Here is a 42,702-nt window from a genome sequence, read left to right on the forward strand (position 1 = left end):
CTCTTGCCTAGGGCTTCCATCCGCGGGAGGGTCAAGAGAGATCAGTACGGCGATTACATTGCGGCTCTGCGGGGTGGCGCTGTCCGGCCCCGTTCCCGCCGGGCGAACACGATCAACGCCAGCCCGACCAGCGCCATTGGCATGGAGAGCAACTGGCCCATGGTCAAACCCCACTCACCAAAATGAAGCGCATGGCCGATCGGGTTGTCCGCCGTCACAAATTGTTGGTCCGGTTGCCGGAACATCTCGACGAAACTTCGGGCAAGACCATAGCCGGTCAGAAACACGCCAGCCAAGGCACCGGGCATTTTCAGCCAGCCCCGGCCCCAAGCGAGATAAATGAGCAGTATTCCAAGAATGAGCCCCTCCAATACCGCCTCGTACAGCTGGGACGGGTGTCGGGCGCAGAGGCCGCTAACCCCTGGGCAGGCCTGCGCGACTTCGCCGGGAAAGATCACCGCCCAGGGAACGTCCGTTGGACGCCCCCACAACTCATTGTTGGTGAAGTTCGCCAGCCTTCCAAGAAACAAGCCTGGTGGTGTTGCCAAAGCCAGCAAGTCGCCAGTGCTGAGCAATGACGCGTTCTGTCTAAGGCAGAACAGCAAGGCCGCGATGACAACTCCCGCGAACCCCCCGTGGAAAGACATGCCGCCTTGCCAGACCATCAGAATTTCCAAGGGATTGGCGAGATAATATGCGGGCTGGTAGAACAGTACAAAGCCCAGGCGACCACCAGCAATCACGCCGATGATGATCCACGTCAGAAGATCTTCGATCTGCGTTCGGTCAAGCGGCGGTCCAGCTGACGTCCAGAGCGCGGGACGGCTTATGGCACTCGAACAAATGCGCCAGCCAATCAGGATACCGAAGATATAGGCTAGCGCGTACCAGCGGAGTGCGAATGTGACCCCCCCGATGTCGAAGGAGAAGAGGTCGGTTCCAATATCCGGAAATGGCAATCCCGCTGGCAGCACTGGGTGAGTTCCTCATCAGGAATTTACGTGGGGATTAGATGGCATTGATCGAGCACCGCTAAAGGCGCTCGATCTGCGACAGGGCATCCAACGCCCATCCCGCCATCACGCGGTGTCGAGGGCGTCCCGAAGGAGATCGCGGACTTCGCCGGCGACCGCGTCCAGGTCTTGGTTCTGCACCGCCTGCATCGAAGCGACAGGATCGACCGCGCTGACCTCGGTGTCGCCGTCCAGTTGCCGCAGGATAACATTGCAGGGAAGCATCGCACCGATGCGAGGCTCGATCTCGATGGCTTTGTGCGCCATGCCCGGATTACAGGCCCCCAAGATGCGGTAAGGCGGCATGTCCGCATCAAGTTTCTTTTTCATCGTCGCTTTGACGTCAATCTCAGTCAGAACGCCGAAGCCCTTGTCTGCCAAAGCATCCCGAACACGCATCTCTGCGTCATCGATTTTGGTGTCTTTCAGGACGCGATCATAGGTATAGGCCATGGGAATTTTCCTTTCCGTGTCTCTATTTGTTGGCATACCGAGGCTAAACGGTTCAGGTCGCGGTTCGGTTCAATGTCCCGACCGCGAATGGTTTTGGGGTTGTGAGGACGGGTGCCGGAAAAAAACCGGCACCCATTGGCTCAGTTGTCCTGCATCATGGAGCCGTTGCCCATGCCCTGACCGTTGCCAGGCCGCGCAGGCGCATCTGCCATATTCGACCGCATCATCTGCATCCGCTCCATCCTATCGGCAGGAGCGGCCATCTCTTCCGGCGTCACCGCGCCGTCGCCATCGGCATCGAGGTGTTGGAAGCGATCCACCATCATTTCGCGGATCATCGCGCTGTGGAGAGCTTCAAACTCGGTAATCGAGAGGCTTCCATCCCCGTCGCTGTCAAACTCGGAAAGCTTGGCCTGCAGCTGCGTGCGCATTTCTTCCGGCGTCGTTGTGCCGTCTCCATCAGTGTCGAACATTTGCATCATGCCGCCAGCCATGCCTGGGCTCATCATACCACTGCCCATGCCTGCGCCCATCATGCCTGCGCCCATCATGTTTCCGTGCATGCGCTTCATCATGTCCATCATTCCGCCCATGTTCCCCATCATACCGGGACCACCGTTCTGCATCATGCCTGGTCCGCTCTGGGCGCCAAATTGTCCCCCACGCCCGTGGTTGGCGTCCGCGAATGCGGCACCGCCAAGGGCGGTTGCAGCCAGGGTCATTGCAGCGAGTAAAGTGTTGCGTTTCATTTCGATCACCTCGTGTCAGTGTTGCGATACCCAGCATATGGGGGGCACCTGCAGATGCGGAATGCCACGCGAGCCGGTGTTTTGTATCGCGAGGTCACAAAGGCGGGGTCTGTTACAAATTGCGACAAATCAATTCGGGGCGAACGCTCCTCTTCATCTGAAACATGCGATATCCAGAAAAAAAGGTGTCGAGGATCCGTATACCAACCGAAACCGAACCCATGTTTCGGTAGAGGTGAAATCCGGAAGAGTTGATGTCGAGATTGCTAGAGGCCCTGAATATCCCGAAAATTCAATCATTCAACCCATGGCAGGAGGCTGCAGGGTGCTCTTTTTGAACCGCATTTTCTCAGTTCTAACCTTGGTAATTTTGGCGGGGTGCGGTGCAGGAAACGACATGCGCCCGGATGCTTCAGCCGAAGTCATCAGTAGCGCATCCTACCGTCACGATGGACCGGCCGCGCTGACGTTGTACACCATGATCAACAACAGGTCCGGGGCGGGTGCGCATAGCAGCGTCATGATTAATGGGTCGCAGCGTGTTATCTTCGATCCGGCAGGAACGGTCCGGCTGAGCGCTGTACCGGAACGGGGAGATGTGCTTTATGGCATTACTCCACAAGTGGCCGATTTTTATGCGCGGGCTCATGCTCGCGAGACCTACCATGTCGTCATACAAGAGATCGATGTGTCTCCCGAAGTCGCGGAGCAGGCTTTGCGCCTTGCAATTGCCAGCGGCCCAGCCGCTTCCGGTTTTTGTAGTGCCAGTACCTCCGCGGTACTCAGACAATTACCAGGATTTGAATCCATCGGACGCACATTTTTTCCAAAGCGCCTGATGGCGGATTTTGGCAAGTTGCCGGGCGTGCGAACCACAAAGCTGTTCGAGAACGATGAGGACGACAAATCCGTAGCGATCGCACAGTTCGAAAGTTCACTTGCGACACAGCCGTGAGTGTTCGTCCAACAATTCATTGGAAGATGTCCCTGCACGACGCAGTCCTCGGCGTGTGAGCCAAAGATGCAATAGGTTAGCTTCGAGCGGTAACGCTGTCTTCGGCCGAGTAAAGGAACGCCGTCGATCCGACAGCGACATTCGGATAGAGATCATTGATGTGGGCCATCACCATGCGCACGCATCCCGAACTGGCCCGGCCGCCAATGCTGCGAGGGCTCGGCGTTCCGTGAATTCGAAGGTACGTATCCCGATCTCCGACGAATAGATACAAAGCCCTGCTGCCCAAGGCATTGTTGGGGCCGGGCTCCATACCGTCGGCAAACCGCTCGTAAGCCTCCGGATCGCGTTCGATCATTGACTGCGTTGGCGTCCAGTGCGGCCATTCGACCTTTCGGCGGATCGTATAGGTGCCGGGTTCATAGAGATCGCCCTTGGCAATCGCCACCCCGTATCGCATCGCGGTGCCACCTTCCTCGATATGGTACAGATAGCGCGCGATCGCATCGACGTGAATGTCACCCGGGCGCAAACCGTCATTCGCCAAAACGCGTTGCGGCAGCAGCCTGGGATGCAGCCCCCATGGGTTGGTTGTTGCCGGGTCATAGTTGGCGGGCGTGATCTGCGCATCCCAAGCTGCTTTTTCGGCTGTTGACGGCCAGGTCTTAGCGAATGCTGGCGAACTCAGAGACGCTGAAAACAGCGAGCCGGAAAGTGCAAGGAAGTGTCGTCTTGTAACCATGAAGCGAAGCCCTTTGTTTGTTTTCGATGAATGCGGGACGATTCAAGAAACGTCCGCGACCCCATGCCACCGAACCTTTTGATGTCTTGCGATCGCGACCAACCAGAGGCAAGCAAGGACACCGCTTAGGATCGCGTTCCAACTGGCCATGGACAACGTCAGAAATTCCCAGACAACCTCACTGCACAGAACAAGATTGGACGTATTTGAACTGGCAGAGGGCAGCAATTCCGATACCGACATTTGGGAAACATCGAGGCCGGATCCCGTGCAAGAAGTCGGTCCCTCCCACCAGCCGCGCTCGACACCGGTATGAAACACTCCCAACGCGGATGTGCTGAGTACCGACAGGGCACCGATTATCAGGATTGGCAAAATCGGCAGAGCAAAGAGCAACAGAGCGCCCATTCCAATGGCGATTGCGTGTGGGTAGCGTTGCCAGATGCACATTGCGCACGGCGCGTACCCAAGAGCCTGGAAAACGAAGGCCCCCAACAGCAAGGCGGCTGATCCTGCCGCCGCAGTCATGCCGAGAGATTTTGGTGTCAGGGTCAATGAACGCTCCCATTGGCAGTCGATGGACCTGTTTCTCGCTTGTCAGGTTACGTAGACGGCGAAAGGCCTGTTATCATTCAGAGATTTGTAACGGTATGTATCCGTCTCGACCCTCAGCCGACTCTGATCCACGTTGCCATACCGTCGGCTTGGTGGCTCAACATGTGGCAATGCAGCATCCACGATCCCGGATTGTCCAGGACGACGAGAATATCCCGCGTCTCGCCGGTATCCAGATAGGTCGAGTCCCGGTATGGACCGGCTTCACCCGCCGCATCGAGTTCCCAGAAATGGTGGCCATGCAGATGCATGACGTGTGGGAACCCGGTTTCGTTGCGGATCGAAATGCGCGCGGTCGTCCCCTGCGCGGCGGATAGGAAAGGCCTTCGAGGCAGGCCGGATACGTCATTGAGCGCCCATGTCCCTGTGCCGTTGTGGGACGCGCTTCCCGCACCTCCCTGGAGCACCAGCTCCGCGGTTTGGCCGGGGTCTTTCGGGGCGGGCATTCGGTTGGCGGGCAATGCGGTGATGGGCGCTTTCGCGGGCTCACGGGAACCGGAAACAGCGATTTCGCCAAGGCTCAACGTCTGTTCTCCAAAGCTGTCGTCGAATCTAATAGGCCCGGTCGCATCACCAATCACATCGCATCTTTGCCCCGGAGCGAGAAGGATCGGTTCGAGCGTCCGAGGATGCGCCAGAGGCATGCCATCCAGTGCAACGATCTTGCCTATCAAACCATCCAGGCCGACACGGTACACCCTGTCGATAGAGGGATTTATGAGACGCAGTCGCAGACGGTCGCCTCGTTTCACAGTCTTGCCGGTTCCATTGAAAACAAGTGCCGTGACCGTATTGCCGATACGGCCCTCGGTTGCGAAGTGGGCCGGGTTGAACGCTTCGTCGTACTGCCCGGACTGATCCAGCAAGACATCGAAGAACTGAACAACGATGTCATGGTCGACAGCCGGCGCATTTTGCTCCTCGACGATGAAGGCGCCGAAAAGACCGCGGCTGACCTGATCGTAAGACAGGTAATGCGAGTGATACCAATACGTGCCGGCATCCGGGACGCCGAATTGATAACGATACGAGTCGCCCGGAATGACCACATCCTGAGTGAGGACGTTGACACCATCCATCCGATTTGGAACCCGCAACCCATGCCAGTGAACGAGAGCGCCCTCCTCCAATCGGTTATCGAGGGTAATGCGGGCGGTTTGTCCTTGTCGCATTCTGACTTCTGGGCCCGGCAGACCACCGTTGAAGCCCAACATCGACACGTCGTACCCAGCAAGGTGCGCCTTGATCGATTGGGGCGCGAGGATCAACTCGTGTGTCGCTGCTGGCAAGCGGGTACCAGCCAGCGCAACGGTCATCCCGCCAAGGAAAGACCTCCGGCTCAAAGACAATTCCGTCACCTCATGAATGATAGACTGGCTTTCGCCAACTGCCGCACTTGTGCCATTTCCGGAAGAGGAACTTCAAGGCGACAGAACACTCCTCACGCCGTTGTCACTTTGGGATACAGGAAGACGCGGGCGCCGATTTCAACGCGTTCGTACAGATCCTTCACATGTTCATTCGTCAACCGCGCGCATCCATTCGACACGGCAGACCCAATTGTCTCCGGGGCGTTCGTTCCATGAATGCGAAGATAGGTATCGCGTCCCTCGGCATCGTAGAGATAGAGCGCGCGGGCCCCGAGCGGGTTGTTTGGCCCGCCTTTCAGTCCATCCTTGTACTTTGCGTATTTGCGTGGCTCGCGCCGGATCATGGCGTTCGTTGGCCGCCACCATGGCCATTTGGCCTTGCGCGCTACCGTGAACTCTCCGGGTTCGTACAAACCTTTGCGCCCTACCCCGACCCCGTAGCGGATCGCCATCCCGTCCTCGAGCATGAAATAAAGGAAAAAATCGTCGGGAACGACGTGGACATCGCCTTTAACCCAGTCACCACGACGGGTGTTTACCAATTGTGGTTCGAACCGTTCGGGCAATTTGACTTTGTGGGCCCAGGCAGTTGTGGGCAGAAAGCAACCCATCGCTCCGGCACAAATCAATTCTCGTCTCGTGAAATTCTGCATGGCGCGATCTCCTCGGACCCATGAAAATTCAGTGCGCGTCAGGGGCAAAGAAAAGAAGCCGTGAACCGGGGCAAACGACGCGCCTTTGTTGCCTTGAAACTACGAAAATTCGTGCTTTTGGAACTCTCCAGCGCTGGAATGTTGTTGTTTTACAGAGAACTGCAAGGAGGTGACTGGAAATGCACTACTCACGATTCTTTATGATGATCGGAACATCGACCGTGGTCATGTTCGTTCTGATGTACCTGAACACCTATCTTTGGGGCCATATCTTCTTTTCGGAGACACGCCTTTACATGGCCATCCTGATGGGGGCGACCATGGCCGTGATCATGTTGGCGTACATGTTGTCCATGTATCAGAACACCAAAGCCAACATCGCGATTTTCGTTGGCGCAATAGTCCTTTTCGCGGCGAGCCTCTGGCTGGTTCGCGGGCAATTCACGGTGCAGGACAGGTCCTACATGCGCGCCATGATCCCGCACCACTCGATCGCCATCATGACGTCGACTCGTGCCGAGATCACCGACCCGCGCGTCCGGGGGCTCGCAGACGACATTATCTATGCGCAGGACAAGGAAATCGCCGAAATGCGCTACCTTATTGCTGACATTGGAGCAAACGGCGAAGCATCGGCCACGCGAAGCGAAACGCCGGCGCAGGTTGTGGATGCGCAACAGGCGCTTCAAACGGAGGTCGTGTCGAAGGTCGATCCTGAGTTTCTGACGGAAGACGAAATCGCTGCGGTGTTCCCGAATGGCGGAAATTGCCGCTTTGCTTACACCTCGGACAGTCCGGCTGTACTGGTGACTGGTGAAACCGGCGAAGGGTCTGCCGCCGCAATGAAGATCAGCGGTGATCTGGTGCGCCTGAATGCGCAGGGCGAAAATGCATTTTCTGAAGGCCCGCTGTCGGCCGAGATCGCAGAGACGAACGGTGACCTGACCGATCTGATCGTCAGCGCGGGAACCGACTACGAAGCCGGGTTCCGTGGTCAACTTACGTGCAGCGGATAAGGAGGAAAGGACATGCCCCGCGACACAGACAGTAAATCCGCGCAGCTTTATCGCATGGTCATGCCGGGCCATGTCTGCCCCTACGGTCTGAAATCGAAAGACCTGCTGGAGCGGCAAGGCTTCGAGGTGGAAGACCATCCGCTTGACACCCGTGAAGACACCGATGCTTTCATGGAGAAGCACGGGGTCGAGACGACGCCGCAGACTTTCATCGGGGACGAACGGATCGGCGGTTACGACGATCTCAGGGTGTTTTTCGACATTGACCCACCCGAGGAAGAGCAAAGCGACACGACCTACCAGCCGGTCATCGCGATCTTTTCCGTTGCCGCGCTGTTGGCATTGGGCCTGTCTTGGCACCAGTACGGGTCGGTCCTTACCTTGCGGGGGTTCGAATGGTTCATTTCGCTGTCCATGACCATTCTCGCGATCCAGAAATTGCAGGATGTCGAAGGGTTTTCGACGATGTTCCTCAACTACGATCTGCTGGCGCGCAAATGGGTGCGATACGGCAAGGTTTACCCGTTCGGCGAAGCGTTGGCAGGTGTCCTGATGACTGCCGGCGCGCTGCTGTGGCTCTCGGCGCCTGTCGCCCTGTTTATCGGCACGGTCGGCGCTGTCAGCGTGTTCAAGGCTGTTTATATCGACAAGAGAGAGCTGAAATGCGCCTGCGTCGGCGGTGACAGTTCCGTCCCGCTGGGGTTCATTTCGCTGACGGAAAACCTGATGATGATCTTCATGGGTATCTGGATGCCGGTCCGCGCGATCTGGTTCTGAGGTACAGCCCCTTCTTGCCTGTCACTTGGCCAACCGCTCCGGCGACAGATCCTCGATGATGGGGCAGTCGGGCCGGTGATCCCCGGCACATTTTTCCACCAGTTCGGCGAGCGTCGCGCGCATGGATTGCAGTTTCGCGATCTTTTCCTCGATCTGGCGCAGATGGTCTTCCGCAACCGCCTTCACTTGCATGCTTTCGCGGTTTTCATCCTCGTAGAGCGACAGGAGCGTCCTGCAATCTTCGATGGTGAACCCCAAGGCCCGTGCGCGACCCAGAAACGCCAGCTTGTGAATGTGGCTCTCGGTGAACGCGCGGTAGCCGTTCTCGCTACGGTTCGGGCGGATCAGCCCGATGTCCTCGTAGTAGCGGATTGTTTTTGGGGGCACACCCGATTGTCGGGCAACGTCTCCGATGTTCATGTCGAACCTCCGTTATTCTGCTGGAGCAGGAGTGGCGGCTGCCAGCTCTGCCGGGATTGCGCGCTGCTCGTCCATCGCAGGCGCGATGCGCCGCAGCCGCAGGGCATTGGTCAGGACAAACACCGAGGACAACGCCATCGCACCCGCCGCAAGGATTGGTGACAGGAGCAACCCAAAGGCGGGATAAAGCACCCCGGCAGCGACCGGAATAAGTGCCACGTTGTAGGCAAAGGCCCAGAACAGGTTCTGCCGGATGTTGCGCATGGTCCGCCGCGATACTTCGAAGGCGTTCACCACGCCGCGCAAATCGCCCGACATCAGGACGACATCCGCAGATTCGATGGCCACATCGGTGCCGGTTCCAATGGCGATGCCCACATCGGCATGCGCCAGCGCCGGGGCGTCGTTGATCCCGTCGCCGACAAAGGCGATGCGCTTGTTCCCTTGGCGCAAACTGTCGAGCGCCGCAACCTTGCCGTCCGGCAGGACGCCGGCGATGACGTGGTCGATACCGGTTTCGCGGGCGATGGCTTCGGCGGTTTCGCGTTTGTCGCCGGTGATCATCGCAACCGCAAGACCCTTTTCGTGCAGCGCTGCGATGGCTGCGCGGCTTGCCGGTTTGACCGGATCGGCCACGCCGATCACGGCGGCGACACGCCCATCTATGGCAGCGTAAAGCGCCGTGCGACCCTTGCTTGCGATCTTCGTTTCCTCTGGAGCCAATGCCGAGACGTCAATGCCTTCGCGCGCCATGTAGCGGTCGGCCCCAACCAACACCTCCACGTCTTCGACCACGGCGCGCACGCCGTAACCTGTGACCGATTGAAAGCCTTCGGCCGCCACAAGAGGTGCGCCCTCGGCCCGCGCGGCCCGCACGATGGCGTCCGCGACAGGATGCTCGGAGAGCGACTCCACGGCAGCGATCTTCGAGAGCGTTGTTGGGCGATCGAACCCTTCCGCCAGCACAAGGTCAGTCAGTGCGGGTCGCCCCTCGGTCACCGTGCCTGTTTTGTCGAGGGCGACCACATCAACGGAATCAAGTTGCTGCAAGGCGTCACCTTTACGGAACAGGACACCCATTTCCGCAGCACGTCCCGTCCCGACCATGATCGAGGTCGGCGTCGCAAGCCCCATCGCGCAGGGGCACGCGATGATGAGCACCGACACACCGGCGACCAGCGCCATCGTCAGGGCCGGATCAGGCCCGAAAAACAGCCAGACCAGCACGGTCGCCGCCGCGATCGCCATCACGGCAGGCACGAACCACAAGGTGATCCGGTCGACCAATCCCTGGATCGGCAGTTTGGCGCCCTGGGCCTCTTCGACCATGCGAATAATCTGCGCCAGGGTCGTGTCGGCGCCGACCCGCGTGGCGAGGAACTGTAGGCTTCCGGCGCCGTTGACCGTCCCGCCGGTCACCGTATCTCCGGCACCTTTTTCAGCGGGGATCGGCTCGCCTGTCAGCATGCTTTCGTCGACGCGGCTGGTCCCCTCGATGACCTCGCCATCGACCGCGATGCGTTCACCAGGGCGCACGATGACGATGTCACCCTGAACCAGCGCATCGATCTCGATCTCGACGCTTTCTCCGTCCCGCATCACGCGTGCAGTCCGCGCCTGAAGCCCTAATAGCTTCTGGATGGCCGCGCCCGTTCTCCCCTTGGCGCGCGCTTCAAGAAACCGCCCCAGAAGGATCAGAACGACGATGACCGCTGCCGCCTCGAAATAGACGGTGCGCAGCGTGTCAGGCAGGACCGACGGTACGAATGTCGCAACCACGGAATAAAGGTAAGCCGCCCCGGTGCCGACCGCGACGAGGCTGTTCATGTCGGGGGCACCCCGGAACAAGGCCGGGAAACCCTTGGTGTAAAACGTCCGGCCCGGGCCGAAGAGAACGATTGTCGTCAGCACGAACTGAAGAAGCCAACTCGTCTGCTGGCCAATCGTGGTCTCGATCAGCATATGAACGGCCGGAATGACGTGGCCACCCATTTCGATCAGGAAGACCGGCAAGGCGAGGATGGCCGCAAAGGTGACCCGTTTGGCAAGCGCCTGAGCCTCTTCCTCCTTGCGCGCAACTCTGTCGTCACCGGCCTGGGCCGTTGCCACGGTTGCTGGATACCCTGCCGCGCCGCTTGATTCGATCAGATCGGATGTCGTGACAAGACCTTCGACGTAAATGACCGTCGCCGTCTCTGAGGCGAGGTTGACGTTCACCTCGACCACCCCGGGCACCGCGGCAAGCGCCTTATCGACCCGCCCGACGCAAGAGGCACAGGACATCGCTGCAATCGTGAGTTCGGCCCTGGCCTTCCGCGCGGGGTAGCCCAGCTCGCGAAGGGATTCGATGATGTCGGGAATGCGCTTGAGCGCGTCCACGCTCATGCGAGCAGTTTCCGAGGCAAGGTTCACCGACACATCCTCTACGCCGTCGATTGCATTCAATGCGCGATCGACCCTGCCAACGCAGGACGCGCATGACATGCCTTCGATCGGCAGGCTGATCTGTTTGGGTTCGGGCATATGTGTCACCTGTTTTTCCATTCGAAGTGGAATATGAGGCTTCCAGTTACTGGAGGGTCAATGGGAGGGCGCCAAATAAATTTCTTCACTTGACCTTCCAGCGGGGGGAAGCCCCATGTCACCGATAGAAATCAGATCAAGGAGTGGTTCCGATGAAGTTCAGCGTTCCGGACATGAGCTGTGGGCATTGCACCGCAGCAATCGAAAGCGCGGTGAAGAGCGCAGATCCGAATGCAGGCGTAGAATGTGACCTTTCTGCCCGACAGGTGCATGTCGACAGCGTGTTACCAGCCGATCAGGTCCAAGCGATCATTCGGGATGCGGGCTACAACGTGGAACCTGCGGCCGCTTGATGCAGTGCCTGGACCACCCAAGGGTGGTCCGGGCACAGAATTTCAGTCTTCGACTTTGCGGGCTTCCTCGACCAAGTCGGCAAGCTGCGCCTTTTCGACGAAGCCCGGGACCAGCGCATCCCCGATCACGAAAGACGGCGTGCCGTTAAAGCCCAGAGCTTGGGTCAGTTGCATGGAGGTCGCAATGTGCTCTTCGACCTCGGGGGCCTCCATGTCCTTGCGCAACTGCGCGATATCCAGGCCGATCTCCTCGGCCACGCGCAGCACGGAGGCCTCTTCCGCGCGGCCTTCCAGCCCCATCATTGCCCAGTGAAACTCTTCGTATTTGTCCTGCTTGCGCGCTGCCAAGGCCGCTTTCGCGGCAAACACCGATCCGTCTCCGAGAATGGGCCATTCACGATAGACGAGGCGAATGTTGGGATCGTCTTCGATCAAAGCCCGCACCTCGGGTTTGACCCGCCGACAATAGGGACAGTTGTAGTCGAAAAATTCCACAACAGTGACGTCCCCTTCCAGGTTGCCGAGAACCGGCGCATTCGGATCGTTCTCGATCAGATCGCGCTGGTCATTCAGAACTTGGGCCTGACTGAGCTCCTGCGCTTGCGCCTGCCTTTGTTCGAGGATCGCCACGGCCTCCATGACAATCTCCGGGTTCTCGCGGATTGCCTCGAGCACAAGTTCCTTGACCCGGGACTCTGACAGTTCGTCCGCGAGTGCCGGTATCGGAAGCAAGGCAGCTATCGCGACCGTCGTGAAGGCTTGTCTGAAACGCATTTTAGTTCTCTCCCCGTTGTTCGTCGGCTTCTGTCCGCGCGGCCTGGACTTCGCGGATGCGGTCTGGCCAGGTGGACCGGATGAAGGCCAGGATGTTGTGAATTTGCTGGTCGGTCAGCACGTCTGCGAAACCGGGCATGCCACTGTCGAATTCGACGCCCTGACGCGCCAGAAGCGCCGCACCCCCCAGTTTTGTGTAATCGAAGAGCAGGCTGTCAGGATGATGCCAGGTGTGACCCGTCTCATCATGTGGTGGTGCTGGCAGGCGCCCATCCGCGCCGGGCGTTCGCCATTCCGGCTGGCCTTCCAGACCCGCGCCATGACAAGACGCACAGTTTTCTGCGTAGAGCAACGCGCCTTCTTCGATGTCGTAGCTCTCCGCCCTGGACGCGCTGCCGACATCCGAGGATGCACTGGTCGAGAGCCAATACGTGAAGGCGGCTGCTGCGACAGTGATCGGAAGGGACCAAACGAGATATCTCATGTGACCCGTATCCAGGTTGTCATGCCAGATGCGGCGTGGCTGAGCATGTGGCAATGGAACAGCCACTTGCCGGGATTGTCTGCCGTAAAGGCGATCTCCCGGGACTCGTTGCCGGCCAACAGGATCGTGTCCCGCATCGGCCCGAACGCGCCGTCGGGGCGCAGCTCGCGGAAATGCATCCCGTGCAGGTGCATCGCATGTGGGAAAACGGTCTGGTTCTCGATCTTCAGGCGCACCGGCTCGTTCAGGGATAGATCGGCCAGTGGCGTGTAGGTCATTTCGGCGACATCATTCAGGGCCCAGAATTTGCCCGCTTGGGCAAGCTGACGGAATCCAAGACGTTCCCCGCCAAGCAATGCGGACTGCATTCGCCCCATTGCCCCGCCGGACATGACCAGTCGCAAATCACGCGCATCGGCAAGGTCCGGGGCGTGTGCCGCGGGGTTCGGCGGCAACGGCAGTGGCTTGCCTCTTGGTACTGAACTGGCTGTGCCGTTGACCAGAAAACTCACCAACGGGGTCAGTTGATCATCATCGCCGATGCGAAGCAATTGGGCGGTGCCGCCTTCGTCTTCGGTCACATCCACAATTAAGTCGACGCGCTGTGCCGGGCCGAGGATCAACTCGCCGTCAACCGACTGGGGTTGGCCGGTTGGCATTCCATCCACGGCCACCGTCCAGCCACTGAATCCAGAGAGCCTCAGCGGGAAAATTCGAGCGCTTGCTGCGTTGATGATCCGCAAGCGAATGCGCTCGTTGCGCTGCGCGGGCAAGGTCAGGTCATAGCGCCCGTTGGTCGTGATAAAGTTGCCGGTACGTCCACCGTGGCTCATCATCATGGGCTGTTCGAAATTGTCGAACAGCTGCCCGCTCTCAGGGTCGAGCAACCAGTCCTCCAGAACGATGACTTCCTCGCGGTCGATGTCCGGTCCATCGACCTCTTCGACGATCAAGGCACCGCGCAGACCACGCGCGACTTGCTCGTATGAGCGATTATGCGCGTGATACCAATAGGTGCCCGCGTCCGGTACGACGAAGTCGTAGTCAAAGGTTCCACCCGGCGCTACGGCCTCTTGGGTCAGCCCTGAAACGCCATCCATCGCGTTGTCGATCCGGATTCCGTGCCAGTGAACCGAACTGGGATCGGGTACCTCGTTGCGAAACCTGCGACGCACCCGATCGCCTTGTGTGACCCTGATTTCCGGGGCCGGAACGAGGCCGTCATAGCCCCAGATCTCTGTTTCCGGGTAGGTGTCCGGAAGAAGCTGTCGACGTGCAACCTTGGCAATCAGGTCCTCGAACGGGGTCGCGGCAAAAGCCGACTGCGGGATGGCCGCCGCGCAGGCCGCCAGTGTTGCATGGCGCAAGAAATCCCGACGTGTTTGTCTCATTTCGATCCTCGAGAAAGCGGGGGCGTGTTGCCCCCGCGTGGTGTTAGTTCGACGCGGGGTTCTCCGCCTCGACCGTGTCCTTGTTCAGCAGGAAAAGCGCCATCGCTTCGCGATCGGCAGGTGTCAGAAACCGAGTTCCCTCGCGAACCACTTCCGCCATGCTGCCGCCGAAAGCATCGCCCGAAGGGGTGATGCCGGTCTGGAGCGCATAAGCGAGGTTTGAAACCGTCCAGTCATTTTTGACCAGGTCTTTTGGCCGTATCGCGGGGGCCTTGCTGCCACCGGGAAGCTGGGCGTTGCCTGCAAAGGAAGCACCGATATCGCGGCCTCCCGCAAGATTGCGCGGCGTATGGCAGGCTCCGCAATGTGCCGCACCGCGCACCAATTCCCGTCCTCGATTCCATGCGTCGCTTCGCCCTTCAATCGGTTCGGTATCCGGATCGTAGAAGAACGCCGCTCGCCAGAGCTTCAGCCCCCATCGTTGGTCGAATGGGAAGCTGACATCATTTTCTGGTGCAGGCTCGTCCACGGGCGGCACGGTTTGAAACGCCGCCCAGAGGTCAGCGATATCCTGATCAGAAAAATCCGCATAGAAGGTGTACGGGAAAGACGGATAGTACGGCGTTCCATCGGGGCCGATGCCTTGCCGCACGGCTTTTGCGAACTGTTCTGCCGTCCATTCGCCCATGCCATGTTCCGGGTCTGTCGTCAGGTTGGGCGGGTAGAACGTTCCGAACGGGGTTTCGAGCGGCGCCCCTCCGGCAAGTGGTGCGCCGCCCGCTTCAAAATTGGTATGACAGGCAATGCACCCACTGGCGCGCGCCAGATATGCGCCCCGGTCGACATTGCCCTCTATTGCAATCGGAGTCACTGCACTGCCGACAGGCCATGCAATCACGACGCCGAGGCTGGCCGCGCCCAGCACGGCGGCCCCGCTGACGAGTGTCAAGAACCGGCGCATGGTCAGTCTTCTTCCGCCCGGAAGCGTTCATGGCATGCGGAACAGACCTGGGTCGTCATCGCGAATGCTGCGTCGGCGGGCATTTCGGCAATGGCGGCCGCATCCATCATGTCGCCTCGGCCCATCATCGTGCTCCCGCCCATCATGGTTGTATCGCCTCCCATCATTGACCCGCCGCCCATCATCGAGGCGCCATCCATGGAGGTATTGCCGCTCATGCCGCCCAATCCATTGTCGGCTGCGCGTTCCAGGCCCTCAGAGTATTCTTCCAGCTGACTTGCCAATGCCGCGAAGCGCTCCCAGTCGGTCCACACCTCGTCCTTGGCTTCCGAGGGCATGCCCCCTGTGCCCTCTGGGAACAGCTTTGTCATGCTCTCACCGGCGTGCTGCTGGAACAGGCGCGCGGCATCGCGCACTGTTTCTGCGTCATAGGCCGTTTCGCCCCGCATCATCGGGGCCACGGTCTTGACCGCCTTCCCCATTGCAAGCATGGCATCCATGCGCTCTTTCACGATGCCGGTGGCACCGCTATGCGCGAATGCCGTGACCGCAGTACCTGCAATCAACACTGCCGCTACGATAGTCGTCTTTTTCATGTCTTCGATCCTTCTTTGGGTCTGCTTTTCGAGCGATGTGAAATCAGACCCACCGTCGGGGCGGTGGAGGATCGCTGATCGGGCGCAATTCGGTTCGTTGGATCGCGCCGTCTTGCATGACGGCTTTCAGAAAAGAAGGCTCGTACGCCATGTTCGGCTGAAGCAATAACGCTGCCGGGACAGAACAATCGAGGCCTGGATGGCAGTGGCCAGAGGCCTCGGTCGATGGCCCTGCGTCTTCGTGACCATGGTATTCCTGCCCCAACGACGTTTCACCATGATATACCGGCGCCTCTGGCACCCCGAGTACTACAAGGAAAAGGCCGAAAACGGCCGACAGAATCCATCGGTTCGTCTTCGACCAACGCATCAGTTGATCCCGTTGGCCCGCTGCAATTCGCGGACATAGGCGGCCACCATCTTGACGTCTCCTTGGGTCAATCCCTCGATCTTAGGCATATTACCGAAATTCCAGTGATGTGCACGGACGCCGTTTTGAGCTGCCAGAACAAAAGCCATGTCCGAATGGTGGCTCGGTTCGTAGATCTTGTGCACGAGAGGCGGCGCAACACCGTTGCGACCGGCGGCATTTTCGCCGTGACACTCGGAACATTTTGCCTCGAATATGTTCTTCCCAAGCGCCGCCTGCTGCGAGAGTGCGTCAGGCAGCTGGACCTGGACGATCGGATCGCCTTCGGCAATCTCGCTTGTGTCAGGTGGCGTCATGGAGTGGCCAACCGCTAAATCTTCGGCTCCAACGAACTGCCAAACGGCAAAACCCCCGCCGATAACAAAAACGGCACCAATCAGCGCAGTTAATTTGTCCATGCCTGTATCTTCCGCCTTGCCCGTTGGGTCAGATGAGTTTGACTTGAGTGCCGACAGGCGCTCGCTCGTAGACTTCCTCGATCTGTTCGTTGAACAAACCGATGCAGCCGTTTGACGACCGGCGGCCGATCTTGCGCGTGTCCTGTGTCCCGTGAATACGGTAGTACTGCCACGACAGGTACAGTGCGCGAGTACCCAAGGGGTTGTCCGGATCACCCCCCTCGATACGTGCCGGCCATTCCGGATTGCGTTCCCGCATGGAGGGCGTCGGCGCCCAACTGGGGTTTTTGCGTTTTTCCACCACTTCAGTGTAACCGCGTTTGGTGAGTTCGTCGGTCAGCGGAACGGATGTCGGGTAAATCCGCATCTCGCCGTCCGCTGTCCAGTGCTGTAGCGCCATCGTCACGGTGTCTGAGATGATGATCCCTTTGCCGAGCGTGTCGAAATGGTCTTGCCAGTCATGAACTCGGAAAGAAGAAATGTTGCGGCGAATGGTTTCGGCTCGAACCACGCTTGGTGCAACCAAAGCGACAGCCGCATACCCCAACAGGCTTCGTCGATTGATCTTGTTGTTTCGCGATGTCGTCATGACACACTCCTAGCCTACGGTTTGTACATGTCTTTTACGGGAGACCCGGCATCAGGCAACCTGACAAGGCCGCGAGAAGTGTATCCATTTGTATCCTTGACCTTACCCTGCTGGAGGGTCGCAAATGACGCCAGGAACGAGACAAAGAGGGTGTCATGGACGACGAAAATCCCAAGAATAAGCCGATTACAGACAAGCTCATGCATTACGGAATGATGGCGTGTTGCATTGTGATGCTGTTGCCCGTGATCGGTTTTTTTCTCGCTGGCGGAACGCTTGCGGGTATGTGGGGCAATGCATCGGCTTTCGCCCCGCTCCTGTTGTGCGTTGGAGCGCATCTTGTGATGCATAGATTCATGGGGAAATCGTGCCATTCCGACAAGGCAAACGATACTATCGAGGAAGCGCCCGAGCCCATAAGTTCCGTGATTCCTAGCGTCGCCCGCAACAGGCAGTGATGTGCGAGGGAAAGCAAAGGTATTCGTATTGCTGTTGATGGTTACATTACTTGGAGGTTGCGCGGGAAGCCTTGCAGACTGCCTAGATCTGAAGGCTATCGTGTCCACGAAGCAAGCGTCAGACCTTCTGCCGGATGGGTGTCGAACCCTTTCATCTTCTGCGACTGGCGTTGCGCGAATTGTCTGTGCGGACGGTCGTCAGGGTTTTGCCACAGGTGGACTTTGACGCAATTTCCGCCGTCCTGGCGAAATCTGCGGAAAATATGGGAAGGAAGCAGGTATCTTGATCGATTGCCTTTTGATCCTGCGACGGGTTTTGCTTATTCCCTTCGTGCTCCTGGCCGTTGTCTCTGGAAGTGTCGCGGCAGCAACCTCTGCTGAATACCAGAGCGCGCCACTCACCGCGCATCTCATTAGTGTACAGGACGGCGTTCCCGAGAACACACAGACTCTGTCAGCCGGGCTTCACCTTCAACTGAACGAAAACTGGAAGACCTATTGGCGGTCGGCGGGCGAGGTGGGAATACCGCCTTCGGTCGAATGGAGCGGTTCCGAAAACGTCGCAGATGTCGAATTCATGTGGCCCGCCCCGACGCGCTTCACCGCCTTCGGCATCGAAAATTTTGGTTATGCGGGTGAAGTCGTCTTTCCGCTGCGCATAACGCTCAAAGATCCCGGCGCACCTGTGACTCTTTCCGCGCAGGTCAAACTGCTGGTGTGCTCCAATGTCTGTGTCCCGGAAGAGTTTGACCTGTCACTTCGCCTCGGACGGGGCAACGTCATCGACAGCACTTCGGCTGGGCTGATCGGTACGTTTTCCGAGCGCGTCCCCGAAGGGGCCAAGACGAGCGGCGTCAGCGAGGCAAATGCCTTCATCGACGAAGACCTCACGGAGTTGATCGTCAGCCTTCGCGTCGATGAACCACTCCAGTCGCCGGATGTGTTTCCCGAACTGGGTATGGGTGTTGCGCTTGGCAAACCCGATATCCGTTTGGGAGAAGAGGATCGTTTGCTTTGGGCGCGCTTGCCGATCCTCTCGTCGAATACGGATGTGACAGTGGCTCCGTCGATTACCGTCACCGACGGCGAGAACCGGGCCTTCACGATCATCGCGGATCGCGTGGCGCAAGGAATAGCACCACCCTTTGAACTGGCCGCCACGACACCGGACATGATGGAACTGATCTGGATTGCCGCGATCGCGCTGCTGGGCGGATTGATCCTGAATGTGATGCCCTGCGTGCTGCCGGTGCTGTCCATCAAGGTGTCGTCTGTGCTCAAACACACCGATCACGACACAACCCGTGTCCGGTTCGGTTTCGTCGCTGCCAGCGCCGGCATCATGACGTTCATGTGGGGTCTGGCGCTCGTCCTCTGGGCGCTCCAGACGGCAGGCCTCAGCGTCGGGTGGGGTTTGCAGTTTCAAAGCCCGCTGTTTCTTGCGGCGATGATCGCTGTCCTGCTCGTCTTTTCGGCAAATCTGTTCGGAGCGTTCGAGTTCGCCCTTCCACACGGCATGCAGACGCGGCTTGCAGGGGCCGGAGGACGCAACGGGTATTCCGCCGACTTTTTCACTGGCATGTTCGGTGCCGTCATGGCGACGCCTTGTTCGGCACCGTTCCTCGGCACCGCGGTGGCCTTTGCTTTGGCCGGGCGTGGCGTGGACATCCTCATCGTCTTTACGAGCCTCGGGCTCGGCCTCGCCCTGCCCTATCTCGTCATCGCCGCGTTCCCGCGTCTGGTCGCATTCATGCCCAAGCCTGGTCGATGGATGCTGATCATCAAAAGCGTCATGGGGGTTTTGTTGCTTGCAACCGCCGTGTGGCTGTTCTGGGTGCTCGACGGTGTCGCCGGGCTTGCGTCTGTCATCGCGGTCGCGGCGTTGTCCGGTCTCGCCGTTCTGATACTATCTCTCCCGAATGTGCAGTCCCAATTCAGGTGGTCTATTGCCATAGCCAGCCTTGTCCTGGCCATTGCCGCAGGTCCTCTCTTGCAGCAATCAGCACCTGCGCGTTCGACGCCGCAGTTGGCAATGGCTTGGATCGCATTTGATCGTTCGGAAATAGCGAAACGCGTGTCCGCAGGAGAGGTCGTTTTTGTCGATGTGACCGCTGACTGGTGTCTGACTTGCAAAGCGAACAAGACACTTATCATCGATCGGGAGCCAGTCCGGAGCGCGCTTGAAGCGCCTGGAGTCACGGCGATGCAGGCAGATTGGACACGCCCGGACACGCGCATTTCCCGCTACCTTGAGAGTTTCGGCAGATACGGCATCCCCTTCAATGCCGTCTACGGACCATCGGCACCGAACGGCATTGTGCTGTCCGAATTGCTAAAAACCGAGGACGTGATGAACGCCTTGGCGCAAGCCAGTGGTCGGGATGTTTCCGCAAAGGTTGCCGGACAGGAGTGACCTGCTCGACCGGGACACCGAGCAGTAGTCAGCCGCCGAGCCGCTCAAGCGCGGCACGGACCGCCGCACGCCGAGGATCACTGGCGGGCTGCTGCTCCAACAGCGCTTCAGCCTTGCGGTAGGCCTCAACGGCGCGATCGGGCTCCTGAAGGACGGTATAGGCATTTGCCAGCCGCATCCAACCATCCAGATCGTCCGGTTCATCCTCAAGACGCTCGGCCAGCCGCGAGACCATCGATCGGATGAACTCCGCGCGATCCGCGTCATTCATCTCCGACGCCGCCGCGACATCTGCGGCACTCGGGCCTGGTTGCGACGTCGGCCCGCTGGGTAGATTGACGACCGGAAGGTCAGCTGCCGCTGCAATCCGGTTGATCTGCGCTGCATAGGTCTCCATCCAGGGAACGTAAGCCTCTTCCTGATTCAGTCGTGAAACAAGCAGATCGTAGGCCTTACGCGTCTCTTCTTGCTGAAAGTAATACAGAGACTCGAAGTAGGTTGCCGCAGGATTGGATGGGTCAAGGTCCAAAGCGCGATCAATGGCCAATTTCGCCCGTGGAATAACAACGCCGTCATTGGCAACCGCGACAGCCTCTGCCAGCATGGAGAATGTCGCGGAGGTGGCATCCTCCCGTTCGGCAACGACTTCGAAGGCTTCGACGGCATCGGCTGCTCTGCCCATGCGCTGATAGGTCTGGCCCAACAGCATCCACCCTTCGCTAGGGCCGCCGGTCGGATCGGATACAAGCCTTTCGCGAAGTTGTATTGCCAGCGCCGTCACTTCATCAGTCTGTGCCCGCTCCTCTGCACGGGCAGCGAAGGCCATTGAAGGAACCTCCGGCGATCCCATCGTCAGATAGTAGCCCGCGGCAATAACCGGCGCGAGGACCGCCGCGACAACGAGAGTGACTCTGCCACCATTACGGGATGATCCGGCTTTTTCTTCCGAATTGCGGGTCGTCGCGAGGATCCGTTTCTTGATCTCGAGTCTGGCCGCTTGAGCTTCCTGTTCAGAAATCAAACCGCGGTCCATGTCTCGTTGGATTTCCCGCATCTGATCGGCGAGGATCGCCGGTACCGCATCCCCTCTGGTGAGAGTGTTCGATTTGGACAGCAGCAGCGGGTAGAGGACAATTCCGATTGCGACCAGCGTCAAAAGAACGAAAATACCCCAGATCATGACGCATCCCCCGCTTCGTTTTGCCTGAGAATTTCGGACACGGTGTTCTCATCCTCCGAGCCCAAGTCTTCAAATGCCTCTTGCTTTCGCCGACTCATCAGTAGCCCGCCACCAACGAAAACCCCGATCAGAACGAAAGCGATCGGAGCGAACCAAAGCGCGTAGGTCGCAGGCTCCAGAGGCGGTTTCAGCAGCACGTAATCCCCGTACCGCGCCCGTATGTATTCGATCACCTCCGCGTCGCTGTCTCCAACGACCAGGCGCTCGCGTACGAGCAGACGCAAGTCCCGCGCCACACCCGCGTTCGAACTGTCGATGTCCTGGTTCTGACAGACGACGCATCGTAGATCCTTGGAAATCTCCCGCGCACGCTGTTCCAATACCGGGTCGGTCAGCATTTCGTCCGGTTCCACCGCATTGGCGGCAAAGGGAAGGAGCCCGATGCAAAACGCGAAAATCAACTGTCTCATGAACCTGCTCCATTTGGCAGTGCGCCTGCCTGCTTCAGGGCTTGCGTGAACCGTTCGACGGCGTCCGGACCCACGACCGGCCCGACATAGCGAAACAAAACGGTGCCATCGCTATCGACGATGAAGGTTTCCGGCACGCCCGACAGGCCCCATTCGATCCCGGTCCGGCCCGACAGGTCGGACCCGATCCGCTCGTAGGGATTGCCGAGGTCATTGAGCCACTTCACGGCATCCTCAGGTTTGTCTTTGTAGTTTATTCCGAACAACCGCATGCCGTCTCGTTCGACAAATCTTGTCAACACGGCATGTTCCGCGCGGCAGGGCACGCACCAGGACGCAAAGACATTGACCACGACCGGTCGTTCGTTGCCGACAAGATCGCTTCGGGCCAGGCCGGGTGTCTCCAACCCCGGCACGGGATCGAGGTCGAACGCCGGGGCCGGTTGCGAGATCAGGACGGAAGGGATCTCGTTGGGATCCCGGTCGGGATTGAGCCCCCAGAGAAAAAACCCACCGAATATGACCGCCGCAATAAACGGCAGCCCGGCAATGAGACGTTTCATCTTCTCTCCTACTCGGCAGGAACGGCATCGGTGGCTGGCTGTTTGGCACGGCGCGGCGCCCCGACCCTCAAACGGCGATCCGACAAGGACAAACAGCCACCGATCACCAGCAGGATCGAGCCGATCCAGATCAGGTTGACGAGCGGTTCATAGAGGATCCGAAGGGTCCATGCTCCGGCGTTGTTCACTTGATCGGAGGCTGGCGTTGCAATCGACGTATAGAGATCACCCGCCAATGTGGAGCGGATGGCCGACTCCGTCGTCTGGCTTTCCGCGACCGGGTAATACCGCCGTTCCGGGAAAAGTGTCGTGACCAATTCGCCATCCCGACGCACCACAAGGGTGCCGCGATCCGCGATGTAGTTCGGCCCTTGAACCTTTGCGGCCCCTTCGAAGGTGATGTCGAACCCGGCGATCGTGACTTCGGTCCCGGGGGCGGCAAAGACGATCTCCTCACTCTTCCATCCGGTCGAGCCGATCATCCCCATCATCAACACAGCGACGCCGGCATGGGCAAGCGTCATACCGTGAGAGGCGCGTGGCAGGTTGCGCACGCGTCTCGCGCTCTCTGCAAGGGAAACCTCGAACAGACGGATGCGTAGCGCCCATTCCCGCAGGGTCGCAAAAAGCAGCCACGCTGCGCCGAGGATGGCAAGATAGGCCATGATCGGCCCACCGTTCAGAAGATACCATGCGGCCAAGGCTGCAATGACCGCCAGCACGGCCACGAATTGGATGCGATCGAGCAAACCGGCGATATCAGCCCGCTTCCACGACAGGAATGGACCAAGACCCATGAACACGACCAGTGCCAGCATCATCGGAATGAAGGCCGCGTTGAAGAAAGGTGGACCGACCGAGATCTTGTCCCCGGTGACAGCCTCCAGGATCAGTGGATAAAGCGTCCCGAACAGGACCGTTCCCGTAGCGGCGGCCAGAATGAGGTTGTTCACGAGCAGCCCGGCCTCGCGGCTGATCGGGCGAAACAGACCACCCGGCTCCATTTCGGGCGCCCGCCAGGCGTAGAGCGCCAGCGACCCACCGATGGACACGGCCAGCAGACCCAGAATGTAAAGCCCGCGCTCTGGATCGACGGCGAAGGCATGCACGGATGTAAGCAGGCCTGACCGGACGATGAACGTCCCGAGCAGCGAAAGCGAGAAAGTCAGGATGGCAAGTAGGATGGTCCAGCTTTTGAACGCGTCGCGCTTTTCGGTGACGATGGCGGAATGCAGCAGCGCCGTGCCCAGAAGCCAGGGCATGAAGCTCACGTTCTCGACCGGGTCCCAGAACCACCAGCCGCCCCAGCCCAGTTCATAATAGGCCCACCACGATCCAAGAGCGATACCTGCCGTAAGGCTGACCCACGCGGCCAATGTCCACGGGCGGACCCATCTGGCCCAGGCCGGATCGACGCGCCCTTCCAGAAGAGCCGCAACGGCAAAGGAAAACACGATGGAGAAGCCGACATACCCGAAATACAAGAGCGGCGGGTGCATGGCGAGACCCATGTCCTGAAGCAACGGGTTGAGGTCATTGCCGTCGAGCGGCGGCGGAAACACCCGCTCGAAGGGGTTCGACGTCAGCAGCAGGAAGGACAGGAAGCCGACGCTGATCCACGCCTGCACCGACAAGGTGCGCGCCTTGGTCTCGGCGGGGATGTTCGATCCGAACCAGGCGACGCCCGCGCCGAACACCGCGAGTATCAGGATCCAGAGCAGCAGCGAACCCTCATGGCTGCCCCAGGTCCCGGCCACCTTGTAGAGCATTGGCTTGAGCGAATGGGAGTTCTCGACGACGTTCCTGACGGTAAAATCGCTGACGATGAAAGCCTGCATCAGCGCTGCGAAGGCGATGGCCACAAACAGCACTTGTCCTATTGCCGTCGCCTGGGCGGATTTCATCCAGACGGCATTTCTACGCGACGCACCTGCAATCGGTAGAACACTCTGAACAAGCGCAAGCGCCAGTGCGAGGGCCAGTGCGAAGTGACCAATTTCCGGGACCATGGCGTTCTTTCCTATTCAGCGTCGGTGGGCGTCGCGTCGGACGGCTTTGGCGTCCGCGGCGGGGTCTATTCGTCGAGCGTTGCTTTGCGGCGACGGAACTCTTCTTCGTCGATTTCCCCATTTGCAAAGCGGCGCCTGAGCGCTTCCTGCGCGTCCGAGTCCGGGGGACGGGTGCCATTGTCCCGCAGCCTGAACACCAGAAACACCACCAATGCGATCAGCGCACCCCAGAAGGCGAGCATCATGAAGCCGCCCATAAAGCCATAGCCACTGCCCCACATGTGCCCCGTCCAGGAGCCTGGTCCATCAGCCTGCGCCATGCTGGCGGGCAAGCTGGCCAGCAACGGCAGGATCAACGCGTTCAGTTTCATCTGTTTCTCCTTCGATCAGTTCGGTTTCATCCAACGGGATGGTGACAACAGCGCGCAAACCCGCGCTGTTCTGATTGACCAGCTGGATATCGCCGCCATGGGATTGGACGATTGTCCTCGCGATTGAGAGCCCAAGCCCATAACCGCCCGTTTCCAGAGACCTCGATTGCTCGAGGCGATAGAACGGATCGAAGACCTTTTCCAACTGGTCGACGGGAATGCCGGGCCCATTGTCATCGATGTTGAGTACGAGGTTCGAACCGTGGGTCGCCCAGCTGACTTTTGCGGCACCACCGTAGCGAACGGCGTTCTCAAGCAAGTTCCTCAGTGCCCTTCGGAACGCGTTGGGTCGAAGCCGCACGGCAACATCATCACTCGGGGCAAAGGTGCAGTGTGCCGCCATATCGCTGCACAAGCTGTCCAGAAAATTGCGCAGATCGACCACTTCGGCACCTTCGGATCCGGTAAGGCCGCGTGCAAAGGTGAGCGTCGCTTCGACCATACTCTGCATCTCTTCGACCGATGCGATGAGGCTGTCCCGCGTCTCTTCTTCGTCAACCAGCTCCGCGCGGACACGCATGGCAGTCAACGGCGAGCGTAAATCGTGGCCAAGGGCTGCGAGCATACGTGTACGATCACTGACAAACCGGGTCAGCCGTCGTTGCATGCGGTTGAATGCGACGGTCAGATCTCTGACCTCGGTCGGCCCTGTGACCGCCAATTCGCCCACATCTTCGCCCCGGCCAAGATGGTCCGCGGCCTTCGACAGGTGCCGCAAAGGACGCGTCAGGCGCGTCATTACAAACCAGAAGATCGCCACCAGAAGCAGTCCGGCGGAAATCCCGAAGGTCAGCATCGAATAGAAAGGCCATTGGATCGGCGGTCGCTCGAACCGCGTTCCGACATTCAGCCAACGCGCTCCCTTGATGGCGATGGACAGGTTCATTTCAACCGCTGTCAACTCTCCGCGCATCATCGCGAGATGCATTTCTGTCATCTCGTCCGAGAGATTGGGAAGAGGCCGCAACTCGCCCTCGACCTCGTGCAATTCAACGCGAATATCCCGGCTGTAGCTGTCATCCATCAGGGCGCGTATGCGCGCTTCCACGATGCCGCCGTCCGAATGACCGGTGTGATCCACGATCGGAGCGTCCGACAGATCGAACCGGATCAGAGGCGAATTTGCCGCGCGAAGGATCGAGTCCTGCAGATCCAGCGGGGCCTCTTCGATCAACCGCGCGACATTCGCTGCGCGACCCGCGGCCTCGAATCCTAAAGCTGCACGGATCGCAAGGCTGCGCTCGTCGGCGAACAGGAACAGGCTGATCACCTGGGCCACGACAAGTGCCGCGACCACAAGCAGGATCAATTGGCCGCTCAGAGATCTCATCGCACGGCGCATCACGGCGCATCCTCGACATCGGCAGCCAGACAGTATCCGCCGTTCCGCACCGTTTTGATGACACTGGGCCTAAGTACATCCGGCTCGATTTTGCGGCGGAGACGGCTGATCTGATTGTCGATGGTGCGATCCATCGGGCCTGCCGTCCGACCAGCGGTCAGGTCAAGCAACTGGTCACGGCTGAGCACCATCCTCGCGCGTTCCAGCAGGACCGCCAGCAATTTGAACTCGGAGGTCGTCAATGGGGTCTCGGTGGTGGACTCGTCAATCAGCACCTGCCGGTCGGTATCCAGTATCCAGTGCGCAAAAGAGACTTTCCTCCCAGCGAGGCTTCCGGCCACAGGTTCGTCGCGGTTGCTTCTCCGAAGAACCGACTTGATGCGGGCGAGCAGTTCTCGTGGATTGAACGGCTTGGCGAGATAATCGTCCGCACCGATTTCCAGACCCACGATCCGATCCGTTTCCTCACCAAGCGCCGTCAGCATGATGATCGGAAGATCACCCTCTGGCGCAAGTCTGCGGCAAACCGACAAACCGTCCTCGCCCGGCATCATGACATCGAGCACGAGGAGGTCGAAGTGACCAGTGGCCAGCTTGGCATCCATCTCCACGGCATCCCTGGCGACGGTCGTGCGCATTCCGTTCTTCTCCAGGAAGCGCGCGACGCTTTCGCGTATCTGAGCGTGGTCGTCCACGATAAGGATATGAGGTGGCGGTCCCATGGCGTCCTTCCTAGATCATCGTTGCATTCTGTTTCATGGGCAGAATTGTAGCCGTTTGTATCAGGTCAGTCCCTTGCTACAGATGGATACAAATCTGTGCCTGCACCGTGTCGTGCTCCCGGGTAGCGTCGCGCGTATGTTATGTGACCTTTGGGATCGCAACCGATCAAAGGATGAGGTTTTCGAATATGGCTCTTGATTTGAACCGGCGCCGTTTCGTTCTGGGTGCTCATATGACGGTGCTGACCGTCGCGGCGTCACCGCTGTTGGCGCAGAGCCGATCTGTCTGGTCGGCAGAGAATGCCTTTGACGCGCTTCTATCGGATACGGCGCGGATCATCGATGTCAGAACGCACAAAGAGTGGCAAGAAACCGGCGTAGGTGCTGGTGTATGGCCGATAAGCATGCACGCGTCCGGTTTTCCGGACCGATTGTTCAGGGCCAAGGAACTGAGCGGTGATCGCACTGTTGGACTGATCTGCGCCACTGGCGGACGCTCCGCATCGCTGCTTCGAGCGTTGAGACAAGCTGGTTATTCGGGCTACGCCGATATCTCGGAAGGGATGTTGGGATCAGGCGAAGGGCCTGGCTGGATCGCATCGAACTTGCCGACCGTTCCGGTGGATGTCGCCCTGAACGGGTTGCCCCCCGCGTTGGCCTGACCAGTGAAGAATCAATTGGTCCCGTTGTGCTAAAAGCCTGATGTATGGTCAAATTGACCTGTTTGAACAGGAAGACGGGTTTGGGTGTATGACCGAGTTGATGGCTATGTTTGTCGGAATATGCGCGGCGATCGTGATGGGAATTGTCCATCATTATGCGTTGTCGGGCATTCTGAAGTTTTCCCCGCAGCGGTCGGATGGCTCCGGCTTTCGGATCATCCTGACGTTTTCCACGTTGCTGTTGCTGCATGTCTTGGAACTTGTGACGCTCGCCGTGTTCAACACGATGGTGGTGGCAAGCGTTCTGCCGCAATCGTTCAGCAACAGCCCTCCGATGTTTCAGGATGTTCTCTATGTTACGGGCATCTCGTTCTCGACCCTTGGCTATTCGTCCATAGAGGTGGTCGGGCCCTTTCGACTATTGCTGATGCTGCAATCGCTTTTGGGCTTCATGTTGCTGACCTGGTCAGCGACGTTTCTTTACTCAGCCTGCCAGCAAGTCTGGCAGAAGGCGAAAGATGACTGAAAATCGCCACGCGCGTCGGACATGAGCTTGGCGTCAGCGTCAAATACGTCCTGATATCGGTCCTTTGACCTCACCGTGGAACGGTTGAGTGAGCGCTGCGTTGCGCGCGTGGATGAATAGCCCTTGACCTTCCAGTTGCTGGAATCCCTAGGTACAAAGCCATGGCACAGATTTTCGAAAAGACAGGCGATCACGTATCGCACCATCGACACGGGGATATCTTGAAATCTCCCGTATGGGTTGGCGTGTTGCTTGTCGTTCTCACATTGCCGGCTCACCTTTTTTTGGATGAGCAAAGCTCGATAGCTCTTGCTTCGATCACGCTTGCTTTGATTGGCGGTGCCTATATCAGCTTTGGCGCTGCGGACGGCAGAGCGCGCGTGTTCTGGGCAGAGCTCGCGGTCGCCCTTTTGTTCGGCTTAGCAGCGTTCCTGGGGCTGATATGGCAGTGGGCCTTCCTCCCCTTGGGCTTGGCCCTTCACGCCCTTTGGGACATGTCACACCACAATTCTTATCGTCTCGCCCGGATTCCGAACTGGTATATTCCATTCTGCGTGGCCTTTGACCTTTTGGCAGCGACGTTCTTCGTTCTGCTCTATGCCGTGTTTTGATCCATGATGATGCGCATCCTTCTTATGGCGGTGTTCCTGATGGGAGTCGTCGCATTGGCCTTCCCGGACGTCCTTGGCGTTGACATTCGCCTGCCGGATCGCGCGGAAATTGACCGCTGGATCGAGGCGGCAGGTCTTGCCGGACCAATTGTCATCGTGGCGCTCATGACAATCGCTATTGTCGCAAGCCCCCTGCCCTCGGCGCCAATCGCACTCGCCGCCGGAGCGGCTTATGGACACACGTACGGGACGCTCTTCGTCGTTCTAGGTGCGGAACTCGGTGCGCTTGCCGCCTTTGGTCTGGCCCGCGGCTTGGGTCGTCCCTTCGTTGAGCGTCATCTCGGTCAGAAGATTAACGCAGGCCTGTTCGGGTCCCAGAACACTCTGACCTTCCTGGTCTTCGGCAGTCGCCTGCTGCCGTTTCTGTCCTTCGATATGATCAGTTACGCCGCAGGTCTGAGCAAGCTGCATCTTTGGAGGTTCGCGCTGGCCACGATGGCCGGGATTATTCCAGCGAGTTTCTTGCTCGCTCACATGGGCAGCCAGGCGATGAACGGCGATGCCCGCACTGCCACATGGACCGCACTTGCGCTGGGTGGCTTTACCGGCCTGTCGGTTCTCTTCGCCGCGACGCGAAAGACCGGTACGAAACGGAAGGAGAGCTGATATGGCCAGTCATTCCCACGCCGGGCATATGCCGAGTTCCGGCAAGGCCCTTGTGATTTCGGCCTGGCTCACCGGCGTCTACTTCGTGATTGAACTGGCCGTCGGGCTCTGGACTGGCTCGATTGCCGTCCTGTCGGATGCGTTTCACACCCTGTCGGCGGTTGGCGGCGTTCTGGTGGCCATCATCGCGCAGCGCATTGCGCGCCGCCCGGCGGATTCGGCGCGGAGTTTCGGCTGGTACCGCGCCGAGATCATCGGGGCACTGGTGAATGGCGGCTTTCTTCTCGGTATGGCGCTTCTGGTGATCTGGATGGGCGCGATGCGGCTCGGGAATCCGATTCACCTGGCCACGGGTCCCATGCTCTGGGTCGCCTTCGGAGGCCTGGTCACCGAAGTGATCTCGCTGGGGCTGATGTGGCAATCGAGCAAGGACGATCTGAATGCCCGTGGTGCGCTCTGGCACATCATCCAGACCTTTGTCGGCAGCCTCCTGATCATCGTCACCGCTCTAGTGATCGAGTTCACCGGCTTTCTGGCGATTGACCCGATCCTCGGCATGGCGTTCGGGGTGGTTCTCCTCTGGGCCTCCGTCGGCGTCATCAAGGAAGCGGTCCACATCCTCATGGAAGGCACGCCAGAGGGAACGGATCTCGAGGCTGTGACGACGGACCTGCGCGGCCAGGACGGGGTTCTGGACGTTCACCATGTGCATGCCTGGACGCTGACCAGCGGCAAACACGCATTTTCTGCCCATATCCGCCATGGTGAGCCCGCAGAGGCCGCGGACCTGCTGAACCGGGCCTATCGGCGGCTGACGGAACAGCATGGGTTTCACATGGTCACGCTGCAGCTCGAAACAGAGTGTCTCGACGAGCGCCACGCGCGGGATCTTGATATAGTCCAGATAGCGGCTGCAAAGGCTGCTGTCGCGTTGCCCTTTAATCTGAGACGCGACGCGTTTGGCGACAATTTTTGCCCTTAATTGTGAGATACGGCTGTCATGGGGCCCCTGTTTCTCGCGCACCTTTGCGCGATGTGATCAACCGCGGCAAGCAATCGAGGCTCCTTCTCGAAGGCGCGCAAGAGAGCAACCCTTGCATAGTCGTCGATGCTTTTGCTGACGATGGCTGCCTTAGCCAAGGGATGAGATCGAGCGGCGGCGATTGCGGCGAGGCAGAACAGCCTAACTTCCGATCTGGGGTTCTGGACAGCGAACGACGGATCCCCGCGGAAGGTTTTGAGTGACATGGCAAAGGTGACTGCGCGCATTGCGCGCCGAAGTTGCTTGGGGCCGCGCGAGCGCGCGGCGCACTCAAGCATCTCTGCCCCGCGGCGCGCTCGGTATATCAGTTTTCCAGATATTTGTTCCTCACGGAGTTTGCCAAGGGTCTGCACAAGTCTCGTCCCGCAAACTTGGCAGTCAAATGCCCAGGCCCGCCTCCAATGCCTGAGCAAAAGACCCTCTCTGGAGCATCGCAGGCAATGCTGGAATGGCATCTGAGCCGTCAGTGAGGCTTCTCGTGGCGTCATTGCCGGAAAGGTCAAAGATCGAACAACATCTGGGTTAACCCGTGCGGCGTTGGCAATCTTCGCCGCCGCAGCCGCGTCGACGTTGAAGTCCAAGGCGGTGCCATGCGCGGTATCGATTCTGAGATGAGCCAGTAGTTCCGCATCATCACAGTAGTTGGCCGCCGCCAGCCGAGACAACCAACCTGACAACAACTCGTCTGGCAGCGGCGCGACAGTCTTGGGCAGCGGGTGCGGCTTCACACCCGGGACTTCTGGAGCCGCCGATGGGGGTTCGCATGGCGCGACCAAACCGGCGTCCATTTTGCGATTGCGTCATCGGTGATGCATTCCTCGCCTGTGATAATGGCGTCGATGGAAAGATCCTTGACCAGAGCGAAGATGCGCGAGGTCACCCCACCGGTCAGTGCCAAGACCTGCTTGAGAGATTTGACCTTCAGGTTGGACTTCTTTTCCAGTGGCATGGCAGCAATAAGGGTCTGGATCATGTCCGAGAACTCGGCATCGTCGCGCCAGTTTGGCAGATGATGTTCGTCCAGCCGTCGGGCAAGCTGGATATCACCGCGAATAGCATCGACGGCCTCGCTGACCCCAAGGCAGACCAGTGACACCTCGAGTTCATTGCTGAGATACCGCAGGACATTGAGAAATCGGCGCTGTTCGCGGTGGGTCCCGGCCAAGAGATTGTGGACCTCGTCGATCATGATCATCCGCAGGCCAAGGTCGCGTAAGAGCGCGATGACACGGACTTCGAGGGAAGCCACATTTTGAGCGCGGGCGCTAAGAGCCGTCGCCGGGGCGCCGACGGCGGCCAGGATGTGCAGGTAAAACCGCCGTTCATCAGGTGCGGGCGGCGCTTGCAACAGCAGAAGCGGTGTGCGGGTGATGCCCGACGCCGGATCGTATTCTGGTGCGTACTTGCGCGACAGGTTTCGGGCAATCATCGTCTTTCCGATCCCGGAGGCGCCATGCACAAGAAGCCCAGGCATACGGGTTTGTCGTGGCGCTTCGATCATGCCCTGCAAGCGGTCCAACACCTGTTCCGCCCGAGGAAAGCCGATCCAGATATCCGATTGAATGAGGGCGATCCGGCCGTCTTCTTCAGTTGTCCCTGCCCTCAATTCACCATCTCTCCACCTTGAACAATGGGCGCGATGTATCACCCGTATCGATCGGGCGCAGCCCTTCGGTTGTCGAGACGGCCGAGTTCGTGCCCTTCAATGTCCCTTTTCTTTCACGGGTTCTGCGTTCGGCCTTCGTCAGGCCCCGGCTTTCAGCTTCGATCTGGCGTTGCTGTCGGATCAGCTCAGCCAGCACCAGCTCATTAGACCCGGACTTGCCAAGGGCACGGGCCTTCCTCATCGCTTCGCGATATTCCCAGAGCGAGACGGGCGGAATTTCCAGGTTTCTGTACCGCGCCTCAACATACCGGCCATCGTCCAGTTCGACCCAGATCATTGAGATATCGCGAGGATCGTAGCGAACGACCACCTTTCCATCCCCGCGCCCAATGTGGCCTGCAAGGGCATCGGACCAGTACCTTATCTGGAACAGATGGATGCCGTCACGCCTGATCTTGCGCAGTTCACTCGGCAGGAAGCTCACCTGAAAGGCTTCCATCTCGAAGGGGATGTCGCCTGTCATTTGCTCTGAGAGCGCCTCCCATTTGGCAACGGGCGTGCAGCCAAGACTTGAATGAATGCTGTTGTTGTAACGGCAGATTTCCAGAGCAAACCAGCGATCGAATTCGCTCAACGTCATCGTGGCCTTGCTTTCGGCGTCATAGTCGCCCTTTGCCGCGATCGAGGATTGCGTTGTTCCCGGCAACAGGTGAACGGCCCCCATCATGGTGCCGATCAACCGTTCGATGTGACCACCGAAGTGAGGACTTGCTGGCGGTCGATAGACCAGATCGATCCCCCAATCCGCACAGGCCGACCGAAAGGCGCGCGACCGGAAATCGCGACCGTTATCGACGTGGATGCTGTGCGGTTTGCCCTGTGCCGGCCAAGGAACATCGCACGCCAATTCCGCAAGAAGTTCCTCCTTGAGGGTCACCGCCTGTGTCAGGCAAAGCGCCACTGACAGACGCGAAGGTGCCTCGAGAGAGGTGTAATATCCGGTCACCATCCGCGTTGCGACGTCGATCGCCAGCGTGACCCAAGGCCGCCCAATTGGTTTGCGTTCAAAGCCGTCGACAAGAATGATGTCCGCCGGTGTATGATCAATTTGGACGATCTCCAGTGGCATACTGGCCTTGTTCTCACCTGTGACCGGCGCAAATTTCTGGCGGGCCGCCTTTGCGCCCTCTCGTGCCTTCGCAACTTCGCGGGCATCCATCGCATCCAGACGACGCTGAACCGTTCGCCGTGTCGGCGGTTGCAAGCCCTCCTGCCAGCAAGCGCTGCGGATTTCTGTCACGACGCGCGACAAGCTCGAACGCTCCCGGCGCAAGAAATAGCGGCGAAGGTGCTCCTCGATTACCGCTTCGACTTTGCTGGATATTAACATCGTCCCGGTCGGGCGGCCCCGTTTCCGCGGAGCCAGAGCGCTGGTGCGCCCACCCTCTTCCGCCAACCGTTTTATCCAACGCCAGACCGTCGCCCTGCTGACACCAAGCTCCCAAACGGCGTCATTGATGCCACGTTCCAGGCTGCCAGTCCCATTGAGATATGCCTGAACAAGAGGGCGCAGCACCGCGGCCCTGCGCGCCTCTTCAGCACCAACGGCAACGGAGTCTTCGCCATCATCATTCATCGATATTTGCCGCAAATGTCTGTGAACCCTGTCTCAGGTTTAAGGGCAAAAATATCAGAATTAAAGGCAAAATCTCATATTTAAGGGCAAAACTCAGCCGTTGATTTCGTTGGATTTCCCATCTCACAATTAAGGGCTACGCGACACCAGGTCTTGATCGGATGCGGGATACCGATCGCCAAGATCATCGCTGCAATGGGCAGACCCCAAGCGATCAACGCACCGGGAAGTGTCGACAGAAGATCGGTCCTTTCCTTCAGCACCATGGCATTACCCCGCGCAGCAGCTGAGTTTGGCCACATCCTTGTCGAAAGTCTGGGCCGCAAGTTTCAGCCCTTCAACCGTGGTCAGATATGGGAAAATCGTTTCGCCGAGGGCCTTGGAGGTCATGCCGAACTTGAGCGCCATTGCCAGCGTCTGGATCGTGTCCGAGCCTTCGGGCGCCACGATCTGGCCGCCCAGCAGGCGGTCGGTCTTGGCGTCGGCCACCAGCTTGATCACGCCGCGGGTGTTGCGGGCCGCGGCGGCGCGCGGGACGTTGTCGAGCGTGATCACGCTGATCTTGACCTCGTGCCCCGCCGCCTTGGCCCCAGCCTCTGAAACGCCGACACCGGCCACTTGCGGGTCGGTGAACACGACCCATGGCATCGCCGCATTCTCATAGCGCATTGGCTCCAGTCCAAGGGCATTGTTGATTGCCACCTTGGCACCGTAGGCGGCCATGTAGACGAACTGGTCACGGTCGGTGACATCGCCCGCCGCCCAGACGCCGGCCCGCGTCGTGGCCATGTCAGGACCGACCTTGATCGAGCCGCGCGCGTCGGTCTCTATCCCGAGATCTTCCAACCCGAGGTTCTCGGAATTGGCCACCCGTCCGGTGGTCACAACCAGCCGTTCGGCGGACAAAACCTCGGTCTTTCCATCGCGTTCGACAGTCAGAATGACGCCGCCCGCAGCTTTCGCGGCCGAGACGTAAGCAAGACCGGTCTCGACCGCGATGCCTTCGGTCTTCAGCGCTTGCGTCAGCGCCTGGGCCACCTCCGGCTCGGCGCCGGGCAGAAGGCGCGAGCGGGTCACAAGCGTGACTTTCACCCCCAGCCTTGAGGCCATCTGCGCCAACTCGCAGCCGATATAGCCGCCGCCCAGCACAATGATGCTTTCGGGCCGGTCGGGCAGGGTCAGCAGACCGGTGGAATCGAGGGTCTCCACGGTGTCGATGCCTTTGATGGCAGGTTGATGGGGGCGCGAGCCGGTGGCGATCAGGATGCGCGGGGCGGATATCACCCGCCCGCCGACAGCGACGCCACCCTCGACCAATCGCGCCGGGCCGTCCTCGATATAGGTGACGTTCTCATAGGCGGGCAGCAGGTCGATATATTTCTTGTGCCGCATCTCCGCGACCAGATCGGTCGTGCCTTTCACAACGGCTGGCCAATCCACCGCATGTTCGCAGGACGCAATGCCCGGGAACCGGGCAGCGGACGCGCCACCATGGGCCGCCTCTGCGGCGCGGATCATCGCCTTGGACGGAACGCAGCCGACGTTCACGCAGGTGCCGCCGATGGTGCCGTGCCCGACAAGCGCCACCCGCTTTCCGGCTTCAGCTGCAGTGATCGAAGCCGAGAACCCGGCAGAGCCCGCACCGACGACGATCAGGTCATAACTGTCGGCGCCGACATCCTTCGAAGAGCAGCAATCATGTTCCTTGACGGTTTGATCCATTTTCATTTCCTTTACTTGAACCGGGCGCCACCATCTTGGCGGCGGTCAAATTTCAATTCACACCATCGACCCGATGTCGGAGGCGTAACTGGGATAAGCGAAAATCATCGCCTTGATCTGATTTGCGGTCTGCCCGGCACCCATGGCCATGGCGAAAAGATTGATCTGCTCCTCGGCTCCTGGTCCGATCAGGTGCGCGCCGAGTATTTGCCCGCTGCCCCGTTCGACAAGAACCTTGAATCCGGTGTGTTTCGCGCCGACGCGCAGCGACGAATACCAGCCCTCCGTCTTCTCGAAATGCACATCGAACTTCAGCCCCTGCTCCCTGGCCGCCGCTTCCGACAAGCCCACGGTAGCAACCATGGGCAGGGTGAAGACCACTGACGGGATCGGCGGATACTTGATCTCCCGCGCGTCCTTGCCGCCCAGAATGTTCTTCCCCGCGATGCGTCCCTCTGCCGCCGAGACCGGGGTCAGATTCAACCCGCTATCAGCGCAGTCGCCGGCCGCGAAAATGGCCGGGTTGGTGGCGCGCATCGCGTCGCTCACCTTGATGCCACGGCGTGAGTATTCGACTCCAGCGGCCTCGAGGTTCAGCCCGTCTATGTTGGGCACGCGGCCGGTGCCATGCACCACCAGATCGCAAGTGATCGTTTCGGTGCCGTCGTGACGTTCCACGGTGACCACGACTTCGTCGCCCTGTTTCTCGATCTTCGCCACCTTCGCTTTGGTGCGCAGATCGACGCCCAGCTCTGCGGTCGCCTCGACCAGCATCGCGACCAGATCGGGATCAAAGTTGCCCAGGGGGCGGTCCATCATCTCCAGCACGGTCACCTCGCGCGCGCCCGCGCGCTTGGCCACATGGGCGAATTCCATCGCGATGAACCCGCCGCCGACAAAGGCGATGCGGTCGGGACGCTCGGGCAGTTCCAGGAAATCGGTCGAGGTGGCGAGATACTCCTCGCCCGGGATGTTCAGCGTCATCGGTCGGGCACCGGTGGCGATGTGGAAATGCTTCGCCCTCAGGGTCTCGCCGTTCAACTCGATCGCATCGGGGCCGGTAAACCGTACCTCTCCGTGCAAGACGTCGATCCCGGCCTTTTCCAGCCCGGCCTCGATGCGCGGTGGCATCGCGTCGGTGAAGCTGCGCTTGAAGGCGATCATGTCGGACCAGTTGACCGAAGGCTGCGCCTCCAGCCCCTTGCCCTTCATGTTTTCCGCCCACTCGACGCCCTCGGTGACGGCGATCAGCATCTTCTTGGGATCGCAACCGCGCAGGGCGCAGGTGCCGCCATGGGGCTCGCTGTCGATGCTGGCGACGCTCCAGCCGGCATTCGCCGCCATCCGGGCGACGCCATTGCCACCGGTTCCACCGCCGATCACGATAAGGTCGTAGCTCTTCGTCATAAGGTTTTTCTCTTCAATGCTTTGTCTGAGGCGCTATTTGGATGGATGTCAGCCCAGTTTCCCTCAGGACGCCGAGCCGCGCGCGTTCTTGCGCCAGAGCGCGTAAATGGTCAGCAGGATAAAGATGCCCAGTGCCGGAAACAGCACGAGGTCGAGATATCCGACGACGGCGGCCAGGCCGACCGCGCCGAAGAGGATCACCAAAATGGGCGTAAAGCAGCAGAGCGCCACAATGATGGTGCCGATGATGCCCACTTTCAAAAGGCCGTTCGAAGATGTGTCGTCTGAAGGCATCGTAATTTGTTTCCTCATGTCTGGTGCATCAATTGCGTGGTGCCACCGGATCCGGGATCGACCCGAACAGCCCAAAGACCTGTGCCGGTGCGTTGCTCTACTCGGCCGCGAAATCGGCCGGGCGGTGGATACTCTCACCGGCGGCCCGGGTTTTGGTGCAAGTCTCATCCGGTGCGCCATCGACACCTGCTGATCCCCTGCGCCTGATCTCGCGAACAACCAGCGCCGCGCCAATTGCCGCGACGACAGCGGCTATTCCGCCGAGCCCCATCAACCACCCGCCAATCCCGCCGAGAATGGTGGCTAGGATGACGCCACCGCCGCCGCAGCAGATCACCATGATCGGCGCGGCAATGATGAAGGCCAGAAGCCCGCCCAAATGTTTGTCATCCATGGCCATACCCGTCCTTCCGTGCTCAGGACTCCCCCGCCTGGAGCACCTCGGCCGGATAGCCATTGGCCAGAACCGCCTCGATGATCATGTCTGGGTTGGCCGCCTGATCGTCGAAGGCCACGACGTAAGTGCCCGTGCCAAACTCCTCGCCTTCCTGGAAGTCGACGATTTCGACCGTGGGCACGCCGCGCATCGCCGCCGCGACGGTGAACGAGCAGGTCGGGCATGTCAGTTCGGCGACACCGACATTGATGCGCTGTTCTTCGGCACTGGCGGGCATTGCGGCCAGAATGCCGAGAGTTGCGAGTGCGAGAGAGAGATGTTTCATCGGTTACGCCTTTCAGTAGGACAGGATGTAGGGGGTCAGGTAGGGGAAGATCATCGCCACGGCGACGATCCCGCTGGCAATCCAGAGAATGGACCGCATGAGTGTTCGGTTCATCGGTCGCGCGCAGGTGCCATCAACGCAGGCTTCGGCCGGGATCGGGCTATACGCCTTGTAAAAGCCGTATCCGATGAAAGCGGCACTCAGTGCGAAGGTGATCCACTTATATTGATAGAACGCGCCCAACTGGGCGATGAACACGCCGGTGACGCCGAAGCTCACCAGCACCAGCGGCAGGATGCAACAGGAGGTCATGGCCAGCGCGCCGAGTACGCCGAGCCCGGTTGTCGCCCATGCCTTTTTGTCAGCTGCCGGGGTTTCGCCCATTGCCGACTGGCGGCCGGCGGATGTGGTTTCAGTCATGGTTCGAATCATCCTTGCCTCAGTGATGATCTCAATCTAGGGTCTGTAGCTGGTACAGGCTCAAGGGGGTTTGGTGTGATTAATCATCACAGATCGGTGAAGGTCCTCAGGCGCGGAGATCTGGCCAAGCTGACCGGCTGCAATCTCGAAACTATTCGCTACTACGAGAACATCGGCGTCATGCCCGAGCCGCCGCGCTCCAGCAAAAATTATCGCGTCTACGATGACAGACATGTCGCGCGTCTGCGCTTCATCATGCGCGCGCGCGAGTTGGGGTTCACGCTCGACGAGGTTCGCGATCTGCTCGCATTGGTCGATGGCGGGGCCCAGACCTGCGGCGAGGTGCAGGGTCTGGCAAATGCGCATCTCGCTTCAGTCCGCGCCAAGATCGCGGATCTCAAGCGCATTGAGCACGTCCTGTCGTCCACCGTGGCGCAATGTAGCGGAGACGATGTGCCCGAATGCCCCGTCATAGATGCGCTGAGGGAGGAGGCCTAAAAGGTTTCTTGAGGAAATCCGCGGCAATCAAACCGGACAGTCCTTGGCTTCCGCGCTAGGAACACCGTGACCAATATCGCGGGCAGCGAAGAAACCGCGCTCTGAGGTGCCCCTAGTTTCCTAGACATCCGCTTCCACGAATCAGGCCGTAGCCGGCCAAGCTGATCAACTCGGACAGGTGCAGGCACAGAGTTACCGCAAGATTTATCGCTCGATCCGGCACCGCGGCTTCGAGGTGCTCGCGCCTCTCCTGAAGGTCGCGTATTTTACTGGAAACTGAATGGCTGAAATCCCGCTTGGGCATGTTCTTGTTCGCATTTAGGCAAATTCTAATTTGCTGTCCGCCACATTCGAAACTTTCCCTGCCCTGTTACCTCACGGACCAATCCCCTTTCTTCCATCCAGGTCAGGTTCCGCTGGACCGCCGCTCGGCTAGTGCCGGTCAGGGCCTCGGCCATCGGTGCGGAGAGGAGCGGCCATTCGGTCAGCACGGCACGCAAAGCCGGTGGAGTTTTGCCTGAGAGCGAGCTCATCTCTGCTTCTGTCCTCGCTGACCATGTCTCGATATAGTCCAAGTGCCGCATCGCGGTCAGGCAGGCAGTCTCCATCCCATCCAGCCAGCGAGCAAGACGCTCCGGTGGTAAGCCCGACGCGCGCAACCCCCCTGCCCCACCCATAGCTAGTGGTGCAAAGTTCGCTCCCTTTCCGTCGCTGGCCGTGATCCTTGCCGCGGTAACGGCTGCTTCGATCTGGTCGCCTTGTTGCCCGAGACCCGCCAAGCTCCAGAGGTGAAACCCCATGCAAGCCCGCGTGATCGGGTGTAGATGAACAGCTGATTTCATCACCTCCAGCCATCCGCCCGCGCGCTCCTCTAGCCGCTCGGTGGCATCCTCGATGTTCTCGGGATCGCGGCGGTCCAGAAAGGCCGCCAGATCGACCATTGGACCCGGACCACCCATCAGGCGGCGAACAGCCCAGCCAACTCTTGCCAAGGCATTCGGGTCATCCTGTGCGCCAGACAATCGCATTGATATCCAAAGAGCGAGGCGGTCAGAACTCACCCGATCCCCTGCAAGCCAGCTGAGGTCTGCCGCCTCGATCAGTGCCAGTCTGTGTCGCCAGCCATCCGGGCCACGCAGCAAGCGGTCATCCAGCGCACCCAGGCGTCCAGCCACCTTTGCCAGCCGCGCAGCCTGAGCCGCTTCCGCCTTTGCCCAGTCGTCGATGACAGCAATGTCGGACGGTTCTGCCCGTGGCCCGGGCGGCAAATCATCCGGTTCTTCTTCGAGCGGCCCCGGCAGGAACCAGAGGTCGTCCTCGTGAGCCCCCACATCCCCCTCGGTGGTGATGAGGGGGTCGTCAAAATCATCAGGAAAAGTAGATGCTTGCGGCTTCATATGTGCAAAATATCTATATTATGCACATTACCCAAGCGATTTTGTGGCAGTTGCCCGCGCTCTTTGTATAGTACGGACGCGCGACTGTCGGCGGAACCTCTCAGATCGCGCTCAGTGCAAGAAAACCAAGGGGATTGTGCACCAGCACGACAAGAGATCACTTGCTTGCATTCGTTTTCAAACGGTCGTTTAGTAACGGTATATGAAATTGCAAACGGCCCCGTTTTCATGCCCCTGATAGGCTATGCCCGCGTATCGACAGAGGATCAGACCCCCCTGCCCCAGTCTGAGGCCCTGCAAACTGCGGGATGCGTCGAGATCTTCGAAGAGCACGCTTCGGGCGGCAATCGCGCGCGTCCTGTGCTCGCGCGGGTGCTCGAACGCGTCCAGAGCGGCGATACGCTGGTCGTCGTGCGGATCGACCGGCTTGCGCGGTCTCTGTCGCACTTACTGGAGGTGATCGAACGTCTGGAGGCCAAGGGAGCTTTCTTCCGCTCGCTGCAGGATCCAATCGACACCGCCTCCCCTCAAGGAAAATTCACATTGCAGGTTCTGGGCGCCGCGGCTGAGTTCGAGCGCGCGCTAATACGTGAGCGCACAAAGGCCGGGCTTGCCTCTGCGCGCGCCAAAGGGCGCGTTGGTGGCAATCCTGGGCTTCGCACCAAAGACCCCGCCGCGCTGCGCAAGGTGCGGCTGGCACGACAGGACGGCTACATGGAGCGCCTGAACGAAACCGCGCAGGATTGGGTGCCCCACGTGCGACGCCTACGGCCGGATATGGCCTGGGAAGATGTCTTGCGAATCATTAATGGCCCCCTGCCCCACGACCGGCACTGGACCCAAAGCCGCCTACTCCGTGCTGTGAAAGCCTATGTCCGCGACGGGTTTCTGCTAGATGAAGTGCTTGGCCGCGCCGGACGCCGCGAAACCGATGACCGCCTGCCAGCTATCGTGGCTGCCATCAAAGGCTCGGACCCGGAAATCACACTGCAGGCGATCTGCGACCGGCTGGAATCGATGCGTGAGCGCACCCCTCGAGGCCGCACTAGCTGGCAGCCGTCTTCGGTCAAAATGCTGCTTGAGCGTGCGGAAAAGTTGGGGCTCCTCTGAACACGACACTTGTGTTGGCCTGACGGATTGCCACTAAATCTAGAAAGTGCTTGCACGAATCTGGGTGGTCGGGCAATAGTCTCGAAAAATAACGCGCGGTCACATAAAAAACGCGCCCACGGATCGGGGCAGACATGAGCGAAGCAGAACAGGATCTAGATATCGCCATCGGGCACTACGCGGAACTTCTCGCGTCGAACCTGCATGCTCAGCGCGCTGCACACTTCCCACCGGATGCAAAGAAGGTGATGCGCACTTTGACCAGCGGCGAAGCTGCTGAACTCCTTGGTGTCGACCATACCTATCTTCGGAAGCTTCATCGAGAAGGAAAGATCGTTGACGTCGAGACGACGGCTGGAAGTCATCGTCGCTATACGCTCGACGATATCTGGGAAATCCGTCAGACGCTTGAAGGAAATGCAAAGAAGTCTGGAACTTACGTGCCTGGACGTCGCGACGGTGACGAGCTTCAAGTCGTTTCAGTGGTGAACTTCAAGGGCGGATCGGGCAAAACGACGACGTCTGCTCACCTCGCTCAGCGCTTGGCGCTCAAGGGGTACAGGGTTCTTGCGATCGATCTCGACCCCCAAGCATCTCTTTCGGCTCTTCACGGAATCCAGCCAGAACTCGACCTCATGGAGGGCGGAACCCTCTATGATGCCGTTCGCTATGACGATCCGGTTCCGATCGCCGAAGTGATCCGCAAAACCTACATCCGCGGCCTTGATCTTATCCCGGGCAACCTTGAACTCATGGAGTTCGAGCACGAGACGCCTGCTGCGATCCAGCGAGGCGGAGCGAAGGCGTTCTTCGCGAGAGTTCATGACGCACTCGATAGTGTTGAAGCGAACTACGACGTTGTTGTGATCGACTGTCCGCCGCAACTTGGTTTCTTGACGATGTCAGCACTTTCCGCGTCCTCGGGTGTGCTCGTGACGGTTCACCCCCAGATGCTTGACCTTATGTCGATGTCCCAATTCCTGCGAATGACTGCGGATCTCCTTGGAGTAATCAGGGATGCAGGCGCAAATCTGCGCTTCGATTGGCTTCGCTTCTTGCCAACGCGATACAAAGTCGGCGACGCGCCACAGACCGAAGTCATCGCCTTCATTCGCGGGCTCTTTGGGAGGTCGGTCCTGACCAATCACATGGTTGAGTCGACCGCAATTTCTGATGCCGGCTTGACCAAGCAAACGCTCTACGAAGCTGACAAGAAGGACTTCACGCGTCAGACGTTTGATCGTGCGATCGAATCTATGAACGCAGTGAACGATGAGATCGCTGAAATCATCCAGAACACATGGGGGCGGAATGGCAAGAAAGCCTAAACTTGGCCTGCCGCTGCAGACCCTTCGCAACGCTCCTGACGCTCTTGAAGGGCGCCGACTGCGTGGCGGTGTTTTTGAGATCGATCCGGCGCAGATTATTACCGAAGGACGGTTGGATGACAGGCTTCAGATTGACGTTGAGGGCCTGAAGAACTCTATTTCCAAGAACGGTCAGCGTGTGCCTGTCTTGGTCCGCCCACTGGAA

Annotated in this window: 47 protein-coding genes and 1 pseudogene; 15 read left to right on the forward strand and 33 right to left on the reverse strand. The window is 59.4% G+C overall.

Annotation, left to right across the window (positions count from 1 at the left end; genetic code table 11):
• Positions 1 to 53: 53 nt before the first annotated feature.
• The 3 genes from lgt to OB2597_RS20430 all read right to left on the reverse strand — a co-directional run bounded on the left by lgt (position 54) and on the right by OB2597_RS20430 (position 2,215).
• Complete coding sequence (gene lgt / locus OB2597_RS20420; RefSeq protein ID WP_007803438.1) at positions 54 to 974, reverse strand: prolipoprotein diacylglyceryl transferase; 921 nt, start codon at positions 972 to 974, stop codon at positions 54 to 56.
• Positions 975 to 1,079: 105 nt separating this feature from the next.
• On the reverse strand, positions 1,080 to 1,466 hold the full coding sequence (locus OB2597_RS20425) for a DUF302 domain-containing protein (RefSeq protein ID WP_007803435.1): 387 nt from the start codon (positions 1,464 to 1,466) through the stop codon (positions 1,080 to 1,082).
• A 140-nt stretch (positions 1,467 to 1,606) separates the two neighbouring features.
• The gene (locus tag OB2597_RS20430; RefSeq protein WP_012187178.1) at positions 1,607 to 2,215 is read right to left on the reverse strand and encodes an EF-hand domain-containing protein; all 609 of its coding nucleotides are present in this window, start codon (positions 2,213 to 2,215) and stop codon (positions 1,607 to 1,609) included.
• A 397-nt stretch (positions 2,216 to 2,612) separates the two neighbouring features.
• Between OB2597_RS20430 and OB2597_RS20435 the strand changes: the two genes are divergently transcribed.
• Positions 2,613 to 3,170, forward strand: a complete 558-nt coding sequence (locus OB2597_RS20435) for a hypothetical protein (RefSeq protein WP_012187179.1) — start codon at positions 2,613 to 2,615, stop codon at positions 3,168 to 3,170.
• Positions 3,171 to 3,246: 76 nt separating this feature from the next.
• Here OB2597_RS20435 and OB2597_RS20440 read toward each other — a convergent pair whose 3' ends face one another.
• The 4 genes from OB2597_RS20440 to OB2597_RS22680 form a co-directional block, all read right to left on the reverse strand.
• Positions 3,247 to 3,912 carry a L,D-transpeptidase gene (locus OB2597_RS20440; protein ID WP_012187180.1) on the reverse strand — a complete coding sequence of 222 codons (666 nt, stop codon included), beginning with the start codon at positions 3,910 to 3,912 and terminating at the stop codon, positions 3,247 to 3,249.
• A gap of 42 nt (positions 3,913 to 3,954) precedes the next feature.
• On the reverse strand, positions 3,955 to 4,467 hold the full coding sequence (locus OB2597_RS20445) for a disulfide bond formation protein B (protein WP_012187181.1): 513 nt from the start codon (positions 4,465 to 4,467) through the stop codon (positions 3,955 to 3,957).
• A 113-nt stretch (positions 4,468 to 4,580) separates the two neighbouring features.
• Entirely contained in the window at positions 4,581 to 5,843 is a 1,263-nt protein-coding gene (locus tag OB2597_RS20450) for a multicopper oxidase family protein (protein ID WP_007803424.1), read from the reverse strand.
• Positions 5,844 to 5,968: 125 nt separating this feature from the next.
• Positions 5,969 to 6,550 (reverse strand): L,D-transpeptidase, encoded by a 582-nt coding sequence (locus OB2597_RS22680; RefSeq protein WP_012187183.1) that lies wholly within the window; start codon positions 6,548 to 6,550, stop codon positions 5,969 to 5,971.
• Between the two features lie 179 nt (positions 6,551 to 6,729).
• On the opposite strand from OB2597_RS22680, the gene OB2597_RS20460 reads away from it, so the two are divergent.
• Both OB2597_RS20460 and OB2597_RS20465 read left to right on the forward strand, forming a co-directional pair.
• Positions 6,730 to 7,566, forward strand: a complete 837-nt coding sequence (locus tag OB2597_RS20460; RefSeq protein ID WP_012187184.1) for a DUF305 domain-containing protein — start codon at positions 6,730 to 6,732, stop codon at positions 7,564 to 7,566.
• A gap of 12 nt (positions 7,567 to 7,578) precedes the next feature.
• On the forward strand, positions 7,579 to 8,343 hold the full coding sequence (locus OB2597_RS20465) for a MauE/DoxX family redox-associated membrane protein (protein WP_012187037.1): 765 nt from the start codon (positions 7,579 to 7,581) through the stop codon (positions 8,341 to 8,343).
• A 21-nt stretch (positions 8,344 to 8,364) separates the two neighbouring features.
• Here the strand turns inward: OB2597_RS20465 and cueR are convergent, their stop codons facing one another.
• Both cueR and OB2597_RS20475 read right to left on the reverse strand, forming a co-directional pair.
• Entirely contained in the window at positions 8,365 to 8,763 is a 399-nt protein-coding gene (cueR, locus tag OB2597_RS20470) for a Cu(I)-responsive transcriptional regulator (RefSeq protein ID WP_007803416.1), read from the reverse strand.
• 12 nt (positions 8,764 to 8,775) lie between these two features.
• Positions 8,776 to 11,286 (reverse strand): heavy metal translocating P-type ATPase, encoded by a 2,511-nt coding sequence (locus OB2597_RS20475; protein ID WP_007803414.1) that lies wholly within the window; start codon positions 11,284 to 11,286, stop codon positions 8,776 to 8,778.
• A gap of 152 nt (positions 11,287 to 11,438) precedes the next feature.
• On the opposite strand from OB2597_RS20475, the gene OB2597_RS21595 reads away from it, so the two are divergent.
• Positions 11,439 to 11,639, forward strand: coding sequence for a heavy-metal-associated domain-containing protein (locus OB2597_RS21595; RefSeq protein WP_007803412.1), 201 nt, complete (start codon positions 11,439 to 11,441; stop codon positions 11,637 to 11,639).
• Positions 11,640 to 11,681: 42 nt separating this feature from the next.
• On the opposite strand, the gene OB2597_RS20480 is transcribed toward OB2597_RS21595, so the two are convergent.
• The 7 genes from OB2597_RS20480 to OB2597_RS20510 all read right to left on the reverse strand — a co-directional run bounded on the left by OB2597_RS20480 (position 11,682) and on the right by OB2597_RS20510 (position 17,262).
• Entirely contained in the window at positions 11,682 to 12,413 is a 732-nt protein-coding gene (locus OB2597_RS20480; protein WP_009807488.1) for a DsbA family protein, read from the reverse strand.
• 1 nt (position 12,414) lies between these two features.
• On the reverse strand, positions 12,415 to 12,897 hold the full coding sequence (locus OB2597_RS20485; RefSeq protein ID WP_007803408.1) for a c-type cytochrome: 483 nt from the start codon (positions 12,895 to 12,897) through the stop codon (positions 12,415 to 12,417).
• Positions 12,894 to 14,288, reverse strand: a complete 1,395-nt coding sequence (locus OB2597_RS20490; protein ID WP_007803406.1) for a multicopper oxidase family protein — start codon at positions 14,286 to 14,288, stop codon at positions 12,894 to 12,896. Before OB2597_RS20490 ends, OB2597_RS20485 begins: the two co-directional genes overlap by 4 nt.
• A gap of 43 nt (positions 14,289 to 14,331) precedes the next feature.
• Positions 14,332 to 15,249 carry a c-type cytochrome gene (locus tag OB2597_RS20495; RefSeq protein ID WP_007803405.1) on the reverse strand — a complete coding sequence of 306 codons (918 nt, stop codon included), beginning with the start codon at positions 15,247 to 15,249 and terminating at the stop codon, positions 14,332 to 14,334.
• A 2-nt stretch (positions 15,250 to 15,251) separates the two neighbouring features.
• Positions 15,252 to 15,845, reverse strand: coding sequence for a c-type cytochrome (locus OB2597_RS20500; protein ID WP_007803403.1), 594 nt, complete (start codon positions 15,843 to 15,845; stop codon positions 15,252 to 15,254).
• A 369-nt stretch (positions 15,846 to 16,214) separates the two neighbouring features.
• Positions 16,215 to 16,673, reverse strand: a complete 459-nt coding sequence (locus OB2597_RS20505) for a c-type cytochrome (protein WP_007803401.1) — start codon at positions 16,671 to 16,673, stop codon at positions 16,215 to 16,217.
• A gap of 28 nt (positions 16,674 to 16,701) precedes the next feature.
• Complete coding sequence (locus tag OB2597_RS20510; protein ID WP_009807486.1) at positions 16,702 to 17,262, reverse strand: L,D-transpeptidase; 561 nt, start codon at positions 17,260 to 17,262, stop codon at positions 16,702 to 16,704.
• Between the two features lie 155 nt (positions 17,263 to 17,417).
• On the opposite strand from OB2597_RS20510, the gene OB2597_RS20515 reads away from it, so the two are divergent.
• Entirely contained in the window at positions 17,418 to 17,720 is a 303-nt protein-coding gene (locus OB2597_RS20515) for a DUF2933 domain-containing protein (RefSeq protein ID WP_007803398.1), read from the forward strand.
• Between the two features lie 283 nt (positions 17,721 to 18,003).
• The gene (locus OB2597_RS20520) at positions 18,004 to 20,133 is read left to right on the forward strand and encodes a protein-disulfide reductase DsbD family protein (protein WP_009807485.1); all 2,130 of its coding nucleotides are present in this window, start codon (positions 18,004 to 18,006) and stop codon (positions 20,131 to 20,133) included.
• Positions 20,134 to 20,161: 28 nt separating this feature from the next.
• Here OB2597_RS20520 and ccmI read toward each other — a convergent pair whose 3' ends face one another.
• The 7 genes from ccmI to OB2597_RS20555 all read right to left on the reverse strand — a co-directional run bounded on the left by ccmI (position 20,162) and on the right by OB2597_RS20555 (position 26,850).
• Entirely contained in the window at positions 20,162 to 21,313 is a 1,152-nt protein-coding gene (gene ccmI / locus OB2597_RS20525) for a c-type cytochrome biogenesis protein CcmI (RefSeq protein ID WP_008327282.1), read from the reverse strand.
• Positions 21,310 to 21,783, reverse strand: coding sequence for a cytochrome c-type biogenesis protein (locus OB2597_RS20530; RefSeq protein WP_009807484.1), 474 nt, complete (start codon positions 21,781 to 21,783; stop codon positions 21,310 to 21,312). The genes ccmI and OB2597_RS20530 overlap by 4 nt, the downstream gene beginning before the upstream one ends.
• On the reverse strand, positions 21,780 to 22,346 hold the full coding sequence (locus tag OB2597_RS20535) for a DsbE family thiol:disulfide interchange protein (RefSeq protein ID WP_009807483.1): 567 nt from the start codon (positions 22,344 to 22,346) through the stop codon (positions 21,780 to 21,782). The genes OB2597_RS20530 and OB2597_RS20535 overlap by 4 nt, the downstream gene beginning before the upstream one ends.
• Before the next feature lie 8 nt (positions 22,347 to 22,354).
• The gene (locus tag OB2597_RS20540) at positions 22,355 to 24,355 is read right to left on the reverse strand and encodes a heme lyase CcmF/NrfE family subunit (protein WP_012187039.1); all 2,001 of its coding nucleotides are present in this window, start codon (positions 24,353 to 24,355) and stop codon (positions 22,355 to 22,357) included.
• 65 nt (positions 24,356 to 24,420) lie between these two features.
• The gene (locus tag OB2597_RS22605; protein ID WP_222481198.1) at positions 24,421 to 24,726 is read right to left on the reverse strand and encodes an SHOCT domain-containing protein; all 306 of its coding nucleotides are present in this window, start codon (positions 24,724 to 24,726) and stop codon (positions 24,421 to 24,423) included.
• Complete coding sequence (locus OB2597_RS20550) at positions 24,662 to 26,128, reverse strand: ATP-binding protein (RefSeq protein WP_009807480.1); 1,467 nt, start codon at positions 26,126 to 26,128, stop codon at positions 24,662 to 24,664. The genes OB2597_RS22605 and OB2597_RS20550 overlap by 65 nt, the downstream gene beginning before the upstream one ends.
• Positions 26,128 to 26,850 carry a response regulator gene (locus OB2597_RS20555; protein ID WP_007803380.1) on the reverse strand — a complete coding sequence of 241 codons (723 nt, stop codon included), beginning with the start codon at positions 26,848 to 26,850 and terminating at the stop codon, positions 26,128 to 26,130. Before OB2597_RS20555 ends, OB2597_RS20550 begins: the two co-directional genes overlap by 1 nt.
• Before the next feature lie 188 nt (positions 26,851 to 27,038).
• Here OB2597_RS20555 and OB2597_RS20560 point away from each other — a divergent pair, with 188 nt between their 5' ends.
• From OB2597_RS20560 to OB2597_RS20580, 5 genes are all read left to right on the forward strand, one after another.
• Positions 27,039 to 27,512 carry a rhodanese-like domain-containing protein gene (locus OB2597_RS20560; RefSeq protein ID WP_008327269.1) on the forward strand — a complete coding sequence of 158 codons (474 nt, stop codon included), beginning with the start codon at positions 27,039 to 27,041 and terminating at the stop codon, positions 27,510 to 27,512.
• A gap of 88 nt (positions 27,513 to 27,600) precedes the next feature.
• Positions 27,601 to 28,038: an ion channel gene (locus tag OB2597_RS20565; RefSeq protein ID WP_222481193.1), complete on the forward strand. Its 438-nt coding sequence runs from the start codon at positions 27,601 to 27,603 to the stop codon at positions 28,036 to 28,038.
• A gap of 161 nt (positions 28,039 to 28,199) precedes the next feature.
• Positions 28,200 to 28,649: a DUF6010 family protein gene (locus tag OB2597_RS20570; RefSeq protein WP_009807479.1), complete on the forward strand. Its 450-nt coding sequence runs from the start codon at positions 28,200 to 28,202 to the stop codon at positions 28,647 to 28,649.
• A 3-nt stretch (positions 28,650 to 28,652) separates the two neighbouring features.
• Positions 28,653 to 29,315, forward strand: a complete 663-nt coding sequence (locus OB2597_RS20575) for a TVP38/TMEM64 family protein (protein ID WP_008327266.1) — start codon at positions 28,653 to 28,655, stop codon at positions 29,313 to 29,315.
• 1 nt (position 29,316) lies between these two features.
• Entirely contained in the window at positions 29,317 to 30,297 is a 981-nt protein-coding gene (locus OB2597_RS20580; protein WP_009807478.1) for a cation diffusion facilitator family transporter, read from the forward strand.
• On the opposite strand, the gene OB2597_RS20585 is transcribed toward OB2597_RS20580, so the two are convergent.
• From OB2597_RS20585 to OB2597_RS20625, 9 genes are all read right to left on the reverse strand, one after another.
• The gene (locus tag OB2597_RS20585; RefSeq protein WP_207287098.1) at positions 30,294 to 31,145 is read right to left on the reverse strand and encodes a TniQ family protein; all 852 of its coding nucleotides are present in this window, start codon (positions 31,143 to 31,145) and stop codon (positions 30,294 to 30,296) included. The two genes, OB2597_RS20580 and OB2597_RS20585, sit on opposite strands and share 4 nt — an antisense overlap.
• On the reverse strand, positions 31,082 to 31,963 hold the full coding sequence (locus tag OB2597_RS20590; RefSeq protein WP_038147410.1) for a TniB family NTP-binding protein: 882 nt from the start codon (positions 31,961 to 31,963) through the stop codon (positions 31,082 to 31,084). The genes OB2597_RS20585 and OB2597_RS20590 overlap by 64 nt, the downstream gene beginning before the upstream one ends.
• A gap of 1 nt (position 31,964) precedes the next feature.
• Positions 31,965 to 33,599, reverse strand: coding sequence for a Mu transposase C-terminal domain-containing protein (locus tag OB2597_RS20595; protein ID WP_009807475.1), 1,635 nt, complete (start codon positions 33,597 to 33,599; stop codon positions 31,965 to 31,967).
• A gap of 270 nt (positions 33,600 to 33,869) precedes the next feature.
• On the reverse strand, positions 33,870 to 35,321 hold the full coding sequence (gene merA, locus OB2597_RS20600) for a mercury(II) reductase (protein ID WP_009807474.1): 1,452 nt from the start codon (positions 35,319 to 35,321) through the stop codon (positions 33,870 to 33,872).
• 57 nt (positions 35,322 to 35,378) lie between these two features.
• Positions 35,379 to 36,728, reverse strand: coding sequence for a dihydrolipoyl dehydrogenase family protein (locus tag OB2597_RS20605; RefSeq protein WP_008335974.1), 1,350 nt, complete (start codon positions 36,726 to 36,728; stop codon positions 35,379 to 35,381).
• A gap of 63 nt (positions 36,729 to 36,791) precedes the next feature.
• A complete protein-coding gene (gene merF, locus OB2597_RS20610) occupies positions 36,792 to 37,022 on the reverse strand; it encodes a mercury resistance system transport protein MerF (protein ID WP_050759304.1) in 231 nt (76 codons plus the stop codon).
• A 97-nt stretch (positions 37,023 to 37,119) separates the two neighbouring features.
• Positions 37,120 to 37,416: a hypothetical protein gene (locus OB2597_RS20615; RefSeq protein WP_222481190.1), complete on the reverse strand. Its 297-nt coding sequence runs from the start codon at positions 37,414 to 37,416 to the stop codon at positions 37,120 to 37,122.
• Positions 37,417 to 37,438: 22 nt separating this feature from the next.
• On the reverse strand, positions 37,439 to 37,744 hold the full coding sequence (locus OB2597_RS20620; RefSeq protein ID WP_009807473.1) for a heavy-metal-associated domain-containing protein: 306 nt from the start codon (positions 37,742 to 37,744) through the stop codon (positions 37,439 to 37,441).
• Positions 37,745 to 37,756: 12 nt separating this feature from the next.
• The gene (locus tag OB2597_RS20625) at positions 37,757 to 38,164 is read right to left on the reverse strand and encodes a mercuric transporter MerT family protein (RefSeq protein WP_176244179.1); all 408 of its coding nucleotides are present in this window, start codon (positions 38,162 to 38,164) and stop codon (positions 37,757 to 37,759) included.
• 96 nt (positions 38,165 to 38,260) lie between these two features.
• Here OB2597_RS20625 and OB2597_RS20630 point away from each other — a divergent pair, with 96 nt between their 5' ends.
• Complete coding sequence (locus tag OB2597_RS20630; protein ID WP_008335980.1) at positions 38,261 to 38,662, forward strand: MerR family transcriptional regulator; 402 nt, start codon at positions 38,261 to 38,263, stop codon at positions 38,660 to 38,662.
• A 329-nt stretch (positions 38,663 to 38,991) separates the two neighbouring features.
• On the opposite strand, the gene OB2597_RS20635 is transcribed toward OB2597_RS20630, so the two are convergent.
• Positions 38,992 to 40,059, reverse strand: coding sequence for a hypothetical protein (locus tag OB2597_RS20635; protein WP_008335981.1), 1,068 nt, complete (start codon positions 40,057 to 40,059; stop codon positions 38,992 to 38,994).
• Between the two features lie 228 nt (positions 40,060 to 40,287).
• On the opposite strand from OB2597_RS20635, the gene OB2597_RS20640 reads away from it, so the two are divergent.
• The 3 genes and pseudogenes from OB2597_RS20640 to OB2597_RS22610 form a co-directional block, all read left to right on the forward strand.
• On the forward strand, positions 40,288 to 41,169 hold the full coding sequence (locus OB2597_RS20640) for a recombinase family protein (protein WP_009807472.1): 882 nt from the start codon (positions 40,288 to 40,290) through the stop codon (positions 41,167 to 41,169).
• Between the two features lie 134 nt (positions 41,170 to 41,303).
• On the forward strand, positions 41,304 to 42,497 hold the full coding sequence (repA, locus tag OB2597_RS20650) for a plasmid partitioning protein RepA (RefSeq protein ID WP_040884156.1): 1,194 nt from the start codon (positions 41,304 to 41,306) through the stop codon (positions 42,495 to 42,497).
• Positions 42,481 to 42,702: pseudogene (locus tag OB2597_RS22610) on the forward strand (plasmid partitioning protein RepB); the annotation flags it as partial. The gene repA and the pseudogene OB2597_RS22610, both read left to right, overlap by 17 nt.

The sequence above is a fragment of the Pseudooceanicola batsensis HTCC2597 genome (genome assembly GCF_000152725.1).
Taxonomy (GTDB): domain Bacteria; phylum Pseudomonadota; class Alphaproteobacteria; order Rhodobacterales; family Rhodobacteraceae; genus Pseudooceanicola; species Pseudooceanicola batsensis.

Excerpts from the sequence above, each read along its gene's own strand:
- OB2597_RS20425 (WP_007803435.1), bottom strand. The coding sequence starts at position 1,466 with ATGGCCTATACCTATGATCGCGTCCTGAAAGACACCAAAATCGATGAC.
- OB2597_RS20430 (WP_012187178.1), bottom strand. The coding sequence starts at position 2,215 with ATGAAACGCAACACTTTACTCGCTGCAATGACCCTGGCTGCAACCGCC.
- OB2597_RS20435 (WP_012187179.1), top strand. The coding sequence starts at position 2,613 with ATGCGCCCGGATGCTTCAGCCGAAGTCATCAGTAGCGCATCCTACCGT.
- OB2597_RS20440 (WP_012187180.1), bottom strand. The coding sequence starts at position 3,912 with ATGGTTACAAGACGACACTTCCTTGCACTTTCCGGCTCGCTGTTTTCA.
- OB2597_RS20450 (WP_007803424.1), bottom strand. The coding sequence starts at position 5,843 with ATGACCGTTGCGCTGGCTGGTACCCGCTTGCCAGCAGCGACACACGAG.
- OB2597_RS22680 (WP_012187183.1), bottom strand. The coding sequence starts at position 6,550 with ATGCAGAATTTCACGAGACGAGAATTGATTTGTGCCGGAGCGATGGGT.
- OB2597_RS20460 (WP_012187184.1), top strand. The coding sequence starts at position 6,730 with ATGCACTACTCACGATTCTTTATGATGATCGGAACATCGACCGTGGTC.
- OB2597_RS20465 (WP_012187037.1), top strand. The coding sequence starts at position 7,579 with ATGCCCCGCGACACAGACAGTAAATCCGCGCAGCTTTATCGCATGGTC.
- cueR (WP_007803416.1), bottom strand. The coding sequence starts at position 8,763 with ATGAACATCGGAGACGTTGCCCGACAATCGGGTGTGCCCCCAAAAACA.
- OB2597_RS20475 (WP_007803414.1), bottom strand. The coding sequence starts at position 11,286 with ATGCCCGAACCCAAACAGATCAGCCTGCCGATCGAAGGCATGTCATGC.
- OB2597_RS21595 (WP_007803412.1), top strand. The coding sequence starts at position 11,439 with ATGAAGTTCAGCGTTCCGGACATGAGCTGTGGGCATTGCACCGCAGCA.
- OB2597_RS20480 (WP_009807488.1), bottom strand. The coding sequence starts at position 12,413 with ATGCGTTTCAGACAAGCCTTCACGACGGTCGCGATAGCTGCCTTGCTT.
- OB2597_RS20485 (WP_007803408.1), bottom strand. The coding sequence starts at position 12,897 with ATGAGATATCTCGTTTGGTCCCTTCCGATCACTGTCGCAGCAGCCGCC.
- OB2597_RS20490 (WP_007803406.1), bottom strand. The coding sequence starts at position 14,288 with ATGAGACAAACACGTCGGGATTTCTTGCGCCATGCAACACTGGCGGCC.
- OB2597_RS20495 (WP_007803405.1), bottom strand. The coding sequence starts at position 15,249 with ATGCGCCGGTTCTTGACACTCGTCAGCGGGGCCGCCGTGCTGGGCGCG.
- OB2597_RS20500 (WP_007803403.1), bottom strand. The coding sequence starts at position 15,845 with ATGAAAAAGACGACTATCGTAGCGGCAGTGTTGATTGCAGGTACTGCG.
- OB2597_RS20505 (WP_007803401.1), bottom strand. The coding sequence starts at position 16,673 with ATGGACAAATTAACTGCGCTGATTGGTGCCGTTTTTGTTATCGGCGGG.
- OB2597_RS20510 (WP_009807486.1), bottom strand. The coding sequence starts at position 17,262 with ATGACGACATCGCGAAACAACAAGATCAATCGACGAAGCCTGTTGGGG.
- OB2597_RS20515 (WP_007803398.1), top strand. The coding sequence starts at position 17,418 with ATGGACGACGAAAATCCCAAGAATAAGCCGATTACAGACAAGCTCATG.
- ccmI (WP_008327282.1), bottom strand. The coding sequence starts at position 21,313 with ATGATCTGGGGTATTTTCGTTCTTTTGACGCTGGTCGCAATCGGAATT.
- OB2597_RS20530 (WP_009807484.1), bottom strand. The coding sequence starts at position 21,783 with ATGAGACAGTTGATTTTCGCGTTTTGCATCGGGCTCCTTCCCTTTGCC.
- OB2597_RS20535 (WP_009807483.1), bottom strand. The coding sequence starts at position 22,346 with ATGAAACGTCTCATTGCCGGGCTGCCGTTTATTGCGGCGGTCATATTC.
- OB2597_RS20540 (WP_012187039.1), bottom strand. The coding sequence starts at position 24,355 with ATGGTCCCGGAAATTGGTCACTTCGCACTGGCCCTCGCACTGGCGCTT.
- OB2597_RS22605 (WP_222481198.1), bottom strand. The coding sequence starts at position 24,726 with ATGAAACTGAACGCGTTGATCCTGCCGTTGCTGGCCAGCTTGCCCGCC.
- OB2597_RS20550 (WP_009807480.1), bottom strand. The coding sequence starts at position 26,128 with ATGCGCCGTGCGATGAGATCTCTGAGCGGCCAATTGATCCTGCTTGTG.
- OB2597_RS20555 (WP_007803380.1), bottom strand. The coding sequence starts at position 26,850 with ATGGGACCGCCACCTCATATCCTTATCGTGGACGACCACGCTCAGATA.
- OB2597_RS20560 (WP_008327269.1), top strand. The coding sequence starts at position 27,039 with ATGGCTCTTGATTTGAACCGGCGCCGTTTCGTTCTGGGTGCTCATATG.
- OB2597_RS20565 (WP_222481193.1), top strand. The coding sequence starts at position 27,601 with ATGACCGAGTTGATGGCTATGTTTGTCGGAATATGCGCGGCGATCGTG.
- OB2597_RS20570 (WP_009807479.1), top strand. The coding sequence starts at position 28,200 with ATGGCACAGATTTTCGAAAAGACAGGCGATCACGTATCGCACCATCGA.
- OB2597_RS20575 (WP_008327266.1), top strand. The coding sequence starts at position 28,653 with ATGATGATGCGCATCCTTCTTATGGCGGTGTTCCTGATGGGAGTCGTC.
- OB2597_RS20580 (WP_009807478.1), top strand. The coding sequence starts at position 29,317 with ATGGCCAGTCATTCCCACGCCGGGCATATGCCGAGTTCCGGCAAGGCC.
- OB2597_RS20585 (WP_207287098.1), bottom strand. The coding sequence starts at position 31,145 with ATGGACGCCGGTTTGGTCGCGCCATGCGAACCCCCATCGGCGGCTCCA.
- OB2597_RS20595 (WP_009807475.1), bottom strand. The coding sequence starts at position 33,599 with ATGAATGATGATGGCGAAGACTCCGTTGCCGTTGGTGCTGAAGAGGCG.
- merA (WP_009807474.1), bottom strand. The coding sequence starts at position 35,321 with ATGGATCAAACCGTCAAGGAACATGATTGCTGCTCTTCGAAGGATGTC.
- OB2597_RS20605 (WP_008335974.1), bottom strand. The coding sequence starts at position 36,728 with ATGACGAAGAGCTACGACCTTATCGTGATCGGCGGTGGAACCGGTGGC.
- merF (WP_050759304.1), bottom strand. The coding sequence starts at position 37,022 with ATGCCTTCAGACGACACATCTTCGAACGGCCTTTTGAAAGTGGGCATC.
- OB2597_RS20615 (WP_222481190.1), bottom strand. The coding sequence starts at position 37,416 with ATGGATGACAAACATTTGGGCGGGCTTCTGGCCTTCATCATTGCCGCG.
- OB2597_RS20620 (WP_009807473.1), bottom strand. The coding sequence starts at position 37,744 with ATGAAACATCTCTCTCTCGCACTCGCAACTCTCGGCATTCTGGCCGCA.
- OB2597_RS20625 (WP_176244179.1), bottom strand. The coding sequence starts at position 38,164 with ATGACTGAAACCACATCCGCCGGCCGCCAGTCGGCAATGGGCGAAACC.
- OB2597_RS20635 (WP_008335981.1), bottom strand. The coding sequence starts at position 40,059 with ATGAAGCCGCAAGCATCTACTTTTCCTGATGATTTTGACGACCCCCTC.
- OB2597_RS20640 (WP_009807472.1), top strand. The coding sequence starts at position 40,288 with ATGCCCCTGATAGGCTATGCCCGCGTATCGACAGAGGATCAGACCCCC.
- repA (WP_040884156.1), top strand. The coding sequence starts at position 41,304 with ATGAGCGAAGCAGAACAGGATCTAGATATCGCCATCGGGCACTACGCG.